This window comes from Stenotrophomonas sp. PvP093 (genome assembly GCF_017876915.1).
GTDB classification, from domain to species: domain Bacteria; phylum Pseudomonadota; class Gammaproteobacteria; order Xanthomonadales; family Xanthomonadaceae; genus Stenotrophomonas; species Stenotrophomonas muris.
Map to the genome: position 1 here is coordinate 2,041,095 of NZ_JAGIOX010000004.1, position 57,671 is coordinate 2,098,765.

Annotated in this window: 46 protein-coding genes and 2 pseudogenes (2 of these 48 cut by a window edge); 41 read left to right on the forward strand and 7 right to left on the reverse strand. The window is 67.8% G+C overall.

What is annotated here, in order from left to right:
• Window positions 1-248 carry the beginning of an FUSC family protein gene (locus J3A72_RS11945; protein ID WP_230374537.1) on the reverse strand. It extends 1,714 nt beyond the left edge of the window, so only the first 248 of its 1,962 coding nucleotides appear in the window; the start codon lies at window positions 246-248; its stop codon lies beyond the left edge, outside the window.
• Between the two features lie 79 nt (window positions 249-327).
• Here J3A72_RS11945 and J3A72_RS11950 point away from each other — a divergent pair, with 79 nt between their 5' ends.
• Window positions 328-1,122 carry a helix-turn-helix transcriptional regulator gene (locus J3A72_RS11950; protein WP_075075745.1) on the forward strand — a complete coding sequence of 265 codons (795 nt, stop codon included), beginning with the start codon at window positions 328-330 and terminating at the stop codon, window positions 1,120-1,122.
• Between the two features lie 35 nt (window positions 1,123-1,157).
• Here the strand turns inward: J3A72_RS11950 and J3A72_RS11955 are convergent.
• Window positions 1,158-1,700 (reverse strand): annotated as a pseudogene (locus J3A72_RS11955) (alpha/beta fold hydrolase); the annotation flags it as partial.
• Between the two features lies 1 nt (window position 1,701).
• Here J3A72_RS11955 and J3A72_RS11960 point away from each other — a divergent pair.
• From J3A72_RS11960 to J3A72_RS11990, 7 genes and pseudogenes are all read left to right on the forward strand, one after another.
• Window positions 1,702-4,083 (forward strand): annotated as a pseudogene (locus J3A72_RS11960) (RHS repeat-associated core domain-containing protein); the annotation flags it as partial.
• 402 nt (window positions 4,084-4,485) lie between these two features.
• Entirely contained in the window at window positions 4,486-4,830 is a 345-nt protein-coding gene (locus J3A72_RS11965) for a hypothetical protein (protein WP_075075746.1), read from the forward strand.
• Between the two features lie 82 nt (window positions 4,831-4,912).
• Window positions 4,913-5,353: a hypothetical protein gene (locus tag J3A72_RS11970; protein WP_126412434.1), complete on the forward strand. Its 441-nt coding sequence runs from the start codon at window positions 4,913-4,915 to the stop codon at window positions 5,351-5,353.
• A gap of 318 nt (window positions 5,354-5,671) precedes the next feature.
• Window positions 5,672-5,995: a hypothetical protein gene (locus J3A72_RS11975; RefSeq protein ID WP_075075747.1), complete on the forward strand. Its 324-nt coding sequence runs from the start codon at window positions 5,672-5,674 to the stop codon at window positions 5,993-5,995.
• A 474-nt stretch (window positions 5,996-6,469) separates the two neighbouring features.
• Complete coding sequence (locus tag J3A72_RS11980) at window positions 6,470-6,847, forward strand: hypothetical protein (protein WP_049439435.1); 378 nt, start codon at window positions 6,470-6,472, stop codon at window positions 6,845-6,847.
• A 98-nt stretch (window positions 6,848-6,945) separates the two neighbouring features.
• Window positions 6,946-7,332 (forward strand): hypothetical protein, encoded by a 387-nt coding sequence (locus tag J3A72_RS11985; RefSeq protein WP_075075748.1) that lies wholly within the window; start codon window positions 6,946-6,948, stop codon window positions 7,330-7,332.
• A gap of 244 nt (window positions 7,333-7,576) precedes the next feature.
• On the forward strand, window positions 7,577-7,963 hold the full coding sequence (locus J3A72_RS11990) for a hypothetical protein (RefSeq protein WP_049420417.1): 387 nt from the start codon (window positions 7,577-7,579) through the stop codon (window positions 7,961-7,963).
• Window positions 7,964-7,982: 19 nt separating this feature from the next.
• Here the strand turns inward: J3A72_RS11990 and J3A72_RS11995 are convergent, their stop codons facing one another.
• Window positions 7,983-8,357 carry a hypothetical protein gene (locus tag J3A72_RS11995; RefSeq protein ID WP_049420410.1) on the reverse strand — a complete coding sequence of 125 codons (375 nt, stop codon included), beginning with the start codon at window positions 8,355-8,357 and terminating at the stop codon, window positions 7,983-7,985.
• 564 nt (window positions 8,358-8,921) lie between these two features.
• Here J3A72_RS11995 and moaA point away from each other — a divergent pair.
• From moaA to J3A72_RS12050, 11 genes are all read left to right on the forward strand, one after another.
• Entirely contained in the window at window positions 8,922-9,902 is a 981-nt protein-coding gene (gene moaA, locus J3A72_RS12000; protein WP_075075749.1) for a GTP 3',8-cyclase MoaA, read from the forward strand.
• A gap of 8 nt (window positions 9,903-9,910) precedes the next feature.
• Window positions 9,911-10,909 carry a bifunctional molybdenum cofactor biosynthesis protein MoaC/MoaB gene (gene moaCB / locus J3A72_RS12005; protein WP_075075750.1) on the forward strand — a complete coding sequence of 333 codons (999 nt, stop codon included), beginning with the start codon at window positions 9,911-9,913 and terminating at the stop codon, window positions 10,907-10,909.
• Entirely contained in the window at window positions 10,906-12,159 is a 1,254-nt protein-coding gene (gene glp / locus J3A72_RS12010; protein ID WP_075075751.1) for a gephyrin-like molybdotransferase Glp, read from the forward strand. The genes moaCB and glp overlap by 4 nt, the downstream gene beginning before the upstream one ends.
• On the forward strand, window positions 12,159-12,419 hold the full coding sequence (locus J3A72_RS12015; RefSeq protein ID WP_075075752.1) for a MoaD/ThiS family protein: 261 nt from the start codon (window positions 12,159-12,161) through the stop codon (window positions 12,417-12,419). The genes glp and J3A72_RS12015 overlap by 1 nt, the downstream gene beginning before the upstream one ends.
• A gap of 3 nt (window positions 12,420-12,422) precedes the next feature.
• Window positions 12,423-12,923 (forward strand): molybdenum cofactor biosynthesis protein MoaE, encoded by a 501-nt coding sequence (locus J3A72_RS12020; RefSeq protein WP_053494514.1) that lies wholly within the window; start codon window positions 12,423-12,425, stop codon window positions 12,921-12,923.
• Window positions 12,889-13,455 (forward strand): molybdenum cofactor guanylyltransferase, encoded by a 567-nt coding sequence (locus J3A72_RS12025; RefSeq protein WP_075075753.1) that lies wholly within the window; start codon window positions 12,889-12,891, stop codon window positions 13,453-13,455. Before J3A72_RS12020 ends, J3A72_RS12025 begins: the two co-directional genes overlap by 35 nt.
• Window positions 13,452-13,817: a hypothetical protein gene (locus tag J3A72_RS12030; RefSeq protein ID WP_014647390.1), complete on the forward strand. Its 366-nt coding sequence runs from the start codon at window positions 13,452-13,454 to the stop codon at window positions 13,815-13,817. The genes J3A72_RS12025 and J3A72_RS12030 overlap by 4 nt, the downstream gene beginning before the upstream one ends.
• A gap of 68 nt (window positions 13,818-13,885) precedes the next feature.
• Window positions 13,886-14,662: a helix-turn-helix domain-containing protein gene (locus J3A72_RS12035; protein WP_075075754.1), complete on the forward strand. Its 777-nt coding sequence runs from the start codon at window positions 13,886-13,888 to the stop codon at window positions 14,660-14,662.
• Between the two features lie 18 nt (window positions 14,663-14,680).
• Complete coding sequence (gene modA / locus J3A72_RS12040; protein WP_046430996.1) at window positions 14,681-15,424, forward strand: molybdate ABC transporter substrate-binding protein; 744 nt, start codon at window positions 14,681-14,683, stop codon at window positions 15,422-15,424.
• Between the two features lie 3 nt (window positions 15,425-15,427).
• The gene (gene modB, locus J3A72_RS12045) at window positions 15,428-16,111 is read left to right on the forward strand and encodes a molybdate ABC transporter permease subunit (RefSeq protein WP_075075755.1); all 684 of its coding nucleotides are present in this window, start codon (window positions 15,428-15,430) and stop codon (window positions 16,109-16,111) included.
• Window positions 16,101-16,769, forward strand: coding sequence for an ATP-binding cassette domain-containing protein (locus J3A72_RS12050; RefSeq protein WP_075075756.1), 669 nt, complete (start codon window positions 16,101-16,103; stop codon window positions 16,767-16,769). The genes modB and J3A72_RS12050 overlap by 11 nt, the downstream gene beginning before the upstream one ends.
• Window positions 16,770-16,862: 93 nt before the next feature.
• Here the strand turns inward: J3A72_RS12050 and J3A72_RS12055 are convergent, their stop codons facing one another.
• Both J3A72_RS12055 and J3A72_RS12060 read right to left on the reverse strand, forming a co-directional pair.
• A complete protein-coding gene (locus J3A72_RS12055) occupies window positions 16,863-18,392 on the reverse strand; it encodes a sulfite reductase flavoprotein subunit alpha (RefSeq protein WP_075075757.1) in 1,530 nt (509 codons plus the stop codon).
• Entirely contained in the window at window positions 18,389-18,817 is a 429-nt protein-coding gene (locus J3A72_RS12060; RefSeq protein ID WP_005409905.1) for a PAS sensor domain-containing protein, read from the reverse strand. Before J3A72_RS12060 ends, J3A72_RS12055 begins: the two co-directional genes overlap by 4 nt.
• Window positions 18,818-19,258: 441 nt before the next feature.
• Here J3A72_RS12060 and glgA point away from each other — a divergent pair, with 441 nt between their 5' ends.
• From glgA to glgX, 7 genes are read left to right on the forward strand one after another with little or no spacing between them, the layout of a single operon-like run.
• Entirely contained in the window at window positions 19,259-20,785 is a 1,527-nt protein-coding gene (glgA, locus tag J3A72_RS12065) for a glycogen synthase GlgA (RefSeq protein WP_080469262.1), read from the forward strand.
• On the forward strand, window positions 20,782-23,016 hold the full coding sequence (locus tag J3A72_RS12070; protein ID WP_075075758.1) for a 1,4-alpha-glucan branching enzyme: 2,235 nt from the start codon (window positions 20,782-20,784) through the stop codon (window positions 23,014-23,016). The genes glgA and J3A72_RS12070 overlap by 4 nt, the downstream gene beginning before the upstream one ends.
• Window positions 23,013-24,731 carry a malto-oligosyltrehalose trehalohydrolase gene (gene treZ, locus J3A72_RS12075; protein WP_075075759.1) on the forward strand — a complete coding sequence of 573 codons (1,719 nt, stop codon included), beginning with the start codon at window positions 23,013-23,015 and terminating at the stop codon, window positions 24,729-24,731. The genes J3A72_RS12070 and treZ overlap by 4 nt, the downstream gene beginning before the upstream one ends.
• Window positions 24,728-26,572: a 4-alpha-glucanotransferase gene (locus J3A72_RS12080; protein ID WP_075075760.1), complete on the forward strand. Its 1,845-nt coding sequence runs from the start codon at window positions 24,728-24,730 to the stop codon at window positions 26,570-26,572. The genes treZ and J3A72_RS12080 overlap by 4 nt, the downstream gene beginning before the upstream one ends.
• Window positions 26,569-29,142, forward strand: coding sequence for a malto-oligosyltrehalose synthase (gene treY, locus J3A72_RS12085; protein ID WP_075075761.1), 2,574 nt, complete (start codon window positions 26,569-26,571; stop codon window positions 29,140-29,142). Before J3A72_RS12080 ends, treY begins: the two co-directional genes overlap by 4 nt.
• Entirely contained in the window at window positions 29,111-29,281 is a 171-nt protein-coding gene (locus tag J3A72_RS12090; protein ID WP_014647380.1) for a DUF2934 domain-containing protein, read from the forward strand. Before treY ends, J3A72_RS12090 begins: the two co-directional genes overlap by 32 nt.
• A complete protein-coding gene (glgX, locus tag J3A72_RS12095; RefSeq protein ID WP_075075762.1) occupies window positions 29,268-31,388 on the forward strand; it encodes a glycogen debranching protein GlgX in 2,121 nt (706 codons plus the stop codon). The genes J3A72_RS12090 and glgX overlap by 14 nt, the downstream gene beginning before the upstream one ends.
• A 52-nt stretch (window positions 31,389-31,440) precedes the next feature.
• On the opposite strand, the gene J3A72_RS12100 is transcribed toward glgX, so the two are convergent.
• Both J3A72_RS12100 and J3A72_RS12105 read right to left on the reverse strand, forming a co-directional pair.
• A complete protein-coding gene (locus tag J3A72_RS12100; RefSeq protein WP_032959954.1) occupies window positions 31,441-31,755 on the reverse strand; it encodes an AzlD family protein in 315 nt (104 codons plus the stop codon).
• A complete protein-coding gene (locus tag J3A72_RS12105; protein WP_049439472.1) occupies window positions 31,752-32,483 on the reverse strand; it encodes an AzlC family ABC transporter permease in 732 nt (243 codons plus the stop codon). Before J3A72_RS12105 ends, J3A72_RS12100 begins: the two co-directional genes overlap by 4 nt.
• Before the next feature lie 128 nt (window positions 32,484-32,611).
• On the opposite strand from J3A72_RS12105, the gene J3A72_RS12110 reads away from it, so the two are divergent.
• The 15 genes from J3A72_RS12110 to J3A72_RS12180 all read left to right on the forward strand — a co-directional run.
• Window positions 32,612-33,076, forward strand: a complete 465-nt coding sequence (locus tag J3A72_RS12110; protein WP_005413654.1) for an Lrp/AsnC family transcriptional regulator — start codon at window positions 32,612-32,614, stop codon at window positions 33,074-33,076.
• Window positions 33,077-33,601: 525 nt separating this feature from the next.
• Window positions 33,602-34,282, forward strand: coding sequence for a TonB-dependent receptor (locus J3A72_RS12115; RefSeq protein WP_075075764.1), 681 nt, complete (start codon window positions 33,602-33,604; stop codon window positions 34,280-34,282).
• Between the two features lie 16 nt (window positions 34,283-34,298).
• Window positions 34,299-34,829, forward strand: coding sequence for a sigma-70 family RNA polymerase sigma factor (locus J3A72_RS12120; RefSeq protein WP_075075783.1), 531 nt, complete (start codon window positions 34,299-34,301; stop codon window positions 34,827-34,829).
• Between the two features lie 69 nt (window positions 34,830-34,898).
• Entirely contained in the window at window positions 34,899-35,879 is a 981-nt protein-coding gene (locus J3A72_RS12125; RefSeq protein ID WP_075075765.1) for a DUF4880 domain-containing protein, read from the forward strand.
• 58 nt (window positions 35,880-35,937) lie between these two features.
• Window positions 35,938-36,489 carry a hypothetical protein gene (locus J3A72_RS12130; RefSeq protein ID WP_075075766.1) on the forward strand — a complete coding sequence of 184 codons (552 nt, stop codon included), beginning with the start codon at window positions 35,938-35,940 and terminating at the stop codon, window positions 36,487-36,489.
• A gap of 120 nt (window positions 36,490-36,609) precedes the next feature.
• A complete protein-coding gene (locus J3A72_RS12135) occupies window positions 36,610-37,191 on the forward strand; it encodes a hypothetical protein (RefSeq protein ID WP_075075767.1) in 582 nt (193 codons plus the stop codon).
• Between the two features lie 57 nt (window positions 37,192-37,248).
• Window positions 37,249-37,686: a type II secretion system major pseudopilin GspG gene (gene gspG, locus J3A72_RS12140; protein WP_014647371.1), complete on the forward strand. Its 438-nt coding sequence runs from the start codon at window positions 37,249-37,251 to the stop codon at window positions 37,684-37,686.
• Between the two features lie 9 nt (window positions 37,687-37,695).
• Window positions 37,696-38,601 carry a type II secretion system minor pseudopilin GspK gene (gene gspK / locus J3A72_RS12145; RefSeq protein ID WP_075075768.1) on the forward strand — a complete coding sequence of 302 codons (906 nt, stop codon included), beginning with the start codon at window positions 37,696-37,698 and terminating at the stop codon, window positions 38,599-38,601.
• Complete coding sequence (gene gspL / locus J3A72_RS12150) at window positions 38,598-39,761, forward strand: type II secretion system protein GspL (RefSeq protein WP_014647369.1); 1,164 nt, start codon at window positions 38,598-38,600, stop codon at window positions 39,759-39,761. Before gspK ends, gspL begins: the two co-directional genes overlap by 4 nt.
• Window positions 39,758-40,285, forward strand: coding sequence for a type II secretion system protein GspM (gene gspM / locus J3A72_RS12155; protein ID WP_014647368.1), 528 nt, complete (start codon window positions 39,758-39,760; stop codon window positions 40,283-40,285). The genes gspL and gspM overlap by 4 nt, the downstream gene beginning before the upstream one ends.
• Entirely contained in the window at window positions 40,282-42,663 is a 2,382-nt protein-coding gene (gene gspD, locus J3A72_RS12160; RefSeq protein WP_075075769.1) for a type II secretion system secretin GspD, read from the forward strand. Before gspM ends, gspD begins: the two co-directional genes overlap by 4 nt.
• Window positions 42,660-44,093, forward strand: a complete 1,434-nt coding sequence (gene gspE, locus J3A72_RS12165; protein ID WP_075075770.1) for a type II secretion system ATPase GspE — start codon at window positions 42,660-42,662, stop codon at window positions 44,091-44,093. Before gspD ends, gspE begins: the two co-directional genes overlap by 4 nt.
• A gap of 7 nt (window positions 44,094-44,100) precedes the next feature.
• Entirely contained in the window at window positions 44,101-45,300 is a 1,200-nt protein-coding gene (gene gspF, locus J3A72_RS12170; RefSeq protein WP_209572023.1) for a type II secretion system inner membrane protein GspF, read from the forward strand.
• Window positions 45,301-45,611: 311 nt separating this feature from the next.
• Window positions 45,612-46,787 (forward strand): substrate-binding domain-containing protein, encoded by a 1,176-nt coding sequence (locus J3A72_RS12175; RefSeq protein WP_075075772.1) that lies wholly within the window; start codon window positions 45,612-45,614, stop codon window positions 46,785-46,787.
• 199 nt (window positions 46,788-46,986) lie between these two features.
• Window positions 46,987-57,671, forward strand: the 5' portion of a protein-coding gene (locus J3A72_RS12180; protein WP_075075773.1) for a filamentous haemagglutinin family protein. Its footprint extends 1,699 nt past the window's final position; only the first 10,685 of its 12,384 coding nucleotides appear in the window; its start codon is at window positions 46,987-46,989; the stop codon falls past the right edge of the window.

The following is a 57,671-nucleotide window of genomic DNA, read 5'->3' on the forward strand; positions in this document are numbered from 1 at the left end:
CCGAGCAGGCGGAACAGGCCGCGGCTGAGTGTCGCCCCGGACAGAGGCTGCGATACCAGATAGACCGTGCCGATCACCCAGAACGGGCGATTCAGGCCGATCCTTAGAGAGACATACAGCCCCAGCGACGCGGCGAGCAGGCATTTGAGCGAGAACAGCACCGCCTCCTGATCGGTCCTGAGGGCAGGGCTTTTCAACCGGGCGAATGCCTGGAACACGTGGGGACGGGCAGGGGTGGGGGAGTGCATGCGGCTCATGCTAGTGATCGGCCGCACTGGCGAATTTCGCTACAATGACAACCAATCGCTAAAACCGGTCAATGTGAGAATGGCTCGCATTTCGCTCCCCGGCTTTGACCTGGACCCTGACGAGACCGATCGCCCGGCGGTTGCCAGCCGCCTGCAGGTGGCCGAGCACGAAGCGGAAATTCCGGTGCATGAGCACCGCAAGGGCCAGCTCATTCTTGCGCTGCATGGGGCGGTGACCTGCGAAGTCGCCAATGCGTTGTGGATCGTGCCGCCCCAGTGTGGCGTCTGGATTCCGGGCGGCATGCCGCACAGCAACCGCGCCACCGCCAACGCGCGCCTGTGCTACCTGTTCGTCGAGCCCGGCATCGTCGACCTGCCGGCGCAGTGCGTGACGCTGGCGATCTCGCCGATGCTGCGCGAGATGATCCTGCACCTGGCCGACGCGCCGCTGGACTACCCGCATGGCAGCCACACCGACCGGCTGGCGCGGGTGTTGCTGGACGAACTGGTGCAGATGCCGGCCGAGCATCTGTCGCTGCCGGTCAGCCATCACCCGAAGGTGCGGGCGTTGGCGGCGGCGCTGTCGGCGGATCCGGCAGATCGCAGCACCATCAGCCAGTGGGCCGTGCGCCTGGCCCTGGGCGAGCGGACGTTGACCCGGCTCATCGAACGCGAAACGGGACTGTCCTTCGGGCGCTGGCGGCAGCAACTGCACCTGCTCATCGCCATTCGGGAACTCGCCGCCGGTGCACCGGTACAACGCGTTTCCGAGACGCTGGGCTATGAGTCGGTGACGGCCTTCATCACGATGTTCAAGAAAGCGCTTGGCCTTTCCCCGGCGCGGTACTTTGCGGTGCGCCTGCGTGGGCAGTAGCGGGGAACAACGGGCGAAGCCGTTGCCTGGAACGCCTACTTCGAGGTGCCGGAGACCGATTGAATCGCGGCCACCACCGCAGCAGGATCCTCGCGCTGGAGGGCGTGGCCGGTTGCCAGGTAGCGGTGCGAGCCGCGCGTGAATCCCGAAAAGAGCAGGGCGTGCTGTGCTTTCCAGAGTGCCTTGCCCTCTGCGGTTTCCTCAAAGAACAGCGGTTCGGCAGCCAGCTGGGTTGCAGTCAGCAGCGCTACCGGCACGTCCGGCATCGTGCGCGGGGTTTCCGCACCGGGTGCATCCAGCTGTTCGGTCAGCACGGCGTAGTCGGCGGCCATGGCCGGCGGCAGCATCGCCCGCAGCTGGGCATCATCTGCCTGCACGCGGGCACTGTCGGCCTGCTTGAACGCATGGCGCTGCCCCATCGTGGCCGGGTCCACCAGCACCAGGCCCTGCAGGCGCTCCGGTTGGCGGCGTGCAAACTCCGTGGCCAGCAGGCCGCCATAGGAATGACCCACCAGCACCACGTTGCGACCGGGGGCGAGCGTATCGATCACGGCCGTGAGGTCGGCCAGATGCGCATCGCCGACCGGCCAGGTGCAACAGATCACCGAGCCCGACGGCAGCAGCGTTTCCTATGTCTACGATGCGGCGCTGCGCTTGACCGATATCGAGGACAACGCGGGCAACACGATTTACTACATGCTGGACAACGCCGGCAATCGCCTCAAGGAAGACACGCTCGATGCAGGCGGCACGCTACGTCGCACCTTGGCGCGGACGTTCAACACGCTCGGCCAGCTGACCGCACTGAAGGACGCAGGCAATCACGCTACCGGCTTTGCCTACGATGCCAACGGCAACCCGCAGACCGTGACCGACGCCCTGCAGCGCGTGACCAGCCAGCAGTACGATCCGCTCAACCGACTGGCGCAGACCCTGCAGGATGTCGGCGGCGTGGCGGCGGAGATCCGCAGCCAGTACAACGCGCTGGACCAGGTCACCCAGGTCACCGACCCGAAGGGCCTGCATACCACCTATGCCTACAACGGTTTCGGTGATATGACCGGGCAAGTCAGCCCGGACAGTGGCGCCAGCAGCTTCACCGTGGACGCCGCCGGCAATCGCAAGACGGCTACCGATGCGCGTGGCGTCACCGCCACCTATCACTACGATGCACTCAACCGCCTGATCGGTATCGCCTACCCGGACCCCAATCTGGACGTGGGCTACAGCTATGACGTGGCGCCTGCTGCGTGTACCGCCGACGAGCGTTTTGCCAAGGGGCGCCTGGGGCAGGTGCTGCACGCCAATGGCAGCACCCAGTACTGCCATGACCGTTTCGGCCAGGTCACCCGCAAGGTGCAGACCGTCAATGGTGTGGCCACCACCCTGCGCTATGCCTACAGCAAGTCGGGTCGCTTGACCGCGCTGACCTACCCCGACGGCAGCGTGGCCGACTACGTGCGCGATACCCAGGGCCGCATCACTCAGATCGGCCTCACCCGCCCCGGCCAAGCGCGCCAGATCGTGGTGAACAACGTGACCTACGCGGCCTTCGGCCCGGCGACGGGCTGGACCTATGGCAATGGCCGCCAGCTGCAGCGTCCGCTGGACTTGGACTATCGCCCGCAAGCGGTGCATGACCCGGCCGCGGGCGGCCTGTCACTGGGCTACGGCTATGACCCGGTCGGTTCAATTACCGAGCTGAAGAACGGCGCAGGCTCGTCGGTGCTGGCCAAGTACGCCTACGACGCGCTGGGTCGCCTGACCCAGACCCAGGACGGTACGACCGGCACGCCGATCGAAACCTATGCCTATGACGCCACCGGCAATCGCACCGCGCTGACCACGTCGGCAGGCACCGCCAGCTACACCTATCCCGCAACCAGCCACTGGCTGACCGCAGTGGATGGCGAGGCGCGCACCCATGACGCGGTGGGCAATACCACCAGCATCGGCAGCAAGACGTTCACCTACAACGACGCCAACCGCATGAACGCGGTGAAGCAGGGCAATGCGGTGCTGGAAAGCTACGGTTACAACCATCGCGGCGAGCGCGTTCTGCGTACCCCGGCCGGTGGCGCAGCACAGATCACCTTGTACGACGAGGCAGGGCAGTGGCTGGGCAACTACTTGGCCACGGGCCAGGCGCAGCAGCAGGCCATCTGGCTGGACAATTACCCGGTGGCGCTGATCAATGTGCCGAGTACCGGCGTGCCGGAACTTGCCTACGTCCAACCAGATCATCTGGGCACGCCGCGCGTGGTGATCGATCCGTTGCGGAATGTTGCAATCTGGGAGTGGAGCAACAAGAGCGAGGTGTTCGGCAACCAGATTCCGAGTGCTGATCCGGATGGCGATGGTGTGGCGTTCGATCTGGCGCTGCGATTCCCGGGCCAGCAGGCGACGGATGCGAGTGGATTGTTCTACAACTATCAGCGGGAATACGACCCTGCAGTGGGGCGGTATTCGCAGAGTGATCGCATTGGACTCAGGGGCGGGATCAGCACATACGGATGCGTTGGCGGAAATTCACTTAGCTTAATAGACCCGTTGGGGTTAAGGAACGTGCACAAGACAGCCGTCGCAATTGGGAATGCGATCAATGCTGGGCGCTTACTTGCTTCGGGTACGCTGAGGATCGCTGGAGGACTTGGCATGGAGGGGGCAGTAGTGACTGCCGCACCGGGCTCCGCAAGTATTGGGCTGGGCGTCTGGAACATCACTAGTGGCCAGAAGGCGTGGGCTCGCGCCGAGCAGCAGTGGGCGGAGGCAGCCTGTGAAGACAGTAGCAACTATTCGAGGGGCGACGTCCTGAAGACATACTCGGGTTTGTTGCCTTGGGGAACTGAGTCAGATGACCCCGGTGAGCCTTTTTGGATTGATATTATGGAGAAGCACGTTAAGGAGGCTGTCCATAAGCCAAGGGAATTCTTGCAGGAAGTAGGAACCATAGGACTATGAAAACTGGATTGCTGCTCCGCTATGTTGCTTTGATGATCCTGGTCCTCCTAGGCTGGTGGTTTTATAGGCACATAAGCCCCGCGCTAATGACGTTGGTTGCGCTAGTCATCATGGGCGGAAGCACCGTATGGGTCATTATGGCTCTCACAAGAAAGCCAAGTGAAGCGGCCCGAATAGCCAAATCTTGGTGGCGCTTGATCTGGGATGGCTTCTGGGGACTGTGAGCTAATGTTACGTCCGCTAATTAAAGTTCTCCAGCAGGCCGATTGGGACCTCTGCCTACCGATACTGGCAATCGCACCACACTGACCATCTTGGCAGGAAGCGAGAGCCACACCCATCCGGCAACCAACCATCACGGGCCAGGCGCAACAGCAGGCCATCTGGCTGGACAACTACCCGGTGGCGCTGATCAATGTGCCGAGTACCGGCGTGCCGGAACTGGCCTACGTCCAGCCGGATCACCTAGGTACGCCGCGCGTGGTGATCGACCCGGTACGGAACGTCTCGATCTGGGAGTGGAGCAACAAGAGCGAGGTGTTCGGCAACCAGATTCCGAGTGCCGACCCGGATGGCGATGGTGTGGCGTTTGAGCTGGCGCTGCGCTTCCCGGGCCAGCAGGCCACGGATGCGAGCGGGTTGTTTTACAACTATAGTGGTTCGATCAAAACATCAAGGGCGACTCCGCCGCTGACTTCGCTGCGGATCAGCTGGAAAACCGCCTCGGACGATCATCTGGACAAATGAGCCGTACGCGGAGTTGCTCGCAGATGTGCGGGAGCTATCGACCCGGTGGAAACTTCCCTTGCTGATGACTCGGATGCCTCAGATGTACGCTTCCAAGCTGCTCCAAATCGTGACGCTGTCAATCGCACTTTCTGGTTGCATGGAAGTTGCCAGCACCGAGTATGCAGACCGCAATCAAGTCGTCTCAAGGCAAGCAATCGGTGAATCCAAATGGTTGCCTTCATGGTTGCCAGAGGATGCAGTCAATATACGCGAGTCGCACGACATTGACACAAATGAATCTTGGCTGGTTTTCCGCCTGACCAGCGGGGTTCTTACTTTGCCCGAAGAATGTAGGCTGGTGAGCAGGCCGGAGCTGTCCGGCGCGCGAGTCATGCGGAGATTTCCACAGTCTGCTCGCAGCGCGTGGTCACGAGCATCAAGCTATGGCGGCAAGTTCTATCTGTGTCCGGAGGGAAATGCTGGCCGCTGGGTCATGCGCGATGAAGAGCTGGGCCTTGTTTACAGCGGAATAAAGTTATAGGTGGCTGGGCGGTCTCACCTAGTAAGCGAAATGCGTGAGTGGCACGTGGCGATCTCCTTTCCCGGTGCCTGATTCGGCACTTTCCGGCCGAGCGTCGTGTGGGTTCGGGTATGTGTCAAATCGACCTTGCCACTTGTCCGTGTTCACGAATGGGAGGGCCGTGTAAGAAGATCGGATGGTCCGGCAAGCTTCAAGCACCCAGGCGTTCGGCAGGAAGATTGCTGGGCCGCGGTGACGACTGTGCGGGAGGACCTATGGGATATCGGCTCCATGGTCTATTGTGGCTGCAGCGCAGGCGGTGGATAGAGGCGAAGGGAAATGAAAGACAAACTGAGAGAAAGAGAGGCGCTGTCGCCAACTGGCTTCTATGACCAATACTATGCGGAGAGTGGTCTGGATCAGGAAACCGTAGTGGAGCTGCTGGAGCATGTTGCAGACGAGCTTCGTTTGCCCTCCGGGAGGCTCCGTCCTGGAGATCGATTTTCGAAGGAACTGTCGCCTGGTGAAGCTCATGGCTGGGACTCGGGGTATGGGGTGTTGATATTCGAGCTTCAATCGCTCGCAAAAAAGCGTGGTATTGAAGTCGATCGGCGGGTGGATTCGCTCGACGACTACATTCGTATCATGGCGGGTATCTATTGATGAGATTGATGCATCCCTGAATGGCTATCGGCGTAGACGTCGCAGTGCGTACTGAGAATTCGGGGATGCCGAAGGTGAGGTATGCCGCCGCTGTCGTTGCCGGTCTGGTTCTGGCCGGCTGTGCAACATTGGGTGGCGATATGATCGTGCGCGTCTCGGGAAGCGTGCCGCCAGGTCAGGGTGACGTTCGCGCTCTAGATTGTGAGCTGAGTATGCTCGGGGAGGACGAAGGTGTAGTTTCGTCGAAACCGGTTGGAAGCACATTCTCGGTCCCCATGATGGTCGTTGCAGGGCCGGAACCCAGAAGCTACCAATTCGCCGTCGAATGCAGGGATGGTCGAAGGTTCGCATCCAAAGAAGTACAGATCAGTAGTCGGCGGTCATATGCCCGGGATCTCAATCTTGGGGAGCTTCAGGAGCGGTGACCGGCGATCGTCCTCGCGCATCCCAGAGCTCTGATGGGGAATCTAGTCCATGAGATTCATTTACGTGTTGCTCTTCATCCTTCTCACAGGTGCGGCGCTGTTTTCATTTCGCAAACTCCAACGAGGTGAGCTGGGCGAGAAGCCGGTTTATGCCGCTTTGCAAAGCGCCGAGCTGGAGTACAGACGCCAGCCGGTTGGCGACCTGATCTATGAAGAAGGGGGCGGGCATCTGCTCGCCGGGTTCTCTGTAGACGCGCAAGCGAGGGTTTGGGTTGCGTTGGACACAACGAGGGACAATGGGGATCTGTTTGTCGTCCCTATGCACGGGGAACAGAGAATCTCTTGTCAACTCGTCGATCAACTGGTGTCGGCCAATGTTGGATCAGCACAGGCTAGGCACGCGTTGAAGTCGTCTTGCGTGAAGTAGGGCGTTGCGAGGCTGAAGAAATTCCCCGTACACGCCGCAGCAATGATGGCGGCGGTGATTCGGTCGTTCTGTTGTATGGGTTTGGGGAATTCCAGTAGATGAAGGATTTCAACGCGCTCGGATGGTGTGACGCCACGTTGCTGGCTATCAACATCGATAGAAGGAATCCAGGCGTATGCGATGAGGTAAAGGTCCACGTGCGCTGGCCGGACGGTCGGGAGTCAATCGTTTGCTTCCCGGAAGCGTACGGGTGCTCTGCGCTCATGAACTTCGGCGTACTGGGTGACGAGGGAATTGAGTTCGCCAGAGTTGACGATGACGCGCCGGGACTCGCTGATCTTCTTGATCGTTGGAAGGCGGTCGGCTATCCGCTGTCCGGCCTGAAGTGTTTTCGTATCGAGACCACCTCGACCGGTAGCGTCATTCTGATCTACGCCAGGACATGGCGGATCGAGCATCTGCCGATGGCGGGTGCAGTGCTCTGAAGGACATTCCGTGCCCAGATTCCTCACCCCCGACAAGGTCTCCCTCATCCGGGGGAAGGCGCCTGAGAAGACCGAGCGGAGATATCCTTGGGGTCAAGATTTTTGGCCCTGCGGCGACGTTGGCCGCCACACTCTGCAAATTGGGACCTTGATGATGGTGAGGATCCTGACAGCACTACTTCTGATTGGAGTCGGACTTGGATTCTCTGGCGGCGCATGGGCTGTAGGAAAGCGGCCCTTCAAGATGATCCAGTTCTGCGTGCATGACCAAGAGGGCGTGAATCGGTTCAAGCAGACCCTCAGCTCTATCGCCAAGGACGAAGGAATGCAGTTCTTCGATGGCAGCGCTGAATTGGATCGCCAGCTTGCCAGGGCAAAGGTGGACGTGAAACGCCCTGTCGTCTACATCGGAGTGAAGCGGGAAGATGGCTCGGGACTGGAGGCGGGGAACCTCGGATTGGATCGCTTCGAGATAGCTATTGGCTTCTCTCAAGGGAAGATGCCCGCCGAGGCATGGTCATTCTCTTTCCGCGTCGAACGCGCTTTGGCAGATCGCTGGAATGTACACGCGGTTCCCCCGAACAAGGGGGCTGCGCCGACCGCGTGTCGGGCGGGAGGCGATCCTCGCTGAAGTCCGTTGCACATGGCATTCACCCTTCGGGCTGCAACCGCCCTACCGCCTGGGCGCACAACGACTGGCAGGCCATGACCAACCCCTCCATCACGCGGTCGCCCACGTACTGCCCGGGTTCGCCGTTCTGCCGGGTGCGTTCGGCTGCCAGCAGCATTTCCAGCACCACCCGCAACCCAGTCAACGCGCAATCGGCGTCGGCCAGGGCCAGGCAGCGGCCGGGCAGCTGGTGACGCTCCGGCCAGGGTTGTCCGTCGGCCGCCGCACCGGAGCCGATGCGGTGGAGATTGGCAATGAAGGTGTTCCTGTCCACTGTTGGCGCAGCCGGAGGCGAACCGTCGTCGCCGGCGGTGCTGCGGTAGGCGTGCAGATGCGGGAGGTCCGATTCGTTCATGGCAAGGCTCCGTGCAGGGCAATCGGTAGCCGCCACCCGAAAGGTGGCGGGCGGTACGTGGTTCGAATCCGGGTTGGCCTCAAGCCGGCGGGCGCGAACGCCCCCAACGCACCGCCCGCCATAGCCGGCAGACGGATTGCCAGCCGGCGCCACGCATGGTGACGCCGGCTGGCAAGCGCACTTACTCAAGGCCAACACGGGATTCGAAGCCCGGCCACCCTTTTGCGGTGGCACGCCATCTGAGCCCCTGGCGCTGTGCAATGCCAATCAGAAGAGTTGCAAACATCACTCGATTGGAGACGCTTTTGACATTGTCCTACGCTGTTAAGCCCCGCCAGTGCTGGCTGGCGTAGTGATCCGCCCGCAGCGTGCAATCTGCGACAGGTGTCGAGGTTGTCACGGCGAACGGGACGGGCGCGGAGGGCCTATCGCGACAGGCGGTACCAATTCAGGCTGCGTGCCTCCCCGGTTGACGCTTTCAACGCCCCAGCGCACTCTGCGGGCTGGGGTCGACAACCCGTTCAGGGGCAGGGCTGCAGGGTGGTACCAGGAGGCGGAACAGCCATGAGCCAACTCACCGACAGCTTCGGACGCAGCTTTCCGTACCTGCGCTTGTCGCTCACCGAAGCCTGCAACTTCCGGTGCAGCTACTGCCTGCCCGACGGGTACCAGGCCGATGGCCACCCGCGTTTCCTGCAGGTGGAGGAGATCGGCCGCCTGGTGCGGGCCTTTGCGGCGCTGGGGATGAGCAAGATCCGCCTGACCGGTGGCGAGCCCAGCCTGCGCAAGGATCTGGACGAGATCATCGCCACCGTGGCGGCGGTGCCGGGCATCCGCAAGGTGGCCATCACCACCAATGGCACGCTGCTGCCGCGGCGCCTGCCGGGCTGGCACCGGGCCGGCCTGACCGCGCTGAACGTGAGCATGGACAGCCTGCAACGCGAGCGTTTCCACACCATCACCGGGCACGACCGCCTGCCGGAGATCCAGCAGGGCCTGGCCCTGGCGCAGGCGTTGGGCCTGCCGGCGATCAAGCTCAACGCGGTGCTGCTGCGGGGCCTGAACGACGACGAGCTGCCGCAGTGGATGGACTACCTGCGTGACCGCCCCTTCAGCGTGCGCTTCATCGAGCTGATGCGCACCGGCGACAACGAAGCCTATTTCCAGCGCTACCACCTGCGCGCCGACGTGGTGGTCGAGCAGCTGCTGGCCGCGGGCTGGCACGAGCGTCCGCGCGCGGCCGACGCCGGCCCGGCGCGCGAGTTCGGCCACCCCGACCATCGCGGCAGCATCGGCATCATCGCCCCGTATTCGCGTGACTTCTGCAAGGGCTGCAACCGCCTGCGGGTGACCGCCAAGGGCGACCTGCGGCTGTGCCTGTTCGGCGAGTTCGGCGTACCGCTGCGCCCGCTGCTGCAGCGCGATAAGGACCACGACGCGCTGCTGGCACGCATCACCACCCAGCTTGGCCTGAAAGCGGCCGGGCATGGACTGCACCAGGGCCAGACCGGGCTGACCCCGCACCTGGCCTCCATCGGAGGATGAGCAACACGATGAGTGGGGAATTGAACGCGGCCTTCCACATGGCCGATGTGCGCAACAAGCGCATCAGCCGCCGCCGTGCGGTGGCGGTGGGCGAGCTGCATGCCGGTCCAGTGGCCTATCCGCTGATTGTCGAGCGCCGCCTGCCCAAGGGCGATGCGCTGGTGATGGCCGAGATTGCCGGCCTGCAGGGCGCCAAGATGGCCTCGATGCTGATGCCGCTGTGCCACCCGCTGCCGCTGGAACTGGTGCAGGTGTTCTGCGCGCCGGTACCGGAACGGCAGGCGATCCGCGTGTGGTGCGAGTGCGCCAGCGAGGCGCGCACCGGCGTGGAGATGGAGGCACTGGCCGGCGTCAACGCGGCGCTGCTGACCCTGTACGACCTGAGCAAGCCGGTGGAGCCGGCGTTGCGCATCGAAGGCATCCGCCTGCTGTTCAAGGAGGGCGGCAAGCGCGGTGTCTGGCTGCACCCGGACGGCATGGACGAGGCCGAGCGTGAGCGGTTCAAGCCGCGTGCGCCGAAGGGCCTGGAAGGCGCGGCCTGCGCGGTGATCACGCTGAGCGATCGCGCCAGCGAAGGCACCTATGAGGATATCTCTGGACCGACCCTGGTGACCGGGCTGAAGAAGCTGGGTGGCGAGGTGGTGGTCACCGAAGTGCTGCCCGATGGCATCGAGCCGTTGGCCAGCCGCCTGCAGTCCTTGGCCGCCGAGGGCGTGCGCCTGTGCCTGTGTACCGGTGGTACCGGGCTGGGCCCGCGTGACCTGACCCCGGAGGCGCTGCGTTCGTTGAATGCGCGGCCGGTGCATGGCCTGGCGCAGATGGTGCGGGCACTGAGCGCACAGCACACGCCGATGGCCTGGCTGAGCCGCGCCGAGGTGGTGCAGCTGGGCAACATGCTGGTGTTTGCATTGCCGGGCAGCCCGAAGGCGGCGGCGCAGTGCCTGGACATCCTGGCGCCGGTACTGGGCCACGCCCTGGCGATGGTCGAGGGGGATGGCCACGCATGATCCCCTACAGCGATGCCTTGCAGCACCTGCTGGACGCGGCCAAGCCGCTGCCGGCCGAACGCCTGCCGCTGCACGAGGCCGCGGGCCGCACGCTGGCCCGTGACATCCACAGCGCACAGTCGCTGCCGCCGTTCGACAATTCGGCGATGGACGGCTTCGCGCTGCGCGCCAACGGCGCGACGTTCGAGGCCGGTACCGAATTCGGGGTGCAGGGCTGGCAGGCGGCGGGCGATGCCGGTGCCGACGGCGGCGAGGGTGCCTGGGAAATCATGACCGGTGCGCGCATGCCGGTTGGCCTGGATACGGTGGTGCCGGTCGAGAATGTGGAGATCCTCACCAGCGAAGATGGACGCCCGACCCGCATCGCCCTGAAGGCATCGGTGAAGCCGGGCCAGAACGTGCGCCTGTGCGGCGAAGATGTGAGCGACGGCGAGCGTGTGCTGCAGGCCGGGCAGGTGCTGGACATCAACGCGCGCACCTTGCTGCATGCGATCGGCGTGGGCGAGGTGGCGGTGGTGGCGCGGCCAAAGGCAGCGGTGATCGCCACCGGCAAGGAGCTGGTGACCGAGGCGGCGCAGGCGCTGGAATCCGGGCAGATCCGTGACAGCAACCGGCCATACCTGGTCGGCCGCCTGCAGGCCGCCGGTGCCGAGGTGGTCTGGCAGGGCACGGTGGGCGATGAGGTGGCCGCCTTCAATGCCGTACTGGATCAAGCGCTGGACGCGGGTGCGCAGCTGTTGATCAGCACCGGCGCGGTGTCGGCCGGCCGCTACGATTTCATTCCCGACGCGCTGCGCGGCCGCGGTGCGCGCATCGTGTTCCACAAGGTGGCGATCCGCCCTGGCAGGCCATTGCTGTTCGCGGTGCTGCCCAATGGCACGCTGTATTTCGGCCTGCCGGGCAACCCGGTGTCGGCTGCGGTGGGCCAGCGCTTCTTTGTCGAGCCGGTGCTGCGCCGCCTGCTGGGGCTGGCACCGGAGCAGGTGCTGATGTTGCCGCTGCAGGCCGACGTGCGCACGCCGCCGGGCCTGCGCTTCCATGCGCGGGCCCGGGTGGAAGTGGACGCGCAGGGCCGCCTGAGTGCGCGCGTGCTGGCAGGGCAGGAGTCGTTCCGTTTGATGTCCATGCTGCAGGCCAACGCCTGGGTGGTGCTGGACGGCGAGGGCGGTCTCGCCCCTGCCGGCACGCCAGTGCGCGTGCAGGGCTGGGGTCATCAGGACCCTGTGCAGCTGGCGAGCCAGGAGCCGTGATGAGACAGGTGAATCTGCAATTGTTCGGTGCGTTTTCCGATCTGGATGCCAGCCGCGAGATCGCCGTGGATGTAGCCGGTGGCACCGTGGCCGATCTGCGCCAGGCGCTGCGCGAGCTGCTGCCGCTGCGTTGGCCGGGTTTCCGTTCCGGCTTGCTGGATTACTCGGCATTCGCCGACCAGCAACGCGTGCTGCGCGACCACGAGGCGCTGCCCGACGATGGCCGGGTGGCGATCCTGCCGCCGGTGAGCGGGGGCTGAGCGATGAGCGAGACGATCATCGCCAAGGTCGTGGACCGCGCGCAGGCGGCAATCGATCCGGCCGAGGGCATCGCGGCGGTTTCCGATACGGGCTTCGGCGGCATCGACGTGTTCATCGGGAAGGTGCGCGACGTCAACGTGGGCCGGCGGGTGACCGGGATCACCTACGATCTGTTCGAACCGCTGGTGCTGAACGAATTCAAGCGCCTGGCCGCCGAGGTCGAAGCCACGTTCGGTCCGAAGCTGAAGCTGTATGTGGCGCATGCCAAGGGCCTGCTCGGCATCGGTGATGTGGCGGTGGTGGTGGCCGCCGGCAGCCCGCACCGTGACGAGGCGTTCCGCGCCTGCCGGCAGTTGATCGAGGTGGTCAAGCACCAGTGCCCGATCTGGAAGCAGGAGCATTACGAGGACGGCGACAGCGCGTGGAGCGAGGGTTGCAGCCTGTGCCATGCGGACGGCGAACCCGGCCATGACCATGCGCACGATCACGAACATCCCCATTGATGGCATCGTGCTGGCCGGCGGCCTGTCCAGCCGGATGGGCCGCGACAAGGCGCTGCTGCCCTGGCACGGCCGCACGCTGCTGGAACACATGCGCGGCCTGCTGCTGCAGGCCGGCGCCGGGAGGGTATGGGTGAGCGGCGACTACCCAGCTTTTGGTGGCATCCCGGACCGGGTCGCACGCTGCGGCCCGCTGGGCGGCCTCTACAGTGTGGCAATGCAGATGCCAGACGGCCCCGCCTGGGTGGTGCCGGTCGATACGCCGCGGGTGACACCCGCGCTGTTGCAGCGGCTGCAGGCCGATCAAGGGCGTGCCTGCACGGTATTCGACGATGAACCGTTGCCGATGCGGTTGCAGATCGATGATCATTGCCGCCGCGTGCTGCAGGCCTTGATCGATGATCCGACGGCGCGCCGTTCACTGCGCGCCCTGCAGGAACGCCTGGGCGTGACACGGATGCCACTGGCGCCGGAGGATCAGGCGTTGCTGCTCAACTGCAACACCCCGTCGGAATGGGAGTCCATCACAGCATGAAGGTCCAGCTGCAACAGCAATCGATGCGCCTGCGCGTGGATGAAGAAGAACTGGCAGGATTGCTGGCCGGCGAATCAGTGGAGAACCTGACGCGCTTTGGTGGCAGCGGTGGCTGGGGCGTGGCGCTGTCGCTGCATGCCGGCGATCAGGCGGTGCTGCTCGATGGCGGGACATTCTGCCGGTTGGTACTGCCTCGCCAGGCCGTTGAGTCGCTGGCGGGCAGGCTGCCCTGCCGGGATGGGCTGGGCTTCGGTATCGCGTTGGATGACGACAGCATGCTGCAGCTGCAGTTCGACGTGGACGTGCGCGACAGCATGCGGCAGCGTGGCCCCCAGCGGCGTTCCGAACCCGCGCCAGAGTAGGCGCACGTTGCGCAGGGCCGGGCGGTGCGCTGTCGTATGATGAGGGCCTTCGTTCCTGCCTCGCTGCAATGCCTCTGGACCCCTCCGCTCCCTCTGCGTCCCGGCCGGCCACGCCCAATCCGGCAGCAGCCGATGACGGAGACGCGCTGCACTTCTGCAGCACCTGTGCGTTCTCCGACGCCTGCATGTCGCAGGGCTACGACAAGACCGCGCTGGGCGAACTGCATGTGCTGGTCGACCACGTCGGCCCGTTCCAGGCCGGCGACTACCTGTTCCGTGCCGGCGATCCATTCGACTCGATCGCCGCGGTGCGTGCCGGCATGGTCAAGACGTTCGTCGATGACAGCCAGGGCAACGAGCAGGTGCTGGGTTTCAGCCTGCCGGGCGAGGTGATCGGGCTCAATGCCATCCACGGCGCGCGCTTCCCTTGCAACGCCGTGGCCTTGGACACCGTCTACCTGTGCCGGATCTCGTTTCCGCGATTGAGCCTGCTGGCCACGCGCATGCCGGGGTTGCAGGCGCGGCTGTTCAGCCTGCTCAGCGCCGAGATCGGCAAGGTCGCCACGCTGGCCGCCAACCATCGCACCGAGGAGCGCATGGCGGCGTTCCTGCTGGATCTTTCCGAGCGCTATGCCCGGCGCGGATTCTCCGCCACCCGTTTCAACCTGAGCATGGCCCGCACCGAGATCGCCAACTACCTGCGGATGGCGCCGGAGACGGTGAGCCGGGTACTGCGCCGCTTGAGCGACGACGGTGTGATTGCGGTGAACCAACGTGAGATGCTGTTGCTGGACCCGGACCGGCTGGCGGAACTGGCCGTAGCCCGGGACGCCGGACTGGACTGATCAGGCAGGGGGCTGGGCATGAAGCGAGCGGCATTGTTGTGGCTGGGCCTGCTGGCCACGGTACCGGCCTGGGCGGCCGACCTGACGGTGTCGGCGGCGTCGAGCCTGACCGAGAGCTTCCGCGAACTGGGTGCGGCCTATGAGAAGACGCACCCGGGAACCAGGGTCGATTTCAACTTCGCCGCCTCTGGCGTACTGCTGCAGCAGATCAGCCGCGGCGCGCCGGTGGATGTGTTCGCGTCGGCCGATGAAGCCACCATGGACCAGGCCCAGCAGCAGGACCTGCTGGCGGCCGGCAGCCGCGCGGTGTTCGCGGTGAACGCGCTGTGGGTGGTGGCGCCGCCGCAGGCCAGGGCCGCGCCGCGCAGCTTGAAGGACCTGGCCGGTGCCGGCGTGCAACGCATCGCACTGGGCAACCCGGACAGCGTGCCGGTCGGCCGCTATGCCAAGGGCGCGCTGGAAGCGGCCGGCCTGTGGCCGTCGGTGCAGGGCCGGATCATCACCACGCAGAACGTGCGCCAGTCGCTGGATTACGTGGCGCGCGGTGAAGTGGATGCCGGCTTCGTCTATGCCACTGACGCGCAGGCGATGCCGGACCGGGTACGCCGTGCCTTCGCGGTACCGGTGTCCGGGCGCATCGCCTATCCGCTGGCGGTGACCAGGGCCAGCGCGCAGCCGGCAGAGGCCAAGCGGTTTGTCGCCTTCGTGCGTTCGGCGCAGGGCCAGGCGATCCTGGCCCGGCACGGATTCGGCAAGCCCTGACGCATGGATCTGGACTGGAGTGCATTGGGATTGTCGCTGAAGGTGGCCGGCTGGGCCACCGCGGCCAACCTGATGCTGGGCGTGGCGCTGGGCGCGCTGCTGGCGCGTCGGCGCTTTCCCGGCCGTGAGCTGCTGGATTCGCTGTTGACCCTGCCGATGGTGCTGCCACCAACGGTGCTGGGGTACTACCTGCTGGTGCTGATCGGTCGCCACGGCCCGATCGGCGCGTGGCTGCAGTCGTGGTTCGGCATCAACCTGGTGTTTACCTGGCAGGCCGCGGTGATCGCGGCGGCGGTGGCTTCGCTGCCGCTGGTGTTCAAGCCGGCACGCGCGGCGTTCGAGGAAGTGGACGGACAGCTGGAGCAGGCCGCGCGGACGCTGGGTGTGTCCGAAGCGGCGGTGTTCTTCCGCGTCACGCTGCCGCTGGCCTGGCGCGGCATTCTTGCCGGCCTGTTGCTGGCGTTTGCACGCGCGATGGGTGAATTCGGCGCGACGTTGATGGTGGCCGGCAGCATTCCGGGCCGGACGCAGACGTTGTCGATCGCCATCTACGAGGCGGTGCAGGCCGGTCAGGACGGCAAGGCCAATGCGCTGGTGATCCTGACCTCGGTGGTCTGCATCGTGATCCTGTTGCTGGCTGCGCGGTTGGTGGGCGGACGTCGCCGGGAGCTGCGTGATGTGGCTTGACCTGCAGGTGCAGCGTCGCCTGCAGGCGGCCGGCCAGGATTTCGTGTTGGACGTATCGCTGCAGTGCACGCAGCGGCAGGTGGTGCTGTTCGGACCCTCCGGCGCCGGCAAGAGCCTGACCCTGAAGGCGGTGGCCGGGCTGCTGCGGCCGGGCCAGGGCCATGTGCGCCTGCAGGGGCAGACCCTGTTCGACGCGGCCACCGCTGTGGATCTGCCGCCGCAGCGCCGCCGGCTGGGCTACGTGTTCCAGGATTACGCGTTGTTCCCGCACCTGAGCGTGCGCCAGAACGTGGCGTTCGGGCTGCAGGAGGGGTGGTTGAATCCGCGGATCGGCCAGCGCTTCGACGCGGTGGAACAATGGTTGCACGCCTTCCGCATCGACGCGGTGGGCGATCTGCTGCCATCACAGATTTCCGGCGGACAGCGCCAGCGTACCGCGCTGGCGCGCGCGCTGGTGACACAGCCGCAGGCGCTGCTGCTGGATGAACCGTTTTCCGCGCTGGACCACGACCTGCGCCAGCACCTGCGCCAGGAGCTGGAGACCGTGCTGGACAGGACCGGCATTCCGCTGCTGTTGATCAGCCATGACCCGCAGGATGTGGCCATGTTCGGCCAGCAGGTGGCGCGCGTGGTGGACGGCCGCATTGTCGACGGTTGACGTGCACCTGTAGAGCCGAGCCCATGCTCGGCTGCTCTGCGCGACAACGCCAACAGCAGCCGAGCGTGGGCTCGGCTCTACAGGATCAACGGATCAGTACAATTCACAGTGCGTGCGGCCTTCATTGCGCAGCGTGTCCCAGTGGCCTTCGCCACCGATGGCATCGATGGCCTCGCGCACCGCGCTTTCCAGGTGGCGCTTGTTGCCGCACAGGTACAGATGCCCACCGCGGGCCAGCACATCGCGCACTTCATCGCCGCGCTGCTGCAGCACATGCTGCACATAGATCTTTTCGGCGCCATCGCGCGAGAACGCGGTATGCAGGCCGGCCAGCACGCCACGCGTGCGCCAGTCCAGCAGCTGGTCACGGTACAGGTAGTCGTGCTGGCGGTGCTTCTCGCCAAACACCAGGTGCACCTCGCGTTCGCAGCCGTTGGCCTGCAGCTCCTGCATCAGGCCCATCAGCGGTGCGATGCCGGTGCCGGTACCGACCAGCAGCAGCGGTGCCTCGCCGGTATCGGACAGGTGGAAGCCGGGGTTGGAGCGGCAGTACACACGGGCATGGTCGCCTCCATGCAGCAGGCTGCCGGTGGCAGTGCCGAAGCGTTCGCGGCCGCGCAGGGTGTAGCGCACTTCGCGCAGGCACAGGCTCAGCTGGTCGTCGCACGGGTGCGAGGCGATCGAATAGGCACGTGGCAGCCGCGGTGACAGCAGTTCGCGCAGCCGGGCAAGCGGCACGCTGTCCGGCGTGGCGTGGTCCTGCAGCACGTCCAGCAGGTCCAGGCCCTGCAGGTAGGCGTCCAGCTCGCGCTTCTGGCTGACCTTCAGCAGGCCCGTCAGTGCCTCACTACCGCCCAGCCGTGCCAGTTCGCGCAGCACACCCTTGCTCAGCAGGCGCAGCTCGCGGTCATGCAGGGCGGCCACGGCGGTGGTGTCGCCGTACCAGGTGGCCAATGCCTGCAGCAGGGCAGGATCGTTCTCGGGTACTACGTGCAGGGTGTCGCCCGCGCGATAGGCCATGCCACTGCCGGCAATGTCCAGTTGCAGGTGCCACGCGGCGGGGTCGCTGCTGTTCAAGCGGCGTCGTTCGAGGATGCGCGCGGCAAAGGCGTTGTCTTCGCCATAGGCGGTGACCTGCAGGTGCAGGTCCTGGCCAGCGCTGAGGTCACCCTCCAGCACCTGGCCCAGCACCGGCTGCCATTGCTGGAAGAACTGCTCGTAGCCCAGATCGGCGTCCACCCGATGCAGCAGCGGCTGGGCCTGGCGCTCGCTCAATGCAGCATCCAGCGCCTTGGTGAAGCCGCAGAAGCTGGGGTAGCCGGTGTCACCAAGGCCGAACACCGCATAGCGCAGGCCGCGCAGCGTCGGGGTCTGGCGCAGTGTTTCGAAGAACTGCTCGCCATTGGCCGGCGGTTCGCCATCGCCGAACGAGCTGGAGATTGCCAGCAGCACATCGCCGTGGCCGAGACTGGCCACATCGATGTCGTTGAACGGGAGTACCTGCGGCCCGTGCAGCTGCAGGCCCGCGCCCAGGCGCTGGGCCAGGGCGCGGGCGTTGCCCGACTCGGACGCAAAACCCACCAGCAGGCGGCTGAAGGGCGTACTGGTCGGGAGAGCGTTCACGCGGCCTCGTAGAAGTCGTCGAACTTTTCCTTGCTGAACTCGACCAGGTCGTAGTTCTGCATCAGGTCGTTCACCACGCGGCGGATGCTGATGTACGAGGTGATGTTGCCGTCGGCGTCGAACAGCGGCTGCACGGTGGTGTCGACCACGTAGAGCACGCCGCCTTTGCCAAGGTTGGGCACGATGCCGGTCCAGGTCTTGCCGGCCTTGATGGTGTCCCACATGTCCTTGTAGACGGCCTTGGGCACGTCCGGGTGGCGCACGATGCTGTGCGGCTGGCCGATCAGTTCCTCGCGGGCGAAGCCGGTGAGCGTGCAGAACAGGTCATTGGCGTAGGTGATGTTGCCCTGCAGGTCGGTGGTGGAGATCACCATGACGTTCTGCATGGCGTTCAGCAGCTGGGCGTTGTCGGGGGTGTAGCTCATCGCAGGGTCCTTGTGGATGCCGGCAGTGCCGGCGTGTTCGGGTCCTGCATAGAAATACGCCCGCGCGGCGGCGGGCGGTTTGACATTGGTCAAGCGCGTCGCTCGATGGCCTGCGACCGGGTGTCGCAGGAAGAATCTCTGTAGAGCCGAGCCCATGCTCGGCTCACGGGGCAAACGGGATTGCCGGCAGCCGGGCGCGGGCTCGGCTCTACATGAGAGACACGGGCAGGAGGCGGGCGCCTGTCATGTGTACTGAGCTCATGACGCCTTGTCACAAAGAAATCGCCATGGCTTCACGGTTGATTGATCGCATGGAGGGCTATTGTCGTCCTGAGCCTCTCGCTGACGTCCCCCACGTCCTGCGTCGACTTCCTTCCCAGCACCAGCGCCCGTCCGGGCGCCGCTGGCGTCTGTCTGCCTGAAGCATCCGAGATCATCCCCATGGCCCGCGCCGCCCAGTCCGCTTCACCCGTTGCGATCTCTCCGCTCACGCCCGTGCCGATCGGCACTCGCCGCGGCCACTCGCAACCGTTGGATCTCCCAGAACTGGTGCAGCGCGTGCTGTTCGTCGCCACCGAGATGGCCGACTTCATCAAGGCCGGCGGACTGGGCGATGTGGCCGCGGCGTTGCCGCGTGCGGTGCGCGGTGCATGTGATTCGCGCGTGCTGCTGCCCGGCTACCCCGAGGTTCTGCAGCGCCTGCCACAGCTGCGACCGGTGGGGCGGGTCAGCGCCCGAGCCGGGTTGCCCGCGTGCACGATCGGCATGGCGGTGCAGGCCGACGGCCTTCCTATCTACGTGCTGCTGTCGCCTGGGCTGTACGAGCGCGAGGGCTCGCCCTACGTGGATGGGCAGGGACAGGAGTGGAAAGACAACGCGGTCCGCTTCGCCACGCTTTCGCATGCGGCTGCGGAGATTGCGGCCGGGCGCGCCGGGCTGGACTGGACGCCGCAGCTGCTGCACCTGAATGACTGGCCGGTGGCCATGGCTGCCGCCTACGTACGCTGGGACCGGACAGCCGTGCCGACCCTGCTGACCATCCACAACCTGGCCTATCAGGGGCTGTTTCCCTACGCGCTTGCGCCGGTGCTGGGCGTGCCGGCCGAACACCTGGATGAACTGCACTTCCACGGGCAGATGTCGTTCCTGCAGGGCGGCATCACCAATGCCACGCGGCTGAACACGGTCAGCCTGCGCTACGCGCAGCAGATCACCGCCCCGGATGACGGCTGCGGGCTGCATGACCTGTTGGCGCGCCGGGCGGCCGGCGGACACCTGAGTGGCATCGTCAACGGCATCGACGCCAGCTGGGATCCACGCCGCGACATCCACCTCAAGGCCCATTTCGGCATCGGCGAATGGACCGGGCGCGCCACCAACGCGCATGCGGTGCGCAAGGCGTTCGGGCTGGCGCCGTCGACCGGCCCGCTGTTCGCGGTGGTCTCCCGCTTGGTGCACCAGAAAGGCCTGGACATCACCTGCGATGTGGCACCGCAGATCGTGGCGGCCGGCGGCCAGCTGGTCATCATCGGCGGCGGCGAGCCGCAGGTGGAAGCGCAGGTGCAGGCGCTGGCCCGGCGCTACCCCGGACGGGTGGGCGCATTCATCGGCTTCGAAGAGGCGCTGGCCCGCCAGATGTTTGCCGGCGCCGACTTCCTGCTGATGCCTTCACGCTTCGAACCCTGCGGGCTGAGCCAGATGTACGCGCAGCGCTTCGGCTGCCTGCCCATCGCACACGCGACCGGCGGGCTGGTGGATACCGTCGAGGATGGCGTGACCGGATTCCTGTTCCACGGCGCCAATGCCGATGGCCTGCGCCGCTGCGTGGAACGGGCGATGCGCACCTTCCGCCTGCCCGGCCTGCTGCAGGCCATGCGCCGCGCCGCCATGCTGCGGCCGGGTGGCTGGGATGCGGCCGGTCGCGCGTATCTGGCCCTGTACCAGCAGACCTGCCAGGTGGCCGCATGAGCCACGACAGCCTGCATCTGGCCGCCCTGGAGGATGAAGCGATCACGGAGACGGGATTGGATCAGCGTATCGCCCCGGCGCTGCAGGACCTCGTCCACGCGCGCCCGGCCGATGCATTCGCCTGGCTGGGCCCGCATCGCCAGCCAGAAGGCGGACGCCAGCTGCGCGTGCTGGTGCCGCATGCGCAGCGCGTCGAGGTGATTGCAGACGATGGGCGGCGCTGGAACCTGTCCCCTGGCCCGTTGCCCGGCCTGTTCGAGGGCGCGGCCGGTGACGCGGCGATACCGCTGCTTGCCCTGCATTTCGAACAGGGCGTGGAGCAGGTGCACGATGCCTATGCGTTCGGTCCACTGTTGGACGAAGCCCTGCTGCAGCGGTTCCATGCCGGTGATGCCGATGCGGCGCGGCAGCTGGGTGCGGTGCCGATGCAGGTGCAGGGCATTGCGGGCGTGCGCTTCGCGGTGTGGGCGCCCAATGCCCAGCGGGTCGCCGTGGTTGGCGATTTCAACGGGTGGGACGGCCGACGCCATCCGATGCGGCTGCGTCACACCGCCGGCGTGTGGGAGCTGTTCCTGCCGGGCGTGCAGGCCGGTGCCCGCTACAAATTCCGCATCGTCGGCGCCGACGGCCGGGTGATGCCCGACAAGTTCGATCCGATGGCGCGCTGGGCCGAGCTGCCACCGGCGACCGCATCGCGGGTGCCTTCGGCTGGGCAAATGGAGTGGCACGATGATGCTTGGTTGGCGGCCCGCCGCCTGGCCGGAACCTGCGCACCGCTGTCGATCTACGAAGTGCATGCGGGTTCCTGGCAGCGCAGCGACGATGGTGCGCCGCTGGACTGGGATGCCCTGGCCGACCGGTTGATTCCGTACGTGGCCGGTCTTGGCTTCACCCATATCGAGCTGTTGCCGGTGAGCGAGCATCCCTTCGGCGGTTCCTGGGGCTATCAGCCGCTGGGGATCTACGCGCCGACGGCACGCCATGGCACGCCACAGGCCTTCGCACGCTTCGTGGACCGCTGTCACCAGGCCGGCGTGGGAGTGATCGTGGACTGGGTGAGCGCGCACTTCCCCAACGATGCGCATGGCCTGGCCGGGTTCGATGGCACAGCGCTGTACGAGCATGCCGACCCGCGCGAAGGGGTGCACGCCGACTGGGACACGCTGATCTACAACTACGGCCGCAACGAAGTGGCCGCCTACCTGATCGGCAGTGCGTTGGAGTGGGTGGAGCGCTTCCATGTCGACGGTCTGCGCGTGGACGCCGTAGCGTCGATGCTGTACCGGGATTACAGCCGTGCCGAGGGGGAGTGGGTACCCAACGAGCAGGGCGGGCGCGAGAACCTGCAGGCGGTCGCTTTCCTGCGGCGGATGAACCAGACGCTGCGGGAGCGCTTCCCGGACGTGCTGGTGATCGCCGAGGAATCCACCGCGTGGCCGGGGGTGACAGCGCCGGTGGAGGAGGGCGGGCTTGGCTTCACCCACAAGTGGAACATGGGCTGGATGCACGACACCCTGCAGTACCTGGGGCGCGATCCGGTCCATCGTTCGCATCACCACAGCCAGATCAGCTTCGGCCTGGTCTACGCCTTCTCCGAACGGTTCGTGCTGCCGCTGTCCCACGACGAGGTGGTGCATGGCAAGGGCGCGCTGCTGGCCAAGATGGCGGGCGAGCCGGCACAGCGGCTGGCCCAGCTGCGCGCGTATTACGGCTTCATGTGGGCGCACCCGGGCAGCAAACTGCTGTTCATGGGCGGCGAGTTCGGCCAGGGCCATGAGTGGTCGCACGATGCGGCACTGGACTGGGCACGGGCGGCCAGCAACGAGGGCCAGGGCCTGTCGCGCCTGGTGGGCGACCTCAATAACGTGCTCCGCGCCGAACCGGCGTTGCATCGCGACGAACGCGACGAACGCGGCTTCGACTGGAGCGTGGCGGACGACAGTCGCAACAGCGTCTACGCCTTCATCCGCCGGGATCCTGCCGGCAGCGGCCGCACCCTGCTGGTGGTGAGCAACTTCACTCCGGTGCGTCGCGACGGCTACCGGGTCGGGGTGCCGCAACCGGGGCGCTGGAGCGAACGGCTCAACACCGACAGCGCGTATTACGGTGGCGGCAATGCGGGAAACCTCGGCGCAGTGCATACCGAGCCGAGGCCGATGCACGGCCACGCGCAGTCGCTGCGGCTCACGCTGCCGCCGCTGTCCACGCTGTACCTGCAGGTTGATGCATGACCACAGTTGCCCCGCGCCTGGGCGCTTGGCCGGTGGCCGGTGACGGGGTGGAGTTCCGCGTGTGGGCACCGGACGCAAGAACGATGGCGCTGTGCCTGCAAGGCACCCAGCGGCCGATGCAGCGCGACCCGGACGGCTGCCACTGGCTGCGAATACCGGCATCGCATGGCGACCGCTACCGGTTCCGCCTGCCTTCTGGCCAGGACGTGCCCGACCCGGCCTCGCGCTGGCAGCCGGACGGCATCGACGGCGACAGCGCGGTGGTGCTGGATACGGAGGCAGCGCGGCCTGCCTGGCAGGGGCATGCCTGGCAGGACCTGGTGATCTATGAGGTGCATATCGAGGCCGGGGGCGGCTTCGCGGCGTTGACCGCGCAACTGCCGATGCTGGCCGCGCTGGGCATCACCGCCATTGAACTGATGCCGGTCGCGCAGTTTCCCGGCCAGCGCAACTGGGGCTACGACGGCGTGTTCCCGTATGCGCCGGCCCATGCCTATGGCGGGCCGGCAGCGCTGAGGGCCTTCATCGAAGCGGCGCACGATGCAGGGCTGTCGGTGCTGCTGGATGTGGTCTACAACCACTTCGGACCACAGGGCAACCACCTGCGCGACTACGCGCGCGGGTTCTTCCGTGACGACCGCAGCACGCCGTGGGGCGAGGCCATCGACTTCTGCCAGCCCTGGGTGCGGCGCTTTTTCATCGACAACGCGCTGATGTGGTTGCGCGACTACGGCTTCGATGGCCTGCGCCTGGACGCGGTGCACGCCATTGACGATGACCGTTTCCTGCAGCAGCTGGCCGATGAGGTACGTGCGGTGGCCCCGCACGCGCACCTGGTGCTGGAGAACGAGCGCAACCAGGCGCGGTGGCTGCGCGGCGCCTACCAGGGGCAGTGGAACGATGACTTCCACAATGCGCTGCACGTGATGCTGACCGGCGAGCAGGAAGGCTATTACGCGGCCTATGCCGGTCGCGCCGAAGCACTGCTGGCGCGCTGCCTGGCCGAGGGATTCGCGTGGCAGGGTGAACCGGACCTGCGCGGCAATCCCCGCGGCGAACCCAGCGCCGACCTGTCGCCCGCGCGTTTTGTGGTATTCGCGCAGAACCATGACCAGGTGGGCAACCGCGCTTTCGGCGAGCGCCTGTCGATGCTGACCGATCCTGCGCCGCTGCGCGCGGCGCTGGCGCTGACCCTGCTGACGCCGATGATCCCGCTGCTGTTCATGGGCGAGCCGTGGCAGGCGCAATCGCCGTTCCTGTTCTTCACCGACTACGGGCCGCCGCTGGACGAGGCGGTGCGCGAAGGGCGTCGCCGTGAGTTCGCTGGTTTCAGCGCCTTTGCCGACGCCGCCGCGCGCGCGCGTATTCCGGACCCGAACGATGCGGCGACCCTGCAGGCGTCGTACACGCCGCCGCCCGGCGATGATCCCTGGTCGCAGCACTGGCTGCGCTGCACGGGTGAGTTCCTCGGCCTGCGCAGGCGCTATCTGCAGCCGGGCCTGCTGCAGGCGCGGTCGCTGGGCGCGCGCGTGCTGGGCCAAGGCGCGGTGCAGGCGGGCTGGCAGTTGCCATCGGGCCAATGGTGGATCGCGATCAACGTGGGCCCTGTGCCGGTGGCGCATGCGGTGCCGGCCGGCGAGTGCGTCGTGGGGCCGGACGCTGCCGGGATGCTGCCGGCAGGCGGCGGCGTGCTGGCCTGCTGGGTCGCCGCATGAATACGGATGCAGCGGTGCGGGAGACGGCCCGCCGTGCGGGCCTGCTGGTCCGCTGGACCGACGTGGCCGGTGCCGCGCGCGAGGTCGCGCCGGACGTGCTGCGCGCCGTGCTGGAGGGGCTGCAGTGCGAGGCGGTGCCCGAGCACGCTGGCCTGCGCACGGCCTGCTGCGGACAGCTGCTGGTGATGCCGGAGGCAGCCGGCGCAGCGTGCTGGGTGGATGCGCAGGGCGCAGCGTTGCCCGCTCGTGCCGATGCGCAGGGCCGCTGGCGCGTGCCGGACCAGCCGGGTTACTGGCAGTGGCGCCGGGGCGACCAGCAACAGGCGGTTGCGGTGGCGCCACAGCGTGCCTGGTGGCCGCGGGGCACGCTGCGCGGCTGGGGCCTGTCGGCGCAGGTCTACAGCCTGCGCGCACCCGGTGATGCCGGCATCGGTGACAGTGCCGGCTGTGCACGATGGAGCGAGCTGCTGCACCGACACGGCGGCGACGCACTGGCGTTGAGCCCGCTGCACGCGGGCATGCCACCGGGCCCAGGCTACAGCCCCTATTCGCCCAGCGACCGGCGCTGGCTCGACTCGCTGCAGGTCTCCCTGCCGCAGGTATTGCCCGATGCCGCCAACAGCGTGCTGGGCGGGGACGAGGCGCTGGCGGCGGCGGTGGAAGCGGGGACTGCCGCACGTCGCATCGACTGGCCGCACTCGGCGGCAGTGAAGTGGCGCTGGATACGGCAGGTTCGCCAATGGGTTGCAGCGCAGGCACCGTCGCAGCACGCGCAGATCGAAACCTGGCGTGCCATGCAGGGCGATCCGCTGCGGCACTATTGCCAGCATGCCGCCGACCGGTTCACCGGCAGCGCGGACGACCATGCGTTTGCGCAGTGGTTGGCACAGCAGGGCTGGGCGCAGGTACACGCCACGCTGCGCGACGAGGGCGCTTCGATCGGGTTGATTGCCGACCTGGCCGTGGGCTGCGCGCCGCAGGGCGTGGAGGCACGCACCGGGGGTGCTGATCTGCTGCAGGGACTTGAGCTGGGGGCGCCGCCGGACGCGTTCAATCCGCTCGGCCAGGCCTGGGGCATCACCAGCTGGTCACCGATGGCGTTGCAGCGCGAGGGCTTCGCACCCTACCTTCGCGTGCTGCGCGCCGTGATGGCCGGCCGCGGCGGGCTTCGCATCGATCACATCCTGGGCCTGCTGCGGCTGTGGGTGTTGCCCCGTGGCGCGGACGCCGGGCAGGGCGTGTACCTGCGCTATCCGTTCGATGATCTGATCAACCTGCTGGTGCTGGAGTCCTGGCGGCATCGCTGCGTGCTGATCGGCGAAGACCTGGGCGTGGTTCCGCCGGGCATGCGCCAGCGGCTGGCAGCCCGGGGCATTCTGGGCATCGAGGTGCTGCCGTTTGCCCGCAACGGCGCGCGCTTCCTGCCGGCGCCGCAGTGGCGCCGCGATGCAGTGGCCATGCCCTCCACCCATGACCTGCCACCGCTGGCCGGTTGGCTGCGCGGGCGTGACCTGCGCTGGCGCGCACGCCTGGGTGAGCTGGCGGATCTGCCAGCGGCACTGCGCGCGCGCGCCAGCGACGCGCAGGCACTGTCTGCGGTGGTTGGCGGCGAGGGCGCGCCGCTGGACGCCAGGGCGTTGTCTCTGGTCGCCCACGCGGCGTCCCGGCTGGCGTTGCTGCCGCTGGAAGACGCGCTGGGCGGTCGCGCACAGGTGAACCTGCCAGGCACCGTCGGCGGCCATCCCAACTGGCGCCGCCGCCTGCCGCCGACGTGGGATGCTGACGCGGCCGATGCGCGCGTGGCGCGCCTGAGTGCCACGCGCCGCAGGGCCGGGCAATGACGGGGTTGCGTGCCACCGCGCGCCTGCAGCTGCACGCAGGCTTCGACCTCGGGGCGGCTGCCGCGCAGGTGCCGTACTACGCCGCGCTGGGCGTCAGCCACCTTTACCTGTCACCGATCGCTGCGGCGGTGCCCGGGTCGACGCATGGCTACGATGGCATCGACCCGGCTCGCATCAATCCGGAACTGGGCGGTGAAGCGGGCTTCCGGCAGCTGGCGGAAGTGACGCGCGCGCACGGCATGGGCCTGATCCTGGACATCGTGCCCAACCATCTGGCGGCGTCCCCGCACAGCCAGTGGTGGAGCGATGTGCTGATGCACGGGCCTCGAAGCCCGCACGCAGCATGGTTTGACATCGACTGGGAGGCGCCGGGCTGCGAGGGCCGGCTCTGGCTGCCGGTACTGGACCGGCCGTTGCACGACGCGGTACGCGACGGCGTGGTGCGCGTGGTGGTGGACAACGCGCGGCCCGTGCTGCGCCACCATGGCCTGGCATTGCCGTTGTCGCCGCGCAGCCATCCGCTGGAACCCGCGCAGTGGCCGGCGTGGGCCGAACGCTGCAACCGCAGCGTTGAACGGTTGCACACGCTGCTGCAGCGGCAGCACTACCGTCTGGCCTGGTGGCGCACGGCCGGCGATCAGGTCAACTACCGGCGCTTTTTCGATATCAACGAACTGGCCGCGCTGCGGGTGGAGCGCGAGGATGTGTTCGAGGCAGTGCATGCGCTGCCGCTGCGGCTGGTACGCGAGGGATGGGTGGACGGCCTGCGCATCGACCACGTGGATGGCCTGTCCTGCCCGGGCGCGTACCTGCAGCGCCTGCGTGAATCGCTCGACGCCGCCTGCGCGGCCGGCGGTCGTGACCCGCAGACCGTCAGCCTGCATGTGGAGAAGATACTGGCCGAGGGCGAGCAGCTGCCCGACGGCTGGGCCTGCGACGGCACCACCGGCTATGACTTCATGGACCAGGCCGGTGCCTGGTTGCACGATCCGGCGGCTGCACCCGCGCTCTCGCGCACGTGGCAGGCGCTGGGCGGTGACCCGCGCAGCTTCGACCGGATCCAGCAGGACGCCCGCGCCATGTTGCTGCGCCAGGGCCTTCATGCCGACTTCCAGCGGCTGCTGCGCAGCGCGCAGCAGGTCCTGCAGCCGCGGATGGCCGAAGCCGATATCGGAGTGGCTGCGCTGGCCCGCGCATTGGCTTCCGTGCTGGGGCATTACCGCACCTACCGGCCCTATTCGCTGCAGGGGGCGGGTGAACGAAAGGCGCTGGCGGACGCTTCCGCCGCAGCGCGCCAGGCACTGGACGGTGCCGCACGCGCGGCGCTGGACCTGTTGCTGGCAGCGCTTGCCGGCGAGGCGCAGGCCGAGCGCGTGCTGCGTGCGCGTTTCGGTCAACTGGCCGCGCCGTTGAATGCCAAGTCGGTGGAAGACACCGGCTTCTATCGCTATTTCAGGCTGCTCTCGCGCAACGACGTCGGCAGTGATCCGCAGCGGCTGGGCATGGAGGGGCGCGCGCTGCTGGAACACGCCGCCGCGCGCTTGCGTCGCCATCCCAGGGCGTTGCTTGCGCTTGCGACCCACGATCACAAGCGCGGCGCCGACAGCCGGGCAAGGCTGGCGGTTCTCAGTACCTGCACGTTCGAATGGCGGGACGCTGTGCGGCGCTGGAACCGGATGTTGACCCGCGCCGGCGCGCCGATGCCATTGCCGGGTGCCGAGGCCTACGCACTGTGGCAGGCGCTCGTGGCCGCATGGCCGATGCACGGTGCCCCTGGCGCCGACTTCGCCTCGAGGATGGTGCAATGGCTGACCAAGGCATTGCGCGAGGGCAAGCGGGTCAGCAGCTGGTCAGACCCGGATGTGGCCGTGGAGGAGGCCGCCGCGCAGTGGCTGCACGCGCTGCTGGACGCAGCGCCCTTGCAGCCGGTGCGCGAGGCGCTGGCGACGTTCGTGGCGCGCATCGCGCCGGCCGGCGCCTGCAACGGCCTGGCGCAGCTGTGCCTGCAGCACTGCCTGCCCGGCGTGCCCGACCTCTACCAGGGCGGCGAAGGCTGGGACCTGAGCCTGGTGGACCCGGACAACCGGCGTGCCGTGGACTATCCAGCGCGGCAGGCGTGGCTGCGCGATACGCGCGGGTGGCCCGCGCTGCTGGAAGACTGGCGGGACGGTGGCATCAAGGCATTCCTGCTGCGGCAATTGCTGGAGTGCCGCCGCAGGCACCCGCACCTGTTCCTGCATGGCCAGTTGCAGCCGCTGTCCGCGCCTGCGCGCTCGCCGTGGCTGGCGTTCACGCGCAGGCATCAGGCGCAGGTGCTGCTGGTGATCGTGCGGCGGGGTTCGCCCGCCGCCGTGCCTGGGCCCAGCCTGCACGCCGCGCACGACGTCGGCACCGGCGTAGCACTGCACGGTGTGCCGACAGGCCCCATGCGCAACCTCCTGGACGGGCGCATCGAACATTTCAACGCAACCGCGGACGTGGGCAGGCTTCTGGCTGGCAGCCCGCTGGCGATATGGATCAACGAGGAGACAGGTAGGGATGGACAGCAGGGAACGACGGCAGCGGATTGAGGCATTGGCCCACCAGATCTGGGAAGCGGAGGGGCGCCCGGACGATCAGCAGCAGCGGCACTGGCACATGGCCGAGCGCCTGGTGGAGGCCGAGATTGCCGCGGCGCGCGGCGAGGAGGGCACCGATGGCCAGCCGTAAGTGGACGCAGACCTCGCGCGTGCGCGAAGGCCGGCCGTTCCCGCTGGGCGCGACGTGGGACGGGCTGGGCGTGAACTTTGCGCTGTACTCGCGGCATGCCACCCGGGTGGAGCTGTGCCTGTTCGATGCGCGCAACCGTGAAGTCGAGCGCATCGTCCTGCCTGAGTACACCAACGAGATCTGGCACGGCTACCTGCCGGACGTGCGGCCCGGGCAACGTTATGGCTATCGGGTGCATGGCCCGTATGCGCCGGAGGAGGGGCATCGCTTCAATCCCAACAAACTGTTGCTGGACCCCTACGCCAAGCAGATCGTCGGCGAGCTGAAGTGGGCGCCGCACCTGTTCGGCTACACCCTGGGCCACCGCGATGGCGATCTCAGTTTCGACCGCCGCGACAGCGCCAGCTACATGCCACGCTGCGCGGTGATCGATCCGGCCTTCAGCTGGGGTGTCGAACGTGCACCCGCAACGCCCTGGGACCGGACCGTGATCTACGAAGCGCACGTGCGCGGACTGACCATGCAGCACCCCGATGTTCCGCAGGCCGAGCGCGGCACCTTCTCTGCCCTGCGCCACGACGCGGTGGTCGACCACCTCAGCCATCTGGGGGTGACCGCCATCGAGCTGCTGCCGGTGCATGCCTACGTGGATGACCAGCAGCTGCTCGAACGCGGGCTGCGCAACTACTGGGGGTACAACACCATCGGCTTCTTCGCGCCGCAGCCACGCTACCTCTCGCTGGGCACCGTGGCCGAGTTCAAGCAGATGGTCGCGCGGCTGCACAGTGCCGGCATCGAAGTGATCCTGGACGTGGTCTACAACCACACCGCCGAAGGCAATGAGCTGGGCCCTACGCTGTCCTTCAAGGGCATCGACAATGCCAGCTACTACCGCCTGGCCGATGATCGCCGCTATTACATCAACGATACCGGCACCGGCAACACGTTCGACCTGACCAATGCCGGCGCGCTGCGCATGGTGATGGACTCGCTGCGCTACTGGGTGACCGAGATGCGGGTGGATGGGTTCCGTTTCGACCTGGCCACCATCCTTGGCCGCGAGCGGCATGGCTTCGATGCCTCGGGCAGTTTCCTTGATGCGGTACGCCAGGACCCGGTCCTGAGCCAGGTGAAGCTGATTGCCGAGCCATGGGACATCGGCCCGGGCGGCTATCAACTGGGCCAGTTCCCGCCGGGCTGGGCGGAATGGAACGACCGCTTCCGCGATACGGTGCGCGCGCTCTGGCGCGGCGATGGCGGCCAGTTGCCGGAATTCGCCACGCGCTTCACCGGCTCGGCCGACCTGTTCGAACATCATGGCAGGCGGCCCTCGGCCAGCATCAACCTGGTGACGGCGCACGATGGGTTCACCCTGCACGATCTGGTGAGCTACAACGATCGCCACAACGAGGCCAACGGCGAAGACAACCGCGATGGCCACTCGCACAACCTCTCCAGCAACCACGGTGTGGAGGGCGACACCGATGATGCGGCGATCCTCTCGTTGCGTGCGCGGCAGATGCGCAACCTGCTGGCCACGCTGCTGCTCGCGCAGGGCACGCCGATGCTGCTGGCCGGCGATGAGTTCGGCCATTCGCAGCAGGGCAACAACAACGCCTACTGCCAGGACAACCCGCTGAGCTGGATCGACTGGGAGCGTGCGGCATCGCCGGCTGCACAGGCGCAGGTGGGGTTCGTACGCCGGGCGCTGTCGCTGCGCCGACGCTATGGCCTGCTGCGCAGGAACCGGTTCCTGCGCGGCGAATACGATGAAGCGCTGGGCCTGCGCGATATCGACTGGCGGCATCCTGACGGCCGCAGCATGGAGGAAGCGGACTGGCATGACGCAGGGCTGCGTGCGCTGCTGATCGTGCTGGACGGCCGCAGCCCGGACAGCGGCCTGCGCGAGCCCGGGCGGCATGTCAGCCTGGCCTTGCTGTTGAACGCCGGGGACCAGCCGCAGCGGTTCAGTGTGTCGGATGAAGCCTTGTCGTTCCGGCGCGTACTCCTGCAGACCGACGAAACGCCGTTGGAGCCGGATGAGGCAGGTGCCTGGACCCTGCCGCCGCGCAGCCTGTGCCTGCTGGCGGCAAGCAGCAGCGCGTGATTGCACTGCTGCGCCACTACGGACCGCCGGGCATTGCCCGGCGGTCCGGTAGCTACCCCATCAGATAGCGCAACACACCCGCAGAGACCACGCCGATCAGCACCGTCGGCAGCATCGACAGCCGCGTGGCGGCCAGCAGGGTGATCGCCAGCGCGGCCAGGTCGGCGGGCTTGTCGGCGACGAAATCCGGAGCGATCACCGAGATCAGCACGCAGCCCGGGGCGGCTTCCATCACCGTCACCGCGCGCTTGCCCAGCGTGCGGTTGCGCAGGGCGAGGAAGCCGACGATGCGGGTCAGGTAGGTGGCGGCGGCCATCAGCACGATGGTCAGCACCGAGGACCAGTGGATCAGGCCGTTGAAGATCATGCTGCGTCCTCCGCCAGCAGCCAGGCGGCGGCCAGGCCGGCCAATGCGCCGCTGGCCACGTACCACGCACCCGGGATCAGCAGATAGGTGGCGGCGGCCACGACCAGGCTGACCAGCCACGGGCGCGCGGCCTTCATGCCCTGCCACATGCCGCGCAGCAGCACCAGGAACACGGCGGGGAAGGCCATGTCGAAGCCGTAGGCGTGGATGTCGCCCAGCAGCGGCCCGACGATCGCACCCAGCGCGGTGCAGGCCACCCAGACGGTGTAGAGGCCCGCGGAGACGCCCAGGTAATAGGCCAGGCTGAAGCCGAGCGCACGGCGGCGCGCATCGGCCACGCCCATCGCCCAGCTTTCGTCACACATGAAGAACAACGCCGGCAGCACCCGGCGGCGCGGCAGGTGCTGCAGCAGTGGGGCCAGGCTGGCGCCCATCAGCAGATGGCGGCTGTTGACCAGTGCGGTGATCGCCACGATCAGTGCGATGTGCGGTGGCGAGGTCCACAGTTCGACGGCGGCGAACTCCGAGCCGCCAGCGAAGTTGAGGCCCGTCATCAGTGGCACTTCCAGTGCGCTCAGGCCTTTCTGGGCGGCCTGCGCGCCGAGCACCAGGGCGAAGGGAATGAAACCGATCATCACCGGCACGGCGGCGCGCAGGCCGCGCAGGAATTCGGCACGCGGCGCGGTATCGCAGGTGTCGGGCAGGGGGAGGGTGGTACGGGCGTCCATGGAACGGCACAACGAGGTGGGGGGTGGCCCATGCTAGCGGTCCGATCGCGAAATCGGGTTGCGTTGATGCCACTGGATTCTGGATGATTGATATTTCATGCGGCCAAAAGTGACAAGGGCGAAATCCCATGCAGTATCAGCTCGACAACCTCGATCGGCGTATCCTCGACGCCCTGCAGCGCGACGGCCGCCTGCAGAACCTGGAGCTTGCCCGGCTGGTCGGGCTGTCGCCGTCGGCCTGCCTGCGTCGGGTGCGGCTGCTGGAGGAAGGCGGCTACATCGACCGCTACGTGGCCTTGTTGAACGAGGCCAAGGTGGGCCGTGGCTTCACGGTATTCGTCCGCGTGTGGCTGCGCGGGCAGGACGAGGACACAACCAATCACTTCATCAACAGCATCAAGTCTTTCCCGGAAGTGCTTGAATGCCATCTGATGGCCGGTGACTGCGATTTCCTGCTGCGGGTGGCGGTGGCCGACCTTGATGCCTACCGGCAGTTCCAGATGCAGCACCTGAACCGGATCGCCGGGGTGCAGAACACCAAGACCGAGATTCCGATGCAGCGGATCAAGCAGACGACCCAGCTGCCGCTGTGAAGGGCGGGGGTTTGCGGCCGGGTTGCACCCGGCGCCCGCGGGTAGTGCCGGCCGCTGGCCGGCAACCCCAGAAGCAACAGCCGAAGCAACAGCGTGCATTCCGTTGGATGGCGGGGTGGGTCCGGTTGCAGGGGACGCCGTAAACCCTTCCATGGGGGCTTGGCCGCGGCATCCATGCCGCGGACACCCCTGCAACCAGACCCACCCCGCCTTCGACAGTTCCCCGCAATCTGCCGGAACGGCATGAACTGCTCCTGGTGGGTGTCGACCTTGGTCGACACGTTTGGGCCGGCACGGGGTCGGATCCCGTTGCTGCGCAACGGGCTCTGACCCCAGGCGTGGATGAGGTGGTCCGTTCGATTTATTGATTCCTGATGGGTGACTGGCTTCACGTCGGCTGTAGGCGGCGGTCATCGCAATGACATGTGGCCCCGGTACGGTTTGAGCCCGCTTGCGGGTCGCGCGCGGGCCGGGTGCTGGTCCTGGTGCGCGTCCACTGCAGCTGCTGTCGCTGCCGAGGGTCATGTGTTCTACGTCAGGGGGCTGAATGGACACCATGCGGTCAGAACTTGGAAGGTGGCCATCGTCGCGTGGCTGCTGCTGTCCTTTGCCGCTGCCGGGCAGGACGGAGTTCATGCCTACGACATCCCTGCGCAGCCGCTGGAACAGGCGGTCGAGCGCTTCAGCGTCATCAGCGGGTGGTCGGTGATGTACCCGGGCGACCTTGCCGCCGGGCGCAGCAGCTATCCGCTGCACGCCAACCTGCCGCCGCTGCCGGCACTGCAGGTGCTGTTGCAGGACTCCGGTATCGAGGCCGAGGTGATCGGCGAGCAGCGTGTGGTGCTGCGCCGGGGCACGCCCTTGGCGACCGGCCCCGATGTTGGTGCTGAACTCCCTGAGGCCGAGCGTCGGCGTCGCTACGGTGGCCTGCAGCAGCGCCTGCGTGCGGCGTTCTGTGACGACCCGGAGATCGCGCCCGGCCGCTACGCCGCGACGCTGCGCTTCCGCATCGACAGTGCGGGCCGGGTGAGCGAGCCCGAGCTGCTGTCCGGCAGTGGTAGTGCCCGCCGCGATGCACGCCTGCTGCAGGCGCTGCAGGGCCTGGTGCTGGCGACCGAGGCCGCCGCGCTGGCGCAGCCGGTGACCCTGCAGATCCGTCCTTCCGGCACCGACCACGACTGTGGCCGGCGCGCGCCCCTTCCATGACTTCAAGGATTCGAACATGAGCAACGGTGCGGCTGGCGCAGTTGACCTGATGGACCACCTTCTGGGGGCCTACGACGAGCTGAAACGCCGGTTGGTGCGCAAGCTGGGATCGGAGGAGCTGGCCGGTGACGCGCTGCAGGACACCTGGATGCGCCTGAGTGCGCGCCGTGACCGCCTGGACGCCGTGCAGAACCCTGCGGCCTACCTGCTGCGCATGGCGATGAATACCGTGATCGACCGCCAACGTGCCGACCATCGCCTGCTGAGCCTGGAAGAGGTGGAGACGCTGATGGACATGGCCGACCCGGCACCGGGGCCGGCGCAGGCGGCCGAACTGGACTTCGCGCTGGAGGACATGGTGGGCCTGCTGCAGCGCATGCCCGAGCGGCGTCGCCGCATCCTGCTGGCAATCCGCGTCGATGGCCTGCAGCAGCGTGACGTCGCCGATCACCTCGGCGTGTCGCTGCGGCTGGTGCAGCGTGAGCTGAAGGCGGCCCAGGACTACCTGGCCGAGCGCAGCGGGCAGGGGCGCCAGGTGCGGTTCTGAGCGGCGGCATCCGTCTACACTTTGACGCCGAGCAGAACCCCGCAGCGTGCGGGTCCGGCATGAGCCCCCATGGATCCTGACGATCACCCGCAACGCCCGCTGGATGCCGTCGAGCGCCAGGCGCACGCGTGGGTGGTGCGGCTGACCTCGGGCGAGGCTACCGCGGCCGACGGGCGCAGCTTCCGCGCGTGGTGCGAGGCTGATCCCCGTCATCGCGAAGCATTCGGCCGTGCGCGCCGGCAATGGGAGCAGGTACGCCTGGCCGGCGAGCAGCTGCCTGCCGCCGCACGCCAACCGGTCGCGCCGACGCCGACCCAGCGCTGGAGCCGGCGTGCCTTCCTGGGCGCCGCGATTGCCGCCCCGGCCAGCCTGGCAGTGGTGGCGGCGATCCGTCCGCCGCTGGGGCTGTGGCCCTCGGTGACGGCGATGACGGCCGACTTCCACACCGGTACCGGTGAACGGCTGCAGATCGCACCTTCGCCACAGCTGAAGATCGAGCTGGATACGCAGAGCAGCCTGCGCCGCCGTGCGGACACGGAGGGCGAAGGCTTCGAGCTGGTGCAGGGCCAGGCCGCGATCGAGACCCGGGCCGGCCTGCGCCTGGCCCTGTTCGCAGGGGCGGGCTGCGTGATTGCCGATGAAGCTGCGGTGCGCCTGGACGTGCGCAACACCCACGGCCAGGTACGGGTGACCTGCCTGCAGGGCAGCGCCCGGATCGAGCACCCGCAGGGCCGCCTGCAGCTGCAGGCGGGCCAGCAGACCCGGTACGACGAGCGCCTCAGTGGCGTGGTGGCCGAAGCCGTGGCCTCGGAAGTGAGTACCTGGACCGAAGGCATGCTGGTGTTCCGCCGGGCGCCGCTGCGCGAGGTGGTGGAGGAGATCAACCGCTACCGCCGCGGCAAGGTGCTGCTGGGTGAATCGGCATTGGCGCGCGCCCCGGTCAGCGGCCGCTTCCGCATCGATGATCCGGATGCGGCGCTGGAGCAGCTGCGACTGACGATGTCGCTGGATCTGCGTCGCTTTCCAGGTGGCATTGCCGTCCTTGGTTAGGTGAAGATGCTGGCCGTGCGCGCCGCGCAGGGCTGTTGCAAGCAAGGAGACGCCAAGGATGCGCAACGAGACCATCGGTGTGCTGGATCTGCGCCGCAATCTGTCGGCGTTGCTGGAAACCACCCAGCGACGGCCGTTGATGGTGCACCGCTACGGCTCGCCATGGGTATGCGTGGTATCGGACGCACAGTGGCAGCAACAGGCCGTGCTGCTGGACTTCGATCCGCAGTCGCACCCGCTGGCGATGCTGTTGCGCCTGCAGCAGCAGGTGCTGCCGCTGGCTGAAACCGGTGTGTTGCCGCCTGCGGCGCTGGCACGCGCGCTGCTGCTGATGGACGTGCATGGCATCAGGGATCTCGCGCAGCTGCACGAGCAGGTGCTGCACCATCGGCTGTGGCACTGGTTCGTGGCGGGCACCCGCGGGGTGATGGACGGCTGGCAGCTGCCGGCGGTGCGCATTGCGATGGCGTCGTGGTGCGATGACGTGGACATGACAGACGCGCTGGTCGCGTTCGCCGCGCGCAGCGACGTTGCGGTGCTGGCCCGCCGCTGCGGGGGTGACGCACCGCGCCTGCAGCGCGAAGCCTGCAGGCGGATGACGCTGCGATGACGTTGCCGATGAAGCACCACCCAGCGCACAGAGCGGCATTCGCGCTGTCGCTTCACCTGCCTTGCTGACGTCTTCTCCAGAGTACGACGCACCGCGCGTCGCGGAGCACGGGCGACGCAGATGGCAGACAGTCGCAGGGTCAGCATGCTGGAGCTGGATCGCCACCTGAGCCGGTCACTGGAGCAGGCGCGGCACACGCCCTTGAATGTGCAACGCTACGGGCACTCGTGGGTCTGGGTGCTGTCCAGTGATGCCTGGGCCGATGCGGCGCGCTGGGCGGCACTGGACAGCAGCGCGCATCCATTGGCGGCGCTGCGGCGCGCCCTTGATCTGCAGCTGCGGCCGTGGTCCGAAGCAGCCATGAACGCGCTGCCGCTTGACGCAGGCGATGTGCGGCTGCTGCAACGTGCGGCCCTGCTGGTGGTCGTGCGTGACCTCAACAGTGCGCAGCGTGTGTACGACGATCTGCGCTATCACCAGGCCTACCGCACGTTCATCGGCCTCGACCATGGCACCGCGTGGTCGCCGATGCAGTGCGTGCGCCTGTTGCAGGCGTGCGCGCTTCCCCTGCTGCGCGGCTGCATCGACGAAACGCTGGCCAGTGTGCCGCCACACCTGCTCGAGGCGGCACGCGTACCGGCTGCGCCGACGCCCGCGCAGGCACATGCGCAGCGAATTGCCGGCGGATGTTTATCGTACTGACACATGCACCGCTGACCATGGCGCAGCGGTCTCTTCCAGGATGACGAGGGCGGAACAATGGCAAGGCAGGTGGGCGGTCGCAGGGCTCGGCAGCAGGGTTTCAGCCTGATCGAGATCATGGTGGTGGTGGTGATCATCGGCATTCTCGCGGCATTGATCGTGCCGCGCTTGATGGACCGTCCCGACCAGGCGCGCGTGGTGGCAGCGCGCCAGGACATCGCGGCGCTGATGCAGGCGCTGAAGTTGTTCAAGCTGGACAATGGTCGCTATCCCAGCGCCGAGCAGGGCCTGCAGGCGCTGGTGAAGCCGCCGCAGGGCAGTGGCGCGATGCCGGTCACGCCCTATCTGGATCGCCTGCCGAACGACCCGTGGGGCCATCCGTACCAATATCAGGTGCCTGGCACACATGGCGACATCGATGTGTTCTCGCTGGGTGCGGACAGCAAGCCCGGTGGCGACGCCGGGAACGCGGACATCGGCTCGTGGCAGCTGTGAGGCAGGCCGATGTCAGCCCGGATGCGGTCTGTTTCGAGTGTCCGTCAACGTGGCATGGCGGTGATCGTCGCCCTGCTGGTGGTGGCACTGGTGGCAGTGATTGCCACTGCACTGCTCACCCGGCAGTCGGCCCAGCTGCGCGCGCTGCGTGGTGACCAGCTGCGCGCACAGGTACGCATGGCCGTGGACGCAACGCTGGAACGTGCGGCGCAGCAGTTGCGTGAGGATGCAAAGGAACAGCTGACCACGGTGCGCAGCGGGCGCTGGGCGCGCCCATTGGAGCTGCAGGCGCCGTTGCCGGTGCAGCTGCAGCTGGTCGATGCGCAGTCGATGTTCAACCTGCGCAATCTGCTTGCGCATGGCAGGCCGGACCCCGAGGCGCGGCGCGCGTTCATCGCGTTGTGTGCCGGGCAGGGGCTGGGCCAGGGCGCCTGCACATCCGCCGCGGACCACATCCAGGCGCGCCTGCGCGATGGCGACATGCAGGCGCAGGCGCCGCTGCCACGCGAATCACTGATCGAACAGGTGCTGCCGGGTGCCGATCCGGTGGCGTTGCAGGCGCTGGCGCGACGCACCGTGGTGTTGCCGGCACAGACCCTGGTCAACGCCAACACCAGCGACCTGCGCGTTCTGCAGGCGGTGACGCCTGCGGTCGAGCCGGCACGGCTGCAGGCGCTGCTCGGTGAGCGCGACGCTGGCCATTGGCTGCTCAATCGCGGCGACATCGCCAACCGACTCCAACTGAGCAACGAACAGATGGCGGTACTTCCCTTGGGTATCCATAGCGAGTGGTTCCTGGCCGTCGGCCAGGTGCAGGCTGACGGCAGCACGGTTGATTTCCGCGCGCTGCTCTGGCGCGAGTACCGCGACGATGGCGTGCGTGTGCAACGCGTGTGGACGAGGATCGGCGCATGAACGGGCAGCTTCGGGTGCGCCTGCCGACGCTTGAGGGTCTGCACGCCGACAGCGCGGTGGACTGGGCGCAGCTGCACAAGGGCGAGGTGCTGGCCCATGGTTGCGCCACGCTGGCGGCGCTGGGTCTGCGGCATCCGCGGGCTGCGGTGCATGCCTGCCTCGATCCGAGCGACCTGATCCTGCTGGAACTGCAGCTGCCACCGTTGTCCGGGCGCCGCCTGCAGTTGGCGTTGCAGGGTGAGGTGGAGGCGATGTTGCTGGATGACCTGCAGGACGTCGCGCTGGCCCACGGTGCGCAGGCGGCTGACGGCACGGTTCCGGTGGCCTGGCTCGGCCAGCAGGCGGTCCTGCAGGCGCAGCAGTTGCTGGCTTCGTGCGGACTGCAGCTGCAGGCACTCCATCCGACGCCCCTGCTGCTGCCCTGGCAGGACGGACAGGCCACCCTGCAGGTCAGCGGCGAGCACCTGCTGGTGCGAAGCGGGCGCGATCGGGGGTTCGTCCAGTGGTATGGCGGGCGTGATGCGTGTGCAGTCATGCAGGCGCTGGCCGTGCGCCTGCGACAGGCCGGCGTGCAGGCCGTGCAATGGATCGGCAGCGTACCGCCGGCGTGGCCGGACAGCCTGCCGGCCACCGCCGTCATGAAGGAACGGCAGGCATGTGGCCCTCTGCCGGGGTGGTCACTGCCGCTGCCCGGTGCGGGTCGGCAAGCGCCACGCCTGGCAATCGGCCTCGCGTTGGCGGCAGTGCTGCTGGCCGCGCTCGGCCTGCAGCTGCAGGTCTGGCGTTGGCGGATCGAGGGCGAGGCGCTGCAACAGGACATGGCGCGGCAGTTCAGCGCACGCTTCCCGGAGATCACCGATGTGGTGGATCCGGTGCTGCAGGCAAGGCGTGCTCTGGCGGTGCCGCCACCAGCGCCACCGTTGCCGCCGTTGCAACGGCAGGTAGCCAGCACGCTGCTGGCGGTTCCGGAACTGGCCGGGCAGGTGCGCAGCCTGCATTACCAGCCCGGCCAGCTCGACATGGAGCTGGATGCCGATGCCCAGGCATTGGCCGACGATCCGCAGCGGCTTGAGCACTGGCAGCAGGCGCTGCAGGTGCAGGGCCTGCTGCTGGCGCGCGACGCCGGTGGGCGCCTGCGGGTGAGCGGAGCGGGACAGTGACGGCCCGCACCCTGCGGCTGGGCGGGGGGCTGGCCGGCCTGCAGCAGCGCTGGCAACGCCTGCCACCGCGCGACCGGCGGATGCTGTGGGTGATGGTGGTGGCGCTGCTGGTGGCGGGCCTGTGGTCGTTGTGGCTGGAGCCACTGCTGAAGCAGCGCACGCACTGGCAGGCCGAGCTACCGCGGCTGCAGGCGCAGTCGCGCGCACTGGCACCGCTGCTGCGCGTCCGTGAGCGCCAGCAGCTGGCGCAGGGCCAGCATCCGACACTTCCTGGGCTGCGCGATGGAATCAAGACCGCCGGCCTTGCCGACGGCCTGCATATCGAAGCGCGTGACGGGCGCTGGCACCTGCAGGTGCAGGCGGTGCCCGCCGATGCGCTATGGAACTGGCTGCTGCCGCTGCTGGCCGACCCGGCCATCGAGCTGCAGCAGCTGCAACTGACACGCACAGGGGACGCGAACATGCCGGCGGCACGGATTTCCGGAAACATCGTGATGGTGGCCACTGCGGGTGCCCATCCATGAGGGCGATGCGCAGCCTTGCCTGCAGTACTGCATTGGCCCTGATCGTGGGCATGGCCCACGTGCCGGCGCCGGTGGCAGCGCAGGACACACGCGATGAGCCGGTGCAGCTGAACCTGGTGGATACCGATATCGGTGGCGTGCTGCGGATGGCGGCACGGTTCACCGGCCGCCAGTTCCTGGTCGACCCACGGGTGACCGGCAAGATGACGGTGGTCTCCGATGGCCCGATCAGCCGTACCCAGGCCTATCAGCTGCTGCTGGGCGCGCTGCGCATGCGCGGCTTCGCCGTGGTCGAGAATGGCGGCGTCAGCCGGGTGGTGCCGCAGGCCGACGCCAAGCTGCTCGGTGGCCGGGTGGGCAGTGGCGGTGCAGGAGGCGAGGTCGCCACGCGCACCTTTCCGCTGCGCTACGAGAACGCCGCCGCGCTGGTGGCGGTGCTGCGGCCGATGATCAGCCCGGACAATCCGATCACGGCGAACCCGGGCAACAACACTCTGGTGATCACCGACTATGCCGACAACCTGGAGCGCATCGCGCGGGTGATCGCCAGCGTCGACACGCCGGCCGGCATGGACACCGATGTGGTGAAGCTGCAGCAGAGCATCGCCGTAGACGTCGCGGCGATGGTCGCGCCGCTGCTGGATGCGCAGGGCGCAGAGCCCAGCCAGAAGGTGGTGGTGATGGCCGACCCGCGCAGCAACAGCGTGCTGCTGCGTTCCAGCAGTCCCGGGCGCACCCGTCTGGCCCGGCAGCTGGTGGAGAAGCTGGACCGCGCGCAGGACGAGTCCGGCAACCTGCATGTGGTCTACCTGCGCAATGCCCAGGCCAATCAGCTCGCCGGCGTGCTGCGCGGCGTGGTTGCGGGGCAGAGCGATGCGCCGGCAGTGGGCAGCAATGAAGGCATCACGCCACTGCCTGGCGATGCAAGCCGTTCCGCACCGGCGCAGCCGTCGCAGCCACAACAGGCCAGGACCGGCAGCAATGCGCTGGAATCGCAGCGGCTGGATCCGAACCGCCGCGACCCGATCGACGCCGGGAGCACCGGCTTCAGCCAGAACGGCATTTCGGTACAGGCGGACGTGGCCACCAACACGCTGTTGATCTCGGCGCCGGAACCGGTGTACCGCAACCTGCGACGGGTGATCGACCAGCTTGACCAGCGCCGTGCACAGGTGCTGGTGGAAAGCCTGATCGTGGAGGTCAACCAGACCGACGCGGCCGAACTGGGCGTGCAGTGGATGCTGGGCAATGGCCGCACCTTCGGCGGCACCCACTTTGGCGGCACCAGCGGTGGCAGCGGGCTGAACACCACCGCGCGCACCACCCTGGACGTGCTGCCCAAGGATGGCCTGAAGATCGGGGTGATCGACGGCACCATCAACCTGCCCGGCGTCGGCCAGATCCTCAACATGAAGGCGCTGGCCAACGCGCTGCAGAGCAAGGGCGGTGCCAACATCCTGTCCACGCCGAACCTGATGACGCTGGACAACGAGGCGGCCAGCATCATGGTCGGGCAGACCGTGCCGTTTGTGAGCGGCCGCTACGTGACCGACGGTGGCGGCGGCAGCAACAATCCATTCCAGACCATCGTGCGCGAGGACGTGGGCCTGAAGCTGCGGGTACGCCCGCAGATTTCCGAGGGCGGCACGGTGAAGCTGGACATCTACCAGGAAGTCAGCAGCATCGATGCGCAGAGCGCGAACAGCACGGCCGGCATCATCACCAACAAGCGCGCACTGGATACCAGCGTGCTGCTGGACGATGGCCAGATCATGGTGCTGGGTGGCCTGCTGGAAGACAGCGTCAGCCATGGCCGTGACGCGGTGCCGGGGCTGGGGAAGATTCCGGTGCTGGGTGCCTTGTTCCGCAGCGACACACGCAGGCGCGCCAAGACCAACCTGATGGTGTTCCTGCGTCCCCACGTAGTGCGTGACCCGGCCGCCGGCCAGCGCCTGACCCGCGACCGCTATGACTACATGCGCAACGCGCAGGCTGGCGCGCAACCGGTGCAGAGCTGGGCATTGCCGGCGCTGTCGGCACCGCAGCTGCCGCCGCAGGACCTGTCTGTACTCGGCCAGGGCAATGCGCGCGATGGCCAGGGCCAGCCGCTGCAGAACACCAGCCTGGCAGCGTTGTATCCGGCCGGTGACGGCGATGCGCAGCTGGTGCAGTTCGCACAGGGGGTGGACCCGACCCGTGCCCGCCAGGGCGTGGCGCAGGTGCGGGCGCTGGGCCTGCAGGCCTATGCCGAGGCGACGCCGGGCGAGAGTGGCCAGCGCCTGCGGGTGCGGCTGCCGCGCGACCCGGCGACGCTGGATCCGGCACTGCAGCAACTGCGCGGGCTGGGCTACACGCCGGAACTGGTGATCGGACCGTGAGCGCCGCCGCGCCACTGCCGTACGCCTGGGTGCGCAGCCATGGGGTGATGCTGTCCGAGGTTGGCGGTGAGCCTGTGCTGCTGGGTACCGTCGATACCGCAGCGTGGGCTGTGGCCGAACTGCGCCGCCGGCATGGACCGTTGCCCTTCCAGGCACTGGATGCCGCGACGTGGCAGCAGCGGTTGGCTGAGCAGTATCGTGACGGCGGCGACGCCGCTGCCGTGGTCGGTGCCGCCGAGAGCGAAGTCGATCTGGACCGGCTGATGCAGGACATGCCGGAAGTCACCGATCTGCTGGACGCGCAGGATGATGCGCCGGTGATCCGCATGATCAACGCGCTGCTGGCGCAGGCCGCACGTGATGGCGCCAGCGATCTGCACATCGAGCCGTTCGAGACCCATTCGGTGGTGCGCTACCGGGTGGACGGCACGCTGCGCGACATGGTGCAGCCACGGCGCGCACTGCACGCAGCGCTGGTATCGCGCATCAAGATCATGGCCCACCTGGACATCGCCGAGAAGCGCCTGCCGCAGGACGGGCGCATCGCGATCCGCGTGGGTGGGCGTCCGCTGGATATCCGAGTCTCCACGGTGCCGACCGGGCATGGCGAGCGCGCCGTGCTGCGACTGCTGGAGAAGGATGCCGGCCGTCTGCAGCTGCAGCGCCTTGGCATGGCCGATGACACCCTGGCCACGTTCACTGGATTGATCCGGCAGCCGCATGGCATCGTGCTGGTCACCGGCCCGACCGGTAGTGGCAAGACCACCTCGCTGTACGCCGCGTTGGGCCAGCTCGACAGCAGCACCAGCAACATCCTCACCGTGGAGGACCCGGTGGAGTACGACTTCGCCGGCATCGGCCAGATCCAGGTGAACGCGCGCATCGGCATGAGCTTCGGCACCGCGCTGCGCGCGATCCTGCGCCAGGACCCGGACACCATCATGATCGGCGAGATCCGCGACCTGGAGACCGCACAGATTGCGGTGCAGTCGTCGCTGACCGGCCATGGCGTGCTGGCGTCCCTGCATACCAACGACGCGATCTCGGCAGTGACGCGCCTGGCCGATATGGGCGTGGAACCGTTCCTGCTGGCCTCGTCGCTGCGCGGTGTGCTGGCGCAGCGGCTGGTGCGGCGGCTGTGCACCCAATGCCGGCGTGCCGAGGTGGATGGGGACGGCCGTACCGTATGGCGCGCGGTGGGTTGCGCGGCCTGTGCCAACAGCGGCTACCGGGGGCGTACCGGCATCCACGAGTTGTTCGTGGTGGACGATCGCGTGCGTACGCTGATCCATGAAGGGCAGGGTGAACCTGCACTGCGCGAGGCGGCGCGGCGTGCCGGCATGCGGACCTTGCGTCAGGACGGCCAGCGTTGGATCGACAGCGGGGTGACCACGCTGGAAGAGATCCTGCGCGTCACCGGCGACGACTGAGGCTTGCATGGCGCTGTTCGACTACCAGGCCGCCAACGCGCAGGGCCGCATCGAGAAGGGCCAGCTGGACGCTGACAGCCCGCGCGGTGCGCGACAGGTGCTGCGCGGTCGTGGGCTGACACCCGTGCAGATCAGCGTGGCGCGCAGTGCCGGCAGTGGCTGGGCTGCCCGGCGGCTGTCTGCCAGCGAGCTGGCCTGGGCCACGCGCCAGCTGGCCAGCCTGCTGGCCGCCAGCATGCCGTTGGAAGCTGCGTTGAGTGCGGTCATCGACCAGGCCGAACGCCCGCACGTGGCCCAGGCGCTCACCGCAGTACGCGCCGACGTGCGTGCCGGCCAGCGCCTGACCGTGGCGCTGGCAGCGCGGCCGCGCGATTTTCCGCCGATCTATCGGGCGCTGGTGGGCGCTGGTGAAGACTCTGGTGACCTGGCACGGGTGATGGAGCGCCTGGCCGACTACATCGAAGAACGCAATGCGCTGCAGGCCAAGGTACTGACCGCCTTCATCTATCCGGCGGCGATCAGCCTGGTGTCGGTGGCGATCGTGATCTTCCTGCTCAGCTACGTGGTGCCGCAGGTGGTGACCGCGTTCGTTCAGGCACGGCAGACGCTGCCGATGCTGACCCAGGTGATGCTGGCCGCCAGCGCGTTCGTACGCAGCTGGGGTGCGTGGGCAGGGCTGGGCATGGCTGCGCTGGTGGTGGCCTGGCGGCTGGCGTTGCGCCGGCCGGAACTGCGCCTGCGCTGGGACGCGATGCTGCTGCGGGTCCCGATGGTCGGGCGCTTCGTGCTGGGTGTGAACAGTGCGCGCTTTGCCTCGACGCTGGCGATCCTGCTGGATGCGGGTGTGCCGCTGCTGCGTGCGCTCGAAGCGGCGCGGCAGACGCTTGGCAATGCGCTGCTGTCGCGCTGTGCCGATGATGTGGCTGCTCGCGTACGCGAAGGTGCGGCACTGGGTGCTGCGTTGAAGGTACAGAAGGTCTATCCGCCGATCCTGGTGCATCTGGTGGCCAGCGGCGAGAAGACCGGTTCGCTGGCGCCACTGCTCGAACGCGCCGCGCAGACGATCTCGCGCGAGATCGAGCGTCGCGCGATGGCGCTGACCGCACTGCTGGAACCGACCATGATCCTGGTGATGGGCGGCGTGGTGTTGACGATCGTGCTGGCGGTGCTGATGCCGATCATGGAAATGAACCAGCTGGTGCAGTGATGCGCAACGCGCATCACGGGTGGAGTCGACTGTCAGTCGACTGCTTCCCAAGCACACTTCGACAGGACCAGCGCTCCGTGCACCAGTCGACGCACAGTCGACTCTACCCGGTCGCCGTCTTCGATTCTCCACACAATCCTCCACACCTTTTTCCGATCTTCCACAGGTTTCTTAAGCGGCCTGTCATCGGCGCGGACCAGCATGGACACGTCGCCGCAGAGTGGGCTGGGAGGCCCTCGGCGGCAGCAGGCGTGTAGTGACCGTTCCTCCCTTGGTGTTTCCCTTCGCAGTAAACCCTTCAGGAGAAGATCATGAACAAGTGCAAGACCCTGGCCGCGCTGGTTGCCACCGCGCTGCTCGCCACCGTGGGCGCCGCCTCGGCGCAGACCGTGACCGGCGGCGGTGCCTCGTTGCCGGCCGACCTCTACAAGGGTTCGTCCGACAGCATCCTGCCGGCGAACTTCAGCTACGCCGTGACCGGTTCGGGCACCGGCAAGAAGGCCTTCCTGGAAAACAACTCGCTGCTGTTCTCGACCACCGGCACCGTGCACTTCGCCGGCAGCGATTCGGTACTGAGCGGCACCGAGCTGAACACCTACACCACCAACTTCAACCAGCCGACCAATGCCAACCGCTACGGCGCGCTGATCCAGGTGCCGTCGGTGGCCACCTCGGTCACCATCCCGTTCAACAAGGCCGGTTCGGCGGTGAACCTGAGCGTGGCGCAGATCTGCGGCGTGTTCTCGGGCGCGATCAGCGACTGGTCGACCATCGATGCCAACCGCAGCGGCCCGATCCATGTGGTGTATCGCGCGGAAAGCAGCGGCACCAGCGAAATGTTCAGCCGCTTCCTGACCGCGGCCTGTGCCGCTGAGAATGCTGACACCTCGAAGCTGGTGGGCGGCAAGTTCGCCATCAAGTCGACCTTCGCCGACCTGTACAAGCGCGATGCCAACGGCAACCTGCCGGCGTTCCTGGTGGCCGCCCCGGCCACCGGCGGCACCTCGCTGTACAACACTGTCTACGCGGCTGAAGGCCGCATCGGCTACGTTGGCCCGGACGTGATCCCGAACCTGACCGATGCGACCAAGGTCGCCAAGGTCAAGGGCTTCTCGCCGGACCAGGTGAGCGTGCAGGCCACCCTGGACACCGTCGCTCCGCCGACCGGCACCGATGCAGAGAACCCCACCAACTGGGTGCCGGTGTTCGGCAACCCGTCGGCCGGCTATCCGATCGCCGGCTACACCAACCTGGTGATCGGCCAGTGCTACAAGGATTCGAGCGTCGCCACCAGCCTGCGCGGCTTCCTGGCGCGCCACTATCCGGCGACCTACACCGTCGCGTATGAGAAGTCGATCACCGACCACGGCTTCATCCCGCTGACCAAGGCCTGGCGCGATGCGATCCGCAACCGCTTCGTGCTGGCCAGCAGCACTGCCGGCCTGAACAACCCCAGCACCTGCGCCGGCATCGGCCGTCCGCTGTAATCCGCAGCACGGGTTGAATCCTGCTTGACCCGACGCCGGCCTCTGGGCCGGCGTCGCCATTTCCGCGACGGTGCCGCGGTTGCAGCGTTTGGCTGTCGGCTTCGTCTCGCGTGAACCGTCTATCAGTGGCAGGGCATGCGTTGCGTGTGCCTCCCCGATCGTCGCCGCAGCTGCGGCCCACCAGGTTGATGAGGTTCCGATGTCGCACCCGCTCCCGTCCGCTGTTCATCCGGCCGCGTCGATGCGCCGCAATCATCCGATGGCGTGGGCCATCGCGGTCGCACTGGGGAGCATGGTGGCCCCGGCCAGCCAGGCGCAGCAGGCGTTCAGTCCGGGCTGGTTCGCCGAACGGGGCGCGGCCCAGGGCAGCGCGGCACAGGGTGGCCGGATGCCCAACGGCGTGCCGATCCAGTTCCAGTTGCCGGCCCAGCAGCAGGATGCGGCACGGCAGAAGCTGCAGCAGTCGATCGACAATCTTGGCACTGCGGCGCAGGCGATTGCCCTGCAGCAGCGCCTGCAGGAACAGGCGCGGCAGGCGCGCCGCGAGGCTGGCTTCATCGTTGCCGATGGCCTCGGCAAGGACGGCCTGAGCGTCGACCAGAACCCGCTGACCCGTGGCTGGCTCAATGCGCGCGACGCGATCCAGTCGCAGGGCAGCGACGGGAGGGTGCAGGTCACGGTCGAGCAGACCGCGGACAAGGCGATCCTGAACTGGGAGACCTTCAACATCGGCGGCAACACCACGCTGAATTTCCTGCAGAACCCTGACTGGGCCGTACTGAACCGCGTCAACGATCCGCAGGCGCGGCCCAGCCAGATCCTGGGCCAGCTGAAGGCAAGTGGCACGGTGTTCGTGGCCAACCGCAACGGCGTGGTGTTCGGCAACAACAGCCAGGTCAATGTACGCAATCTGCTGGCGGCTGCAGCACGGATCAGCGATGCGCAGTTCGGCGACAACGGCCTGTACAGCCCCGACGCCAGCAGCAGCGCGCTCAGCGATGCATTCGGCAAGGTGATGGTGCAGCGGGGCGCCCGCATCGCGACCCATGAGCCGACCAGTGCGACGCGCGGCGGTGGCTACGTGCTGCTGGCCGGGCACAGCGTGGACAATGCTGGCCAGATCGAAGCGCGCAAGGGCCAGGTGCAGCTCGCAGCCGGTGACAGTTTCGTGATCCGGCGCGGCGTGGGTACGGCCGCCAACACCAGTTCCACCACCCGCGGCAATGAAATCGCGCCGCGCTTCATCGCTGGCAGCACGGCTGGCAGCGTGCGCAATACCGGCCTGCTGCGCGCACTCGAGGGGGACGTGACCCTGGCCGGACGCAGCGTCGAGCAGGCCGGTGTGGCCGTGGCCAGCACCACGCTTGCACAGCGCGGCACCGTGCATCTTCTGGCCTCGGCCAGTGATGCAGGCAGCAGCGTCACGCTTGCTGACGGAGCCACCACGGCGGTGCTGATCGAGGACGATGGCAAGACCACGGTGCTGGATACGCAGCGCGACGCCCTAATCAAGGAATCGGCCGAGCAGGACGCGATCCGCGCTGGCGCGCGTTCGGCAACCTTCGACAATCTGTCCCAGCACAATGATCGCCGGGACCAGTCGCGGGTGGAGATCGTCTCGGGGGGCAACATCCATTTCAGCGCGGATTCGCTGACGGTTGCCACGGGCGGCCAGATCATCGCCGATGCGGCGGCCCGTAGCTACGTGGACGATGCCGCGCGCGTGGACGTGTCCGGCGCAGTGGGCGTGCGGGTGTCGATGGAGAGCAACAATGTCCAGGTCAAGGTGCAGGGCAACGAACTGCGCGATGCCCTGGACAACCGCGACAGCGGCAAGCTGACCAGCAGCGAAGTCTGGGTCGACCGCCGCAGGCTGGTCCACGTTCCGGCCGGTACCGGGGGCTACGCGGGTGAGCGCTGGTACGCCGCAGGCGGCCTGCTGGAAGTGGGGGGCTACCTCGACAACCAGGGGCACTCGATCGGCGAATGGGCTGCGCAGGGAGGCACCGTCCTGCTGGGCGGCAGGGAAGTGATCACGCAGGGTGGCTCACGCATCAACCTTGCCGGCGGCAGCCTGGATGTGCAGAGCGGCGTGGTCCGGCAGAGCTGGGTGCGCGGCGTTGATGGCCAGGTCTACCGTCTTGATGAGGCGCCAGCGGAGATGCTGTTCGATGGCCTGTACAGCGGCCATGAAGTGAAGCAGGAACGCTGGGGCATCACCGAGACCTTCCGTGATCCGATCGTATTCGCGGCGCAGCGGGTCGATAACGGGTACACGGTCGGACGCGATGCAGGACGGCTGATCGTCTCCGCACCGACCGCGGTGCTGGATGGAAAGGTTGAGACTGCCACCTTCCAGGGCGCGCAGCAGAACCGCAGGCCGGATGCCGCACTGGATGGCTATGCACAGGCGCAGACGGCGGTCGCGCGCAATGCGCAGTTGTACCTGGGGCGCTATGACGGCCAGGGCCGCAGTGGTGTGTTCGGCTCGGATGTGCGCCTGGGTGACAAGGCTCCGACGAAGACGGCGTGGTCGCTGGCGGCTCCGGTCAACGAGGAGCGGCGTGACACGGTGTGGCTGGATATCGCAGGGCTGAGTGCCCAGCAGTGGGGGCGGATCGACCTGGCGACCGCCGATCGCATCCGCATCGACAGCAGCCTTCGGCTTCAGGCCGGCGGGCAGCTCAACCTGACCGGCAGCGAGGTGGAGCTGGCAGGCGACATCGGCATTGCCGGCGGCCAGTTGTCGGCGGGCAACCTGCTGGATGTCCAGGGCCGGCCGACGGCGCTGCTGCACGATGGCCGCGCCCGCACCGTCATTGCCGACGGCACGCGGATCGATCTCTCCGGCGAATGGAGCAACGCCTCACTGGCGATGCCGCGCGACGCGAGCGGTGCCTGGACGGATGGCGGCCGCCTGAGCCTGGGCAACAGTCATGACGTGGCCGTGGGCGCCAAGGCAACGGTTGACGTCGAGGCCGGTGCTGCGCTGGACCTGCGCGGCAAGGCCCATATCGGTAAAGGCGGCAGCGTCAGCCTGCAGGCGAACAGCAGTACGGTGACGACCGATGGCAGTGGCCGGGTGCAACTGGGTGAGGGAAGCCGGTTCAGTGGTCGAGGACAGGGCGGTGGTTCTTTCTCGCTGGGGACCGGTGGCCAGGTGCGGGTGGGCGATGCGGACCTGGCGGGCGCGTCGCTGCGACTGGACCCCGGCCTGTTCGGCAGTGGCTTCGCGCAGTACGACATCAATGGCCACCACGGCGTGGAGGTGGCCGATGGCGCGCGGCTGGTCGCTGCCCTGCCAGGCCTGCGCCTGACCCAGGACGCGCCGATGGCGACCGACCGGGCGTCCGCACTGGCGGCGTGGGACGAACCGCTGTACAGCGCCGATCCGTCGAGCGGGCGCGTCAGCCAGCGCGCGGGTGCGAGCATCAGCCTGCGTTCGGAGCGCAACAGCGTGGGCGGTGACCTGCGGGTCGGCAAGGATGCACTGGTGGCGGTCGATCCAGGCCAGACGATCTCGCTGCTTGGTGCGGGCAACATCGATGTTGAAGGCACGCTGCGCGCGAAGGGCGGACGCATCCTGATCGACGATGTGCGCCCGGAGAACGCGCTGTACGCCGGGCAGCGCACCGAACGCACCTGGCGTTTCGCCGAAGGCGCGCTGCTGGATGCCGATGCAGACGCGATTTCGCTGCCCGATTCCGGCGGCCGTCTGCGCGGGCAGGTGCGCGCGGGTGGACGCATCGAGATTGGCGGGGCGCTGGACTGGGAGACCACAGCGTTCGTCGACAACCGACCACCGGAAGCCTTCGTGGTGGTCGAACGCGGTGCGCGCCTGCGGGCGCGGGGTGCGTCGGCCGAGCTGGACGTCGACGGCCAGGGCCGTGTGCGCGTGGACAGCGATGGTGGGCAGATCGTGCTGCGCTCGGCCAATGCGCTGTACCTGGACGGCGGGATGGACGCGGCCGCCGGTGGTGCCGGCGCACGTGGCGGCACCCTGGGGCTGGCCTTTGGCGGCAGCATCCATGCACGTGGCGCCAGCGAGGAGGTACTGCGGTCACGTGCGATCACCCTCAGCCAGCACAGCGCACCGGGGCAGCCACTGCCGGCCGCATTGGAGTATGGCCACGCCGCGTTGTCGGTCGAGCAGCTGCAGGCTGGCGGTTTCGACAACCTGTCCGTGTTCGGTGACATCCGCGCGGTCGGTGACGTCGACCTGCGCCTGGCCCAGAGCCTGCGCATCCACGGCCAGGGTACTTCGAGCCTGGGCATGGCCGTGGATGCCGGGCCATCGTCGGGGCTGCGACTGAGTGCGCCCTACGTTCGCCTGGCGCAGGCGCGCTGGCGCCAGATGCCGGGCGAGAACCTGCAGGGCACCGCCGCAGTTGCCTCGGCGGCGCCGGACCAGCATGCGCTGGCGGTGCAGGCGGGGCTGATCGACATCCGCGACGTCACCTGGCTGCCGGGGTTCGAACACGTGGCGCTGGACAGCCGCAGTGATGTGCGCCTGACCAATGGCATTGCCAGCACTGGCAACGCCAGCGCGTTGATGACGGCCGGTTCGATGGACGTGACCGCTGCGCGCCTGTATCCCACCACAGGCGCGGTCGGCACGCTGGTGGCCGGCGCGTCGGCGCAGACCGTGCAGACCGCTGATTACTGGGCCGATCCGGATGCCGTGCTGCGCATCCACGGCACCGGTGCGGCCACGAAGCCGGCGCCGGAATCGGCGCTGGGTACGCTTCGCCTGGTGGCCGCCACGGTGCAGCAGGGCGGCAACGTACAGGCGCCGATGGGCACGCTGCAGCTGGGTGGCCTGATCCAGAACGGAACCGTCGGCAGCCGGGTGGAACTGCTGCCAGGCAGCGTAACCTCGACCAGCGGCGCCGGCTTGTCGCTGCCCTATGGTGGCACCGTCGATGGTGTGGACTGGCGGGTCGGTACGCGCAGCCTGGGCTCGCTGACGCCGGCCGGCATCTCCTCGATGGGGGTGACACTGAAGGCCAACGAGATCGAGGTGGCGCCGGGGGCCCTGCTGGACATGTCCGGCGGTGGTGAGTTGACCGGCGCCGCCTTCGTGTCAGGACGCGGTGGCTCTGTCGACGTCCTGCGTACGGCGTTGGCCGACGCCAACCCGCGCTACGGGTTCAGTGCGTCGGGCAACCCGGTGTACGCGATCGTACCGGGACGCGCCGGGGCGTTCGCCCCCAGTGGCGAAGAAGGGTTCGCAGCTCCGGCGGTGGGCCAGCAGATCACCGTGCCGGCTGGCGTGCCCGGCCTGGCGGCCGGCACCTACACGCTGATGCCGGCAAGCTATGCGCTGCAGCCCGGCGCATTCCGGGTGGAGCTGGGCGCCACCGGCACCTCCGGCATCGTGCAACCGATTGCGACCGGCACCGGCACCTGGCGTGTGTCCGGGCAGCAGCGCACGGCGCTGGGCGCGGCAATCTCGCCGTTGCTGACCGACATCCTGCTGACTCCCGCGGCAGTGGTACGCCGGCACTCGGGCTACAACGAAACCTCCTACAACAGCTTCGCGCAATCGGTAGCTGACCGCCGCGGCGAGTCGCGTGGCTGGCAGACCATCGATGCGCTCGGGTTGACCCTTGCGCTGGGCGAAGGTGCAGGTCGTGCAGACACGCCTGCCATCCACTTCGCCGGCACCGCGCGGTTCGCGGCTGCCACCGACAAGGGGCGTGGTGGCACGCTGGCAGCCACGTTGGCGAGCCCGGCGGTCGGTTCGCTGGAGATCGTCGATGGCAGCGCGCCATCGCAGGCGCGTGATCGCGGCGCCACCTTCAGCGACGACGCGCTCAATGCCTTCCTGCCGGCGCGGATGATGATCGGCGGGCAGTTCAACCAGGAGGCCTTGCAGGTTGCGGTGACCGGCCAGGCGCGCAGCGTGGCGATCCGTTCCGGCGTCACCTTGAACGCACCGGAAGTGCTGGTGGCAGCGGCCTCCGGTGGCAGCGGCGTGCTGGTCGAGGCCGGTGCGACCCTCGATACACTGCCGTTCGCATCCGCCAACGCGAATGCCAGCGCGACCCTGCCTTACCAGGTCTCCGGCGGCCTGCTGGCGGTGTCCAACCAGCGCCTGAACCTGATCACCGGCACCACCGGGGTGGAGGCCGGTCCGGTGGCGATCGACATCGGCGGATGCCAGGCGGCGTGCGACGGCCAGACGCGGCTGGTTTCCGATGGCAGCATCGCGGTAGCGACCGATGGCGCGCTGCAGATGCGCGACTCGGCCAGCTATGGCACCCGCCAGCTCGGCCTGAGCATGGCGGCGCTGAACCTCGGCAGTGCCGAAGCGATCGCCCAGGCCGCTGCGGCCGGGGCGCTGCCCAGTGGCATGACCATGAACCAGTCCGTGCTGCAACAACTGCTGCGCGGCAATGATGCGACCGGCGCGCCGGCGCTGGACACGCTGAGCCTGGTCGCGCGGGAGTCTGTCAACGTGTTCGGCAGCGTCGACCTGGATGCGCGCGACAGTGCCACCGGCCGCAGTGGCCTGCAGACGCTTGTGCTCGGTGCGCAGGCCATCCGCGGCTACGGTGCGGCGACCGACCGCGCGCGCATTCTGGTGGACACGCTGGTCTGGGACGGCTCATTGGCGGCGAGCCAGGCGCCGGGCAGCGACGCGACGGTGCCGCCGGCCGATCCGATGGTGGACCGGCTCGGGGCCGGGCAACTGGACATCGTCACCCGGCAGCTGCAGCTGGGGCGGGCGCCATTCAGCCGTCCCAGCTCTGAAGTACCTGCGAACCGGCAGGTGCTCGGCTTCAGTGCGCTGAACCTGAGTGCCTCGGAGCAGCTGTCGTTCTCCGCGCAGGGCACGCTGGACGTGTTCCAGCAGCGCGGCGACTATCTGGCCGACAAGGGCTGGCAGTACAGCGGAGGCAGCCTGGGTATCGATACACCGCTGTTGACGGCCGATCCCGCCGCGCAGCTGCGCGTGCGCACCGGCGGCGACTTCCGCCTGCAGGGGGGCACCGGCAGGGCGGGTGGCGATGCACTGGGCAGTGAGCTGAGCATCGACGCCAACCGGATCACGCTGGACAGCACGGTCGCGCTGGCGTCCGGACGGCTGTCGGCGAACGCGCGCGAGGGCATCACGCTTGGCAGCCGGGCCGCGCTGGACCTGGCCGGGCGCAAGGTCTCGCTGTACGACGTGGACAAGTTCAGCTGGGGCGGCGATGTCCTGCTGTCCAGCGACACGGGTGACATCCGCTCCGATGCGGCCTCCCGCATCGATGTTTCCGCACGCAACAACCGCGGCGGGCGCCTGACGGTCACCGCAATGGCCGGCCGAGCCGATCTGGCCGGTGTTCTGCAGGGTGCCGCCACTGGTCGTTACGATGCCGGTGGCACGCTGGTGCCCTATGACGGTGGCGAACTGGTGGTGCGGGCACACCAGCTGCAGGACTTCGCCGGCCTCAACCAGCGATTGACCGCCGGCGGCGTCGTCGGCGGTCGCAGCTTCCAGATCGGTGAGGGCGATCTGCGGATCGGCGACGAAGTGAAGGCGCGCCGGGTCGACATCAGCGTCGATGCGGGCAGCCTGACCGTGGCCGGCCGCATCGATGCCAGCGGCGAGCAGGTCGGCAGCATCCGCCTGTACGCCCGCGATCAGTTGCAGGTGGACGGCACGCTGGACGCGCACGGTACCGGCCTGCGCGTGGACAGCCATGGCAAGATCATCGACAGTCCAAACCGGGCCACCATCACGCTGGGCAGCGCCGAAGGTGCCGTCGGCCTGGGCAGCGCGGCGCAGCTGGACCTGCGTGCGGGCAGCGACGTTACCGTCGGTGGACGTCCTGGCCAGAACGATGGCACCCCGCGCGGCACGCTGAAGATCGATGTGCCGCGGCTGGGCAGCAACGACGCGGCGATTGCCGCGGCCACCGGCCTGCGCATCGATGGCGCGGCCGACATCCAGCTCAATGGTGTTCGCCGCTACGACGATGCGCCCCTGGCAACCACCGCTGACGTGCGCGGCAACCGCGCGCAGCTGGTCACCCAGCAGTGGCTGGACCAGGTGGTCGATCCGCACAGCGTGGCCTGGATCGATGGTGCGCTGGGCAACGCGGATCTGCAGCAGCGCACGCGGGCGCTGGGCGATGTGCGCCTTCGTCCCGGCGTGCAGGTGCTGGCGCGGCGCAGCGACGCCAACCCGGACGGCGACCTGACCATCGCCGGCGACATCGATCTGTCCGGCTACCGTTATGGCCCCGATGCCAACCGCGCCGATCCATCGCGGCGTGGCTTCGGCGAATCGGCCTCGCTGGTGCTGCGCGCCGAAGGCAACATCAACGTCTACGGCAGCATCAACGATGGGTTCGCACCGCCGCCGTCCACGCCGGATGAGGGCGGCTGGCAGCTGTACGAGGGCCGCAATGGCAGCGCGGGGCACACCCCCTTTGGCGGTGGGCTGGTGGTGCCGGTGGACGGAGTGAAGCTGCAGCCCGGCACCGAGTTCCAGGCCGGCACCCGCCTGAACTATGACGTGCCGGTCGAATCGGTAACGCTTCCGGTCGGTACCGTGCTGCCCGCGCCGATGGTGATCTCGCAGAACCTGCGGCTGCCTGCAGGCACGGTGCTGGGTGCGGCGGTGACCACCGACTCCGGGCAGACGCTGGCCGCGGGCACCGTGCTGCAGGAGCCGCTGATGCTGGCGGCCGGTGCGCGGCTGGGGGCCGGCTTCCGCCTGCGCAGTGCGGTACAGATGGCGGCACAGGAGTGGCCCGCCGGCGCGGTGCTGCCGGTTGCGCTGCGCCTGGCACGCGAAGTCGCGCTCAAGGTGGGCGCGTACATCCCGTCGTTGACCAAGGTGGAGCTGCCCGGCGACGCGCCGCTGAATCTGAGGCCGGCCGATGCCGGCGGCAACCAGGGGCGCAACTGGGCGCTGGCGCCGATGCTGGCCGAGGGTACCACCTCCTGGGACCTGACCGTTGTTGCCGGTGCCGATGCCGGGGCAGCCGACCCACGCAGCCGGCGCTGGGGCAGCGAAGGCAGCGTGGTGCTGGCCGATACCCACCAGGGCTCGATCGGCACGGTCAAGACGGAAATCATCTGGGTGGGGGATCGCGCGTTGACCGAGCAGGCATCGTTGGACTGGATCGGCGACACCTCCTATGCAGGCCGTCCGATCGCGGAGCTGGCCGACATGTTCGGCTTCACCGAAGACGAGTTCTGCGCGATGTCGGCCGACTACTGCGGCCCGGCACCCCGCCAGGTGGCCGCGCAGGGCTCGCTGGATTACTGGGGCGACGAGTCCTACGCAGGCACCCCTGCGAAGGACTTCGCCGCGATGTTTGGCATGACCGAAGACGAGTTCTGCAGCACCGCGCCCACCTACTGCGCCGGCGGCGGCACGCAGACCGAAGTGACCACTTACGGCAAGCGCGCAGGCACGCCGGCGTGGAGCGTGCTGCGCACCGGCAAGGGTGACATGGAGCTGCTCGCGGCCGCTGACGTCGTGATGAAGTCAGGCTTTGGCGTCTACACCGCCGGCACTCCCGCCGCGCTGGGTGGGGGCCGCGACGCTGCCTTCAATTCGCCCCGTGCAGCGGCCCCTTGGAACACCGCAGTGCTGGGACCGAACCTGGTGCCGGGCAGCTATGACGCCGCGATGGCAGGCTACCAGGCCTGGTATCCGGATCATGGTGGCAACCTGCGCGTCGAAGCCGGGCGCGATATCGTCGGCGACGCCTGGACCGCGCGCGCAGAGTCGGGCAGCAGCGATCGCGACTGGGCGCTGTACTCCAGTGCCGCGGTCGGCAACTGGCTGTGGCGGCAGGGTACCGGCGGCACCACTGGGGTGGAGCCGGTGCCGACCAGCTGGTGGGTGAACTTTGGCGCCTACACCAACGTGTCCGCTGCCGCTGGCGCCTCTCCACGGATGGTTGGTTTCACCGGCTTCGGCACATTGGGCGGGGGCAACCTGACGCTGGAGGCCGGGCGTGACGCCGGCGTGCGCGATGCGATAGGTGACGCGTTGGTGTCGACGATCGCACCGCGCTCGGGTGCGATCATTGCTGCGGTGGGATCGACCGGCCGGGTCAGCGATGGCCAGCTGCATCTGACCGGCGGCGGCGACCTGCAGCTGCGTATCGGTGGCGCGCTGAATCCGAACCTGCAGGCGACGATCTCCAGCCTGAACCCCTCCAGGGCGGGACAGAATCTCGACCTCAACGGTACCTTCAGCAACCTGCGTGGGAGCCTGCAGCTCGATGCGGGGCGCATCGGTGCAATGGGCGTCACCCTGGAAAGCTACGCGACGCTGGGTAAGCAGCGGGCGGCAGACCTGTTTGCGCCCGACGCCGCCCGCGCGATGGGCGGGCCGGTGCTGGTGCTGGGCGACGCCGCCGCGCAGCTGCAGGCGCGGGGCGATGTGGTGCTCGGCGGCGTCGCCGATGCCGGCCGGGTTCCGCTGGCCAACTACAGCGCGGTGCTGCAGGATGACGGCGCGCGCGCTGCAGGCAGTACGTGGTTCTCCCTGTGGACCGCCAACACGGCCGTGGATCTGTTCAGTGCCGGTGGTGACCTCGCGCCAGGCCTCGCCGGGCCGGAAAACGTGACGGGCAGCAATCTGTGGCGGGAGCAGGTCCAGCTTGTTGTGCGTGGCGGTGATGATCTGCTGAATTACTGGCTCTATCCTTCGCGCTTCAGCGCGATTGCTGCGCAGGGTGACATCAAGCTGGACCGGATCAGCGCCACGCCGGGGACGCAGGATGTGATCCTGCTGGCACCCTCGGCGACAGGACGGCTGGACGTCCTGGCCGGTGGCGGCATCTTCGCCCAGCCTGGCGCGACCCAGATCGCGCGCTCGGCCAGTGACGCGCGCCTGCCGGGACCCTTCGACCCGGCATTCATGGCCGA

Coding starts and splice junctions, on each gene's coding strand:
- J3A72_RS12020 (WP_053494514.1), top strand. CDS start 12,423: ATGAGCGAGACGATCATCGCCAAGGTCGTGGACCGCGCGCAGGCGGCA.
- glgX (WP_075075762.1), top strand. CDS start 29,268: ATGGCCAGCCGTAAGTGGACGCAGACCTCGCGCGTGCGCGAAGGCCGG.
- moaCB (WP_075075750.1), top strand. CDS start 9,911: ATGAGTGGGGAATTGAACGCGGCCTTCCACATGGCCGATGTGCGCAAC.
- moaA (WP_075075749.1), top strand. CDS start 8,922: ATGAGCCAACTCACCGACAGCTTCGGACGCAGCTTTCCGTACCTGCGC.
- treZ (WP_075075759.1), top strand. CDS start 23,013: ATGACCACAGTTGCCCCGCGCCTGGGCGCTTGGCCGGTGGCCGGTGAC.
- J3A72_RS12125 (WP_075075765.1), top strand. CDS start 34,899: ATGGATCCTGACGATCACCCGCAACGCCCGCTGGATGCCGTCGAGCGC.
- J3A72_RS12105 (WP_049439472.1), bottom strand. CDS start 32,483: ATGGACGCCCGTACCACCCTCCCCCTGCCCGACACCTGCGATACCGCG.
- glp (WP_075075751.1), top strand. CDS start 10,906: ATGATCCCCTACAGCGATGCCTTGCAGCACCTGCTGGACGCGGCCAAG.
- J3A72_RS12120 (WP_075075783.1), top strand. CDS start 34,299: ATGAGCAACGGTGCGGCTGGCGCAGTTGACCTGATGGACCACCTTCTG.
- gspD (WP_075075769.1), top strand. CDS start 40,282: ATGAGGGCGATGCGCAGCCTTGCCTGCAGTACTGCATTGGCCCTGATC.
- J3A72_RS12015 (WP_075075752.1), top strand. CDS start 12,159: ATGAGACAGGTGAATCTGCAATTGTTCGGTGCGTTTTCCGATCTGGAT.
- J3A72_RS12135 (WP_075075767.1), top strand. CDS start 36,610: ATGGCAGACAGTCGCAGGGTCAGCATGCTGGAGCTGGATCGCCACCTG.
- J3A72_RS12070 (WP_075075758.1), top strand. CDS start 20,782: ATGAGCCACGACAGCCTGCATCTGGCCGCCCTGGAGGATGAAGCGATC.
- modA (WP_046430996.1), top strand. CDS start 14,681: ATGAAGCGAGCGGCATTGTTGTGGCTGGGCCTGCTGGCCACGGTACCG.
- gspL (WP_014647369.1), top strand. CDS start 38,598: ATGAACGGGCAGCTTCGGGTGCGCCTGCCGACGCTTGAGGGTCTGCAC.
- treY (WP_075075761.1), top strand. CDS start 26,569: ATGACGGGGTTGCGTGCCACCGCGCGCCTGCAGCTGCACGCAGGCTTC.
- gspK (WP_075075768.1), top strand. CDS start 37,696: ATGTCAGCCCGGATGCGGTCTGTTTCGAGTGTCCGTCAACGTGGCATG.
- J3A72_RS12100 (WP_032959954.1), bottom strand. CDS start 31,755: ATGATCTTCAACGGCCTGATCCACTGGTCCTCGGTGCTGACCATCGTG.
- J3A72_RS11995 (WP_049420410.1), bottom strand. CDS start 8,357: ATGAACGAATCGGACCTCCCGCATCTGCACGCCTACCGCAGCACCGCC.
- J3A72_RS11980 (WP_049439435.1), top strand. CDS start 6,470: ATGAGATTCATTTACGTGTTGCTCTTCATCCTTCTCACAGGTGCGGCG.
- modB (WP_075075755.1), top strand. CDS start 15,428: ATGGATCTGGACTGGAGTGCATTGGGATTGTCGCTGAAGGTGGCCGGC.
- J3A72_RS12110 (WP_005413654.1), top strand. CDS start 32,612: ATGCAGTATCAGCTCGACAACCTCGATCGGCGTATCCTCGACGCCCTG.
- gspG (WP_014647371.1), top strand. CDS start 37,249: ATGGCAAGGCAGGTGGGCGGTCGCAGGGCTCGGCAGCAGGGTTTCAGC.
- J3A72_RS12080 (WP_075075760.1), top strand. CDS start 24,728: ATGAATACGGATGCAGCGGTGCGGGAGACGGCCCGCCGTGCGGGCCTG.
- gspF (WP_209572023.1), top strand. CDS start 44,101: ATGGCGCTGTTCGACTACCAGGCCGCCAACGCGCAGGGCCGCATCGAG.
- J3A72_RS11975 (WP_075075747.1), top strand. CDS start 5,672: ATGAAAGACAAACTGAGAGAAAGAGAGGCGCTGTCGCCAACTGGCTTC.
- J3A72_RS12175 (WP_075075772.1), top strand. CDS start 45,612: ATGAACAAGTGCAAGACCCTGGCCGCGCTGGTTGCCACCGCGCTGCTC.
- J3A72_RS11990 (WP_049420417.1), top strand. CDS start 7,577: ATGATCCAGTTCTGCGTGCATGACCAAGAGGGCGTGAATCGGTTCAAG.
- J3A72_RS11970 (WP_126412434.1), top strand. CDS start 4,913: ATGTACGCTTCCAAGCTGCTCCAAATCGTGACGCTGTCAATCGCACTT.
- glgA (WP_080469262.1), top strand. CDS start 19,259: ATGGCCCGCGCCGCCCAGTCCGCTTCACCCGTTGCGATCTCTCCGCTC.
- J3A72_RS11950 (WP_075075745.1), top strand. CDS start 328: ATGGCTCGCATTTCGCTCCCCGGCTTTGACCTGGACCCTGACGAGACC.
- J3A72_RS12035 (WP_075075754.1), top strand. CDS start 13,886: ATGCCTCTGGACCCCTCCGCTCCCTCTGCGTCCCGGCCGGCCACGCCC.
- J3A72_RS12050 (WP_075075756.1), top strand. CDS start 16,101: ATGTGGCTTGACCTGCAGGTGCAGCGTCGCCTGCAGGCGGCCGGCCAG.
- J3A72_RS12060 (WP_005409905.1), bottom strand. CDS start 18,817: ATGAGCTACACCCCCGACAACGCCCAGCTGCTGAACGCCATGCAGAAC.
- J3A72_RS12030 (WP_014647390.1), top strand. CDS start 13,452: ATGAAGGTCCAGCTGCAACAGCAATCGATGCGCCTGCGCGTGGATGAA.
- J3A72_RS12025 (WP_075075753.1), top strand. CDS start 12,889: ATGACCATGCGCACGATCACGAACATCCCCATTGATGGCATCGTGCTG.
- J3A72_RS11985 (WP_075075748.1), top strand. CDS start 6,946: ATGAAGGATTTCAACGCGCTCGGATGGTGTGACGCCACGTTGCTGGCT.
- J3A72_RS12090 (WP_014647380.1), top strand. CDS start 29,111: ATGGACAGCAGGGAACGACGGCAGCGGATTGAGGCATTGGCCCACCAG.
- J3A72_RS12130 (WP_075075766.1), top strand. CDS start 35,938: ATGCGCAACGAGACCATCGGTGTGCTGGATCTGCGCCGCAATCTGTCG.